The organism is Rhizobium sp. Leaf341, assembly GCF_001424325.1.
Lineage (GTDB): Bacteria > Pseudomonadota > Alphaproteobacteria > Rhizobiales > Rhizobiaceae > Ferranicluibacter.
The window spans coordinates 240322-297436 of record NZ_LMPE01000015.1 but is presented as its reverse complement, the minus strand read 5'-3'; the positions used below and the strand labels follow the sequence as shown (position 1 = coordinate 297436).

Below are 57115 nucleotides of genomic sequence, written 5' to 3'. Positions count from 1 at the left end.
CCATTGCCCGGGGCGCAAAGGTGCTCGGCATTCTCAAGGGATGCGGCGAGAAGGCCGACCTGTTCCACCGCACCCGGTCCTCGCCGGACGGCGGGCCGGCGATCGCCTCGATTCGTGCGGCCCTGGCCGATGCCGGCATCGCGGAAAGCGACATCGGCTACGTGAACGCGCACGGCACCTCGACGCCCGAAAACGACAAGATGGAATACGGGGCGATGTCGGCCGTCTTCGGCGAAGGCCTCGCCCGCATACCGGTGTCCTCGAACAAGTCGATGATCGGCCACACGCTGACGGCGGCGGGCGCCGTCGAGGCCGTGTTCTCGCTGCAGACCATCCTCACCGGCACGCTGCCGCCGACGATCAACTATCAGAACCCGGATCCGGCCATCGCCCTCGACGTGGTGCCCAACGTCAAGCGCGATGCGCAGGTGACGGCGGTGCTGTCGAATTCGTTCGGCTTCGGCGGGCAGAACGCCAGCCTGGTCATGACGGCCGAACCTGCCTGAGACAACACCGCCTTGACGACCCCGCGGACGTGACGCGGACCAAAGTCGCGGAACGATAAGGAAAAGACCATGCGCGCGCTGCAACTGATCGACGACCGGAAGCTCGAAGTCACCGACCTGCCGGAGCCGGACGCACCGGGCCCCGGCGAGGTGACGCTGCGCGTCAAGGCCGTGGCGCTCAATCATATCGACGTCTGGGGCTGGCGCGGCATGGCCTTTGCCAAGCGCAAGATGCCGCTGGTCATCGGGGCGGAGGCTGCGGGCGTCGTGGAAACGATCGGGCCGGGCGTGGCGAATGTTCTGCCGGGGCAGCTCGTGTCGATCTACGGTGCGCGGACCTGCGGCCTTTGCCGGCCCTGCCGCGAGGGACGCGACAATCTCTGCGAACATGTCAGCGGTGTCCACGGCTTCCATCTCGACGGGTTCGCGCAGGAGAAGGTCAACCTGCCCGCGCGGCTCCTCGTGCCGGCGCCGCCCGGCGTCGATGCGGTCGCCGCCGCGCTTGCGCCGGTCACCTTCGGCACGGTCGAACATATGCTGTTCGACAATGCCAAGCTTGAACCGGGCGAAACGATCCTTATTCATGCCGGCGGTTCCGGCATCGGCTCGGCGGCGATCCAGCTTGCCAAGAAGATCGGCTGCACCGTGATCACCACGGTCGGATCTGACGACAAGATCGAGAAGGCGAAGGCGCTGGGCGCCGATCACGTCATCAACTACCGCACGGACCGGTTCGAGGGCGTCGTGCGCAAGCTGACCAAGAAGAAGGGTGTCGACGTCGTGTTCGAACATGTCGGCAAGGACACCTGGGCCGGCTCGATGCTCTGCATGAAGCGGGGCGGGCGGCTTGTCACCTGCGGCTCGACCTCGGGCGTGTCGACCGACATGAACCTAATGATGTTGTTCCAGCAGCAGCTGCGGCTCATCGGCTCGTTTGGCTGCCGGATGGAGAACATGGCCGACGCCATGCAGAAGATGGCCCGCGGTCTCGTGCATCCCGTCATCGATACCGAGGTGACCTTCGAAAACATCGATCGTGCCTTGGAACGCATGGAAGGCCGGCAGGTGTTCGGCAAGATCGTCCTGCGGCTGGATTGATCGCGTGCGCAGCCTGATCACGCGGCTCGTGCTCTTCGCCCGGCACGCCAAGGACTGGACCGTCGCGCAACTCGCCTTTCTGCCGCTGATGCTCCTGAAGCTGCTGCCGCCGGATACGGCGCTGAACTTCATGGAGCGTGTATCGCAGTTCGCCGGACCGCGTTTCATGCGCGGCCGGCATCTGCTGACGCTGGCCAATCTGCGCGCGGCCTATCCGGAAAAGAGCGAGAGCGAGATCGCAGCGATAGCGCTCGAGAGCTGGGGGTCGATCGGCCGGCTTGCCGCCGAGTACGTCTTCCTTGACCGGTTGTTCGACTATGATCCGACGCGCGGCACACCCGGCCGCGTCGAGGTGGTCGGCGCACCGATCTTTCTCGACCTGCGCGACAATCCGCGTCCCTTCATCGTGTTTACCGCCCATAGCGGCAGCTTCGAGATGCTGCCCGTCGCAGGCTCGGCGTTCGGCCTCGATGTCACCGTGCTCTTCCGTCCGCCGAACAACGCGACCATGGCGAAGAAGGTCTTCGACTTCCGGGCAAAGCGCATGGGAACGCTGGTGCCGTCGCATGCGGGATCGTCGTTCACCCTGGCGCGCAAGCTGGACGAGGGGCGCGGGATCGGGGTGCTGGTCGACCAGAAGTTTCGCAAGGGGCTGGAAACGACCTTTTTCGGACAGCCGGTAAAGACCAATCCGCTCGTGGCAAAGCTCGTGCGGCAATTCGGCTGCGAGGTCTATCCTGCGCGGTGCGTCCGTCTCCCCGGCAATCGCTTCCGGCTGGAAATCGAGCCGGCCGTGACCATTCCGCGCAAGGACGGCGGCAGCGTCGATGTCGAGGCCACGGCGCAGCTCCTCAACGACACGGTCGAGCGCTGGGTGCGGGAGTATCCCGGCCAGTGGCTCTGGTATCACGATCGCTGGCACGTGAAGCGCCGAGTCGCGCGCGAAACGAACACGAAAATGTAGCTCTGCGAGCGTTCTCCCTTTTTCTCTCGTCCGGCGTGTGCAAAGCCGACGTGAATGATGCCGCATCCCTAAAAAAGGCATATCAAATTCATGATATCGTCAACTATCCGTTGAACGGTGATGCGACGCGTGTAAAATCCTACTTGGTTGTTCGAGCCGTTGATGAGGCATGCTGCGTCACGCCGCGATGGAGGGTTTCTCCATGTCGTGGGCGAGCTTGAATAGGGAGATGATGCGTGAAGACGCTGATCGATTTGTTCTGGATGAAATACGCCAAGCTCTACGAGGCGGTCGATCAGGGAAAAGCATCGCTGATCGACGCGCTCGACAGCGAAATCAAGCCGTTGTTACAGGCCATCGAAAACAAGCAGGCCCAGACTGCCGAGGAGGCGCGGCTTCAGTTCGATTTCCTGCTCGAGCTTCTGCGGCAGGAGGCGGATGACCGCGCCCATGTGATCCGGCACAGCAATACGCTGTCGCGGCTGGCCGAGCGCTATTTCGTCGAGGTGGAGACCGGAAAGTTCCAGATCCGCGATCCCGGCATCTACCTGACCTATGATGCGCCGACGCCCGACGAGGCGGAGGAGGGGCAGTTGAACGAAGCTGTCCTTGACAGCCTGCCCGACCATGTCTGCGTCATCACGACGGACTTCCGCTATTCCTACACCAATGCCCGCCACGCGCGGGCGGTCGACGGAAAGGTCCTCTCGCTCGTCGGCCGGCCCGTGGTCGAGCACTCCGGCGTGCCCTTCTTCGAAAAGAGCCTGAAACCCCGTCTCGAGCGATGCTTCCGCGGGGAGATCGTCGATACGACCTATGCCCGGGAAGTCGACGGACGAACGATCGTGATCCGTTCCCGCATGACGCCGTGCCGCTCTGCAACCGGCGAGATCATCGGGGCCATCATCGTCTATCAGGAACTGGCCAACCGCCGCCGCACCATCGCGGCCTGAAATACAGGTCCGCGCCTCCGTCCGTCCGGTCCGGCACATGGACTTCCCTTGCCTGGGGTTTTGGCCCTTAGGTTTTAGGCTTCCGGCTCTCAGGCTTCCGGCGGCATCGCCTCGAGGATGCTTTTCAACTGCATCAGGTCCTTGCGAACCCAGTCCGCATCGCGCCGAAAGCTCTCCTCGTCCGCACCCGGCTGCTGCAGCACGGTGAACACGACAACAGCCCCGTTATCGCCGTTCGGCGTCACGCGAAAGGCGTTGTACGTGGTCTCTCCCGTCTCCAGAATCACGGTGTGATCGAGGACGCCAAGACTGTTCTCAGGGGTGAAGACGATCCTCGCGATACCGAGAGGGCCGGTCGCGATCCAATGATCTCCTGCCGGCACGAGCCCGCTCGCCAGTCCCGAAGCCCAGAGCGGCATGGTCTCCGGCCGGCTGGCAAAGGCATAGACGGCGGCCGCGTCACGTTCGATGGTCACGTCCACGATGCGCACGTTCCGGATCATGTCCAGGCTCCCTCAAGGCCGTGACGTTAGGGCCCGGCGTCGGACGGGAAATGTAGCTCGGGACTTCAACAATGTCTTGTGGTTCCCTCTTCCAGGTGCCAAAACTTTCAGCGCCTACCCCTTGGGCAAACGGCTGCAACGGTCGGCATTGCGGGTACGGCACATGGATGGAACGCTTGCCGCATATCGGCATCCCCGCGTTCCAGGATCTAACGGAGGTACACACGTGGCACAGGCGGAAATCGGCCTTATCGGGCTCGGCGTCATGGGGTCCAACCTCGCGCTCAACATTGCCGAAAAGGGCAACACGATTGCGGTGTTCAACCGCACGGTGGAGCGCACGAGAGAATTTTACGAAGAGGCCGGCGATCTCAAGGATCGGATCATCCCCTGCGAAACGATCGAGGACTTCGTTGCGGCGATCAAGCCGCCGCGGCCGATCATCATCATGATCAAGGCCGGCGATGCGGTCGATCAGCAGATGGAAATCCTGAAGCCCCATCTCCAAGCCCACGACATCATGATCGATGCCGGAAACGCCAATTTCCGCGACACGATGCGCCGTTTCGACACGCTGAAGGACAGCGGCCTGACCTTCATCGGCATGGGTGTCTCCGGTGGCGAGGAAGGTGCCCGGCACGGGCCGTCGATCATGGTCGGCGGTCTCGAGGAAAGCTGGACGCGCGTCGAGAAGGTTCTGACCTCGATTGCCGCCCGCTACGAAGGCGACCCCTGCGTTGCCTGGCTCGGCGAGAACGGTGCGGGACATTTCGTCAAGACGATCCACAACGGCATCGAATATGCCGATATGCAGATGATCGCCGAGATCTACGGCATTCTGCGCGACGGCCTGAAGATGAGCGCCGCCGAGATTGCCGAGGTCTTTGCGACCTGGAACAAGGGCCGCCTCAACTCTTTCCTGATCGAGATTTCCGAAATCGTTCTGCGTGCCGGCGACCAGCTCGGCTCTGGTCCGCTCGTCGATGTCATTCTCGACAAGGCCGGCCAAAAGGGCACTGGCAAGTGGTCGGTGATCGAGGCGCAGAACATGGGCGTGCCGGCCACCGGCATCGAAGCGGCGGTCGCGGCCCGCAGCCTCTCGTCGATGAAGAGCGAACGCGAGGCTGCCGAGAAGATCCTCGGGCTGCCGGACGTGCCGCCCCTGTCGATTGCCGACAAGGCGGCCTTCCTCGGCGATCTCGAAAACGCGCTGCTGGCCGCCAAGATCGGTGCCTATGCGCAGGGCTTCGCCGTCATGGCGGCGGCATCCCGCGAGTTCGGCTGGAACCTGCCGATGCCGACCATCGCCCGGATCTGGCGTGCCGGCTGCATTATCCGCTCGCAGTTCCTGGACGAGATCACCAAGGCCTTCACGGAATCGCCGGACGCCGCCAACCTCATCGTGACCCCGGCCTTCGCGGCGATGGTCAAGGAAACCGACGGCCCGCTGCGTCGCGTGGTTTCGACCGCGGTGCTGGGCGGACTTCCGGTCCCGGCTCTCGCCTCGGCGCTCGGCTATTTCGACAGCTATCGTCGCGCCCGCGGGACGGCGAACATGATCCAGGCCCAGCGCGACTACTTCGGCGCGCATGGCTATGATCGCACCGACGGCAAGGACTCGCATCACGGCCCCTGGGGCAGCGGTCTCGTCGCCGAGCGCTCCTGAACCGCCGATCCGACGGCACGAAACCGGAAAGGGCCGCGCGGCATCGTCGCGCGGCCCTTTCCGTTAGGGTCTTTCCAACTAGCATCTCGCCAATTCCGAGCGCGCGCGGAGCACCGTCAGCGCGACGGAGCGCCGCCCGCGGTCAGACGTCCTGACGGTCGAGGCCGCTCACGCTCTGGAGCGTCTCCGGCGGCTGTCCTGCAATGCGCGCAAGCACGGCCTTGGCGAGTTCGTGTCCGGCATGGCGGATGTCTTCCTTCATCGTGATGACCTCCGGGCGCAGCCAGCCGAGAAAATCGCTCGGCACTTTCGAAACGACATCGAGATCCTGGCCGATCGTGCGGCCGGTCGCCTCGATCGCCGCGATCAGGGCGATCGTCCCGGCGCCGCTGCCCGACACGATGCCATCCGGCACCGCGCCGCTGTGCAGCAGAGTCTCGAAGGCGGTGCGGATATCGATCAGCGAGTGGTCGATATCGACGGCGTCGAAGGGGATGGTCTCGACCCCGAAGTCGCGAACCGCGCGATCGAAGCCGTGTCGCATATGGCGGTGGAAGGTGAGGTGCGGCGGCGGCTGCAACAGCGTCAGCCGACGGCGACCGCGCTCCACCAGGGTTCGCACCGCGGCGTAGGCAAAACCCTCATTGTCATAGTCGTGATACGGGTGCGCGAGCCCCATTTCGGTGCGGCCATGGGTCACGAAGGGAAAATTGCGCTCCAGCATCAAGGCGACGCGCGGATCCTTCGGCTCGGTGCGGGAGATGATGACACCGTCGGCGGCGCCAGTGTCGAGCACGTAGCGGACCGGGGCGAGGGCGTCCCGCGAGGGGCTGTAGGGCGTAACGACGAGATGGTAGGGCGTTGCCGCTAGCACTTCGGAAATGCCGACGACGATCGGGCTGGTGAGACCCATGATCTCCTCCTCCAGCGAGAGCACCAGGCTGATGACGTTGGTCTTGCCGGTCCGCAGCCTGACACCGGCGCGGTTCGGCTGGTAACCGACCTGCCGTGCCACGAGGCGTACGCGTGCCTTCGTTTCCGCACCGATGTCCGGTGCATCCTTGAGCGCGCGCGACACGGTCGTGATTCCCAGTCCGGTCATGAAGGCGATCGTCTTCAGGGTCGGGCGAATGTTCGCGGCGAGGCTCGGTTCGGCGTTCAGGCTTGCGGCCGGGGCGGCCGCCACCGGCGCTCCCGGGATCGGGCTGCCGGTTCTCTTCGTCTCGTCCATGTTCGCCTGCCCTTCCGCTCCGGTCATCCGACCGGCGATCCTAACCATTTTGCTACGGCTTGACCAATTCTACTCCCACTCTGCCTACACCAAAAAACTGCAACGATACAGTTGACCAGATCGTGTTTTGCAGTCTCTGGCGTCTGGTTGCAATCGACGCACGAAGGATGGCCGCAGTGGAACAATTTGCTGCATCGCAAAGCGGCAAATTGGTGCGTTTTTACGCAGATTTCCCGTTGATGATTTGAAATCAGAGGTTTGGAGCTAATCCTTTGTTATCTTGCACTGCACTTTCCGTCGTACGACGCCACCCTGGGTGCACAAAAAATTCATCTAAAGGTAGAAATTTCGTCATCACGAAAAATTTGCGTTCTGCTATGTTGCGCCCATTCCAGACATCCGCTAGGTTTTTACGGCAACGTTACAGTGAGGGAGGAGACTCATGATGACACGGTTTCGCGCAGCAATTCTGGCTGCCAGTGTAGTTCTGCCGCTCGGTGCGGCTCACGCCACGGATCTGGAAGTGACGCATTGGTGGACGTCGGGCGGGGAGGCTGCGGCGGTCGCGGAGCTGGCCAAGGCTTTCGATGCCACGGGCAACAAATGGGTGGACGGCGCGATCGCCGGTTCCGGCGGTACGGCACGTCCGATCATGATCAGCCGCATCACCGGTGGCGACCCGATGGGGGCGACGCAGTTCAACCATGGCCGCCAGGCCGAGGAACTCGTGCAGGCCGGCCTGATGCGCGACCTGACGGACGTTGCGACGGCCGAGAAGTGGAAGGACGTCATCCGTCCGTCGAGCCTGCTCGATGCCTGCACGATCGACGGCAAGATCTACTGCGCCCCGGTCAACATTCACTCCTGGCAGTGGCTGTGGCTGTCCAACGCGGCGTTCAAGACAGCCGGTGTCGACGTTCCGAAAAACTGGGACGAATTCGTGGCGGCCGGTCCGGCGCTCGAAAAGGCCGGGATCATTCCGCTCGCGCTCGGCGGTCAGGCCTGGCAGTCCGCCGGCCTGTTCGACGTTCTTCTTCTCTCCCTCGGCGGCAAGGATTTCTACCTCAAGGCCTATGGCGACAAGGACGAGGCGGCCCTGACCGGTCCCGACATGGCGAAGATCTTCAAGGCGGCCGACGATGCGCGGCGCATGGCCAAGGGGTCGAACGTTCAGGACTGGAACCAGGCGACCAATCTGGTCATCACCGGCAAGGCCGGCGGGCAGATCATGGGTGACTGGGCGCAGGGCGAATTCCAGATCGCCAACCAGAAGGCCGGAACCGACTATTCGTGCCTTCCGGGCCTCGGGGTCAATGCCATGATCTCGACCGGCGGTGACGCCTTCTACTTCCCGCTGCTCAAGGATGAGGCCAAGACCGAGGCGCAGAGCGTGCTCGCCAAGACCATCCTCGACCCGGCGACACAGGTCGCGTTCAACCTGAAGAAGGGGTCGCTGCCCGTTCGCGGCGACGTCGACATGTCGGCCACCAACGACTGCATGAAGAAGGGCATCGACATCCTTGCCAAGGGCAGTGTGGTGAAGAGCGCCGACGAGCTTCTTTCGGCGGACATCCAGAAGCAGAAGGAGGACCTGTTCTCCGAGTTCTTCTCTAGCACGACGATGACGCCCGAGGACGCCCAGAAGCGTCTCGCCGGCATCATCGCCTCCGCCGAATAAGGGGCTCTTTACGGACGGGGCAGTCGACGGGGTGTGCCTGCTGCCGCCCCGGCTCGCTCTCCGCTGCTCTCTCAGGAAAGCGGCGGGGGCGATGCGGCTCTGATCCTACGGCGACCGCCTGTCGCCGTTCACGCCTGGCATCACCGCCCGGGCCTCGATGAGGCCCGGGACCGCCACGCCCTTGCTTCACGTTAGCCGCGCTCTCCTGTCGGGAAGAGCCACGAGGAGGCGCCTGCCGATGACGGTTCCAGCGACGACACTTGCGAAACCGGTCCGGAGATCCACCCGGCCAAACCAGTATTTCCGCAACATGAGCGCCAAGATCGCGTCGATCCCGATGATCCTGACCGCGGTCGTGATCTTTCTTGGCGGCACGCTGTGGACGGTGCTCTATTCCTTCACGAATTCCCGGCTGCTGCCGCGCATGAGCTTCGTCGGCTTCGACCAGTACGAGCGCCTGTGGGCTGCACCGCGCTGGGGGGTCTCGATCGTCAACCTCGGGATCTACGGCATCTTCTCGCTGATCTTCAGCCTGCTCATCGGCTTTCTCCTGGCCGCGCTGATGGACCAGAAGATCCGGTTCGAGAACACGTTTCGCACGATCTTTCTCTACCCCTTCGCGCTGTCCTTCATCGTGACCGGGCTCGTCTGGCAGTGGATCCTCAATCCGGAGTTCGGCATCCAGTCGGTCATCCGCTCGCTCGGCTGGACGTCCTTCCGGTTCGACCCGCTCTACAATCCCGACCTCGTGATGTACGGCATCCTGATCGCGGCACTCTGGCAGGGAACGGGCCTCGTCATGTGCCTGATGCTCGCCGGCCTGCGCGGCATCGACGGGGAAATCTGGAAGGCCTCGCGGATCGACGGCATTCCGGCCTGGAAGACCTATCTTTTCATCGTCATCCCGATGATGCGCCCGGTCTTTATCACGACCCTCGTCATCATCGCCTCGGGCATCGTCAAGGTCTACGACCTTGTGGTGGCGCAGACGAGCGGCGGCCCCGGCATCGCGTCGGAGGTCCCGGCCAAATATGTCTACGACTACATGTTCCAGGCTCAGAACCTCGGACAGGGCTTTGCAGCCTCCACGATGATGCTGGTCACCGTCGCAATCATCATCATTCCCTGGGCCTATCTCGAATTCGGAGGACGCAAGCGTGGCTGATATCGCCTCCCTCAACACCACGGCCGTCGCGATCGACGCCTCCCGGCGGCAGCTCGCCTCCGGCCCGCGCGGCAAGCGCCCGGCACGCGCCTTTTCCGGCACCAACATCATGGTCTACGGCACGTTGCTGGTCTTTGCCTGCTACTACCTCCTGCCGCTCTACGTGATGGTCGTGACCTCGCTCAAGGGCATGCCGGAAATCCGGCTCGGCAACATCTTCTCGCCGCCGGTCGAGATCACCTTCGAGCCCTGGGTCAAGGCCTGGTCCAGCGCCTGCACGGGGTTGAACTGCGACGGCCTGTCGCGCGGCTTCTGGAATTCGGTGCGCATCACCGTGCCGTCGACCATCGCCTCGATCGCGCTTGCCTCGATCAACGGCTATGCGCTCGCCAACTGGCGCTTCAAGGGGTCGGAGGTGTTCTTCATCATCCTGATCATCGGGGCCTTCATTCCCTATCAGGTCATGATCTATCCGCTCGTCATCATCCTGCGCGAAATGGGCATCTACGGCACGCTGAGCGGTCTCATCATCGTCCATTCGATCTTCGGCATGCCGATCCTGACGCTGCTCTTCCGCAACTATTTCGTCTCGCTGCCGGAGGAGCTGTTCAAGGCGGCCCGCATCGACGGGGCCGGGTTCTGGATGATCTATTTCCGGATCATGCTGCCGATGTCGCTGCCGATCTTCGTCGTCGCGATGATCCTGCAGATCACCGGCATCTGGAACGACTTCCTGTTCGGCGTGGTCTTCACGCGCCCCGAATACTATCCCATCACCGTCCAGCTCAACAACATCGTCAACTCGGTGCAGGGCGTGAAGGAATACAATGTCAACATGGCCGCCACGCTGCTGACCGGCGCGGTGCCGCTCATCGTCTACTTCATCTCCGGGCGTCTCTTCGTGCGCGGCATCGCCGCCGGCGCCGTGAAAGGCTGATCCTCATGACGTCAAGCGTTTCCATCCAGGATCTGTCGCTGAGCTTCGGCGCAGTCACCGTTCTCGAAAACCTCAATCTCGATATCCGCGACGGCGAGTTCCTGGTCCTGCTCGGCTCGTCCGGCTGCGGAAAGTCGACCCTGCTCAACTGCATTGCAGGTCTGCTCGAAATTTCGGACGGGCAGATCTTCATCAAGGGCAAGAACGTCACCTGGGAAGAGCCCAAGGATCGCGGCATCGGCATGGTGTTCCAGTCCTATGCGCTCTACCCGCAGATGAGCGTCGAGAAGAACCTGTCCTTCGGCCTGAAGGTCGCCAAGATGCCGCAGCCGGAAATCGACAAGCGCGTGGCCCGTGCTGCCGAGATCCTGCAGATCCAGCCGCTCCTGAAGCGCAAGCCGGCGGAGCTTTCCGGTGGGCAGCGCCAGCGCGTGGCGATCGGCCGGGCGCTGGTGCGCGATGTCGACGTGTTCCTGTTCGACGAACCGCTGTCGAACCTCGACGCCAAGCTGAGATCCGAGCTGCGCGTCGAAATCAAGCGGCTGCACCAGTCGCTGAAGAACACCATGATCTACGTGACGCACGACCAGATCGAGGCGCTGACGCTCGCCGACCGGATCGCGGTCATGAAAAGCGGCGTCATCCAGCAGCTCGCCGATCCCATGACCATCTACAATGCGCCGGAAAACCTCTTCGTCGCCGGTTTCATCGGGTCCCCGTCGATGAACTTCTTCCGCGGCACGGTGGAAGAGAAGGGCGGTCGCAAGGTCGTCAGCGTCTCCGGCGTGGACTTCGCCATCGACGCCTATCCGGCCCGCAGCCCGATCCGCCCCGGCACCGCGGTCGTCCTCGGCATCCGCCCGGAACACGTGACGGTGGACGAGGTGCCGGCCGGCGGGGACGCACATTCCGCGATCGTCGATATCGAGGAGCCGATGGGAGCGGACAATCTTCTCTGGCTCAAGCTTGCAGGCCAGACGATGTCGGTGCGGATCGCCGGTGCGCGACGATATGCCCCGGGATCGCAGGTCCGCCTCGGCATCGACATGGGCATGGCCTCGATCTTCGACGCCGGCACCGAGCAGAGACTGTAGGTGCCTTCGGCCGGGGTCGCCCCTCACATGAGCCCTTTTCCCGCCCGCGGGGAGAGGGGACGGGGCCCTCGACAGCGCCGGGTCCCGTCTCGCCGCAAACGGAGAGACGATGCCGGCGGGCGGATGCGGGGTTCTCTCGCGCGCCGAGACCCGCGACACATACAAGGGCCGGCGACGGCTGAAAAAAGGCAGACGGCATGACGGACACGACCCTTTCCACCCTCGACCTCTCCGGTATCTGGAGCCTTTCCAGCCTCGACGCGCAACACACCCTCGCCATGCCGGTTCCCGGCGACGTGCACAGCGCGCTGCTTTCCGCGGGCGTCATCCCCGATCCCTATGTCGGGCGCAACGAGGCCGACGTGCAGTGGGTGGCGACGCAGGACTGGGTGCTGGAGCGGACCTTCGATCTCGGCGACCTCGGGGCGACCGATCGCTGGTATCTCGATCTCGCCGGGCTCGACACCGTGGTCGATGTCATGCTCAACGATGTCCGCGTGCTCGAGGCCGACAACAGTTTCCGCCGGTATCGCCCGGATGTCACGGATGTCCTTGTTTCCGGCACGAACCGGTTGACGCTCGTCATCCGGTCGTCGGTGCGCGAGAGTGCCGAGCGGCAGGCGCGCCAGCCCTTCTACATTCCCTATTCCACTGCCAACTCGCCCATTCCGAACGGCAGCATGCTGCGCAAGGTGCAGTGCCATTTCGGCTGGGACTGGAACATTGCCATCGCCCCCCTCGGCGTCTACGAGCCGCCGCTGCTGAAGCGGCTGGTCGAGGCGCGGGTCGAACATGTGACGACCCGCCAGGATTGGCACGACGACGGCTCGGTCGAGCTCGTCGTTACCGCCGGGCTCTTTGCCGCCAGTGCCGGGCATGCCTCCGTCACCTTCACGCTCAACGGCACCGAGCAGACGCGCGATATCGAACTTTCCAGGGGCATGACCACGGTCGAACACATCTTTCCCGTGGCACGCCCGAACCTCTGGTGGCCGGCCGGCAGCGGCGAGCAGGCGCTGTCCGCGCTTGCCGTGTCCGTCGGCGGCGACCGCGTCCGGAAGACCATCGGCTTTCGCAGGATCGAGCTTCTGACGGATGCGGACGAGGCGGGCAGCCGCTTCGCGTTCCGGGTCAACGGCGTCGAGATCTTCTGCCGGGGCGCGAACTGGATCCCGGCGGACGCACTCTTCTCGCGGGTCACGCAGGCCGGTGTCGAAGACCTGCTGCAGTCGGCCGTCGATGCGCATATGAACATGATCCGCGTCTGGGGCGGCGGATTCTACGAGCCCGACTGGTTCTACGACCTTTGCGACCGGCTTGGCCTCATGGTCTGGCAGGACTTCATGTTCGCGTGCAACCTCTACCCCTCGACGCCGGATTTTCTCGAGAACGTCGCAGCCGAGGTCGCGGACCAGGTGCACCGGCTGGCGTCGCATCCCTCGATCGCGCTGTGGTGCGGGGACAACGAGCTTGTCGGCGCGCTCACCTGGTTCGAGGAAAGCCGAAAGGATCGTGATCGCTATCTCGTCTCCTACGATCGCCTGAACCGGACCATCGAGACCACGATGAAGAAGGCCGCGCCGGACCTGATCTGGTGGCCGTCGAGCCCCGCCGTCGGTCCGTTGAACTTTGGCGATGCCTGGCATGCCGATGGCGCCGGCGACATGCACTACTGGTCCGTCTGGCACGAGAACAAGTCTTTCGACAATTACCGGACGGTGCGCCCGCGCTTCTGCTCGGAGTTCGGATTCCAGTCCTATACGTCCCTGCCGGTCATCCACCAGTTCGCCGCGCCTGGAGATCTCAACATCGCCTCGCCGGTGATGGAGAGCCATCAGAAAAATGCAGGCGGCAACGAGCGGATCGCCGGCACGATGTTCCGGTATTTCCGCTTTCCCAAGGATTTCGCGAGCTTCGTCTATCTCAGCCAGATCCAGCAGGGCCTCGCCATCAAGACGGCGGTGGAGTTCTGGCGCTCGCTAAAGCCTCATTGCATGGGTACGCTCTACTGGCAGCTCAACGACACCTGGCCGGTCGCTTCATGGTCGAGCCTCGACTATGGCGGCAGCTGGAAGGCCATGCACTACATGGTGCGCCGTTTCTTCCAGCCGGTCGCGGTGGCGGCCATCCCGTCGGAGGATGGCACGTCCCTGGCCCTGTCGATGGTCAACGACACCCGCGCGCCGGTCAACATCGAGGTGCAGACCTTCCTCGTCACGCCGGCCGGCGAGCGTCGGCCCCTGATGGCGGCGAGCGGCACGTGCCCGGCCGACCGGGCGACGACGCTCGTCACGATTCCCGCCAGCGATGTGCCCGAGGGGATGCTGCTCTTCTGGACCTTCGAGGCTTCCGATGGATCGCAAGGGGAGGGCCATTACGTACCGGGCACCTACAAGGCGCTTGATCTCCAACCGTCGGGCCTCGCCATCGCCACGTCCGCCGCCGGAGAGGCCGCCGGTGCGGTCGATCTCACCGTTTCCGCGACCGGGCTCGCCCTCCATGTGATGATCGAGGCCAATGTCGCCGGCCGCTTCAGCGACAATGCGTTCGATCTGACGGCAGGAACGCGCCGCACGGTCCGCTTCACGCCATCGACGCCGGGCGAGGGCCCGACGCCGGTCTTCACCGCCTACGACCTGCAATCCTCGGCCGGTTGACGCGCGCCAAGGCGCCGAGATCGACCCGCATTCCCGAAAAGGACAGTCCCATGAGACCGCTCAGCTTCCAGCTCTACACCGCCCGAAATTTCCCGCCGCTGTCGGATGCCCTGCATCTGGTCGCCAAGGCCGGCTACCAGGAGGTCGAAGGCTATGGTGCGCTTTATGGCGATCATGACGACAGTGCCGTGAAGGCGCTGAAGGCCGATCTCGACCGCAACGGCCTGACGATGCCGACCGGCCATTTCAGCCTCGACATGCTGGAGACCAAGCCCGATCGCGCCATCGAGGTGGCGAAGATGCTCGGCATCAAGACGATCTACTGCCCCTATGTCCTGCCTGAGAACCGGCCGACGGACGCTGCGGGCTGGACCGCGTTCGGCGCCCGACTGCAGAAGGCCGGGGAGAAGATCAAGGCAGCCGGCCTCGGCTTTGGCTGGCACAATCATGATTTCGAGTTCAAGGCTTTGCCGGACGGCGCCGTGCCGATGGACCTCATCTTTGAAGGCGGTCCGGATCTCGAATGGGAAGCGGATATCGCCTGGGTGATCCGTGGTGGCGCCGACCCCTTCGCCTGGATCGACCGGTATGCGGACCGGATCACCGCCGTCCACGTCAAGGACATCGCCGCAGCCGGCGAAAACGCGAACGAGGACGGCTGGGCGGATGTGGGCCATGGCACTGTCGACTGGAAGGGTCTCTTTGCCCGTCTCGCCGCCACGCCCGCAAAGACCTACATCGTCGAGCACGACAATCCGAGCGATCTCGCCCGCCTTGCCGAACGCTCCATCGCCACCATCAAGACCTTCTGACAGCACGACCTTTTCAAGGGAACATACGTCATGACACAGGATCTCGGCGTCGGCATCATCGGATGCGGCAATATTTCCACCACCTATTTCCGGCTTGCGCCGCTCTTCAAGGGCATCGAAATCCGCGCCTGCGCGGACATCAATCCGGCGGCCGCCGAGACGCGTGCCGCCGAATACGGTGTGAAGGCGCAGTCGATCGACGCGCTGCTCGCCAATCCGGAGATCGACATCGTCGTCAACCTGACGATCCCGGACGCACACTTCCCGGTCTCCCGGCAGATCCTCGAGGCGGGCAAGCACGTCTATTCCGAAAAGCCGCTCGTGCTGACGCTGGCGCAAGGCGAGGAATTGCGGGCGCTGGCCGCGGAAAAGGGTCTCACTGTCTGCTGCGCGCCCGACACGTTCCTCGGCGGGGCGCATCAGCTGGCGCGGGCGCAGGTCGACAGCGGCCGGATCGGGCGCGTCACGTCCGGCACCTGCCACGTCATGAGCCCCGGCATGGAGATGTGGCACCCCAATCCGGACTTCTTCTTCCTGCCGGGCGCCGGGCCGGTGCTCGACCTCGGGCCCTATTACGTCGCCAACCTGATCAACCTCATCGGTCCGGTGAAGCGCGTCGCCGCGCTGGCGTCCAAGGCCGCCAAGACCCGCACCATCTCCAGCGAGCCGCGCAAGGGGCAGGTCATCCCGGTGAAGACGCCGACCAACATCCACGCGCTTCTCGAGTTTGCGAGCGGCGCGACGGTGACGCTGACGGCGAGCTGGGATGTCTGGTCGCACCGGCACGGCAATATGGAGCTCTACGGAACCGAAGGCTCGCTCTACGTGCCCGATCCCAATTTCTTCGGCGGCAAGGTCGAGGTGAGCGGCAAGGGCAAGGAGATCTCGCCGGTCGATCGTTGGGACCATCCGTTCTCGGTGGAAAACCAGGAGCATCCCCAGGGGCCGATCGCCAATTACCGCACCGCGGGCCTCGCCGACATGGCGCAGGCGATCACCGAGGGGCGCGACCCGCGCTGCTCGCTGGAGCGCACGCTGCACGGCGTCGACGTCATGGTCTCGATCCTGAAATCGGGCGACGAGGGCCGGTTCGTGGATCTGACCACCACCTGCACCCAGCCGGCCCCGCTTGGCATCGAGGCGGCACGGGCGCTGCTGCGCTGATCTGCGGGCAGGTTCTGCGGGAAAGCCCGGAAACCGGTTTCGGTCTCCGGGCTTCTGCGTTACATGCAGGGACCGCTTTCGACGAACCGGAGCGGCCGCGCCGGCACGGCTTCCGGCGCTGATGACAATGAGGGAACCCCGGGGCGCCGCCGCCCTTTTGGCGCGTGCCGCCTGTCCGGAGGATCCCATGGAGGAACGACAATGACCTGGCACCCCGCCGACACCCGTTACGACACGATGATCTACAACCGCTGTGGTCGCTCCGGCCTCAAGCTTCCGGCCATCTCCTTCGGCCTGTGGCACACGTTCGGTGAAACCACGCCGCATGCGCTGAAGCGCGAAATGTGCCAGACGGCCTTCGATCTCGGCATCACCCATTTCGATCTCGCCAACAATTACGGTCCGCCCTACGGTGCGGCCGAAACGGCCTTCGGCGCCATCTTCGCCCAGGATTTCAAGCCCTATCGCGACGAGATGATCATCTCGTCCAAGGCCGGCTACGACATGTGGCCGGGCCCGTACGGCGAGTGGGGCAGCCGGAAATATCTGATCGCATCCTGCGACCAGAGCCTGAAGCGCATGGGTCTCGACTATGTCGACATCTTCTATTCCCACCGTTTCGACCCGGATACGCCGCTCGAGGAAACCTGCGGCGCGCTCGACCACATCGTCCGCTCGGGCCGTGCGCTCTATATCGGCATTTCCTCCTACAACTCGCAGCGGACGCGCGAAGCGGCCGCGATCCTCAAGGATCTCGGCACGCCGCTCCTGATCCACCAGCCGAGCTATTCCATGATCAACCGCTGGGTCGAGGATGACGGTCTGCTGGAGACGGTGGACGATCTCGGGGTCGGAACGATCGTGTTCTCGCCGCTTGCGCAGGGCATGCTGACGACGAAGTATCTGAACGGCATTCCGGACGACAGCCGCGCGGCGCTGAACCATTATCTGAACCAGCGCCTGATTCGCCCCGAGGTCATCGACAACGTCCGCAAGCTCAACGAGATTGCTGCCCGCCGCGGCCAGACGCTGGCGCAGATGGCGATCGCCTGGGTGCTGCGCGGCGGTCGGGTCACCTCGGCCCTGATCGGTGCCAGCAAGACGGCGCAGATCGTGGATTGCGTCAAGGCGATCGACAACCTCACCTTCACGACCGAGGAGCTCGCCGAGATCGACACCTATGCCCGCGAGGCCGACATCAACCTCTGGGCGAAGTCGGCCGAACTGGCCTGACACGCGTCTCCGACAGGCCGGCAACCCGCCGGCCTGTCGGGTCAAAACGCGGCGGCAAACACTTTCGGACGCAGGATTTCCAGCGTCCCGCGGGACTGCGGACGGAAAGGGAATTCCGGCGCGGTGTCGAATTCCACATGCTGGCCATCCGCCGTCACGGCGAGGATGCGCTTGGAGTCCGGGCGGTCGATGACGCGCAGGAGAACGGCCGGAATGCCCGCGCCGTCCTCGCGCCAGATGACGTCGGCCGGGCGGAAGAACAGCTCGGCTGCGCCGTCGGGCACGCCCGTCGCGTCGAACAGGACCTCGTTGACGCTGGCACGGCCCGCCGTCACGGTGGCCTTCAAGCGGTTGGCGTCGCCGAGGAAATTCATCACGAACGCATTTTCCGGTGCGCGGCACACCTCTTCCGGGGTGCCCGTCTGCACGATCCGGCCCTTGTCGAGGATGACGACGCGGTCGGCGAGATCGAGCGCCTCGGCCTGATCGTGGGTGACGAACAGCGTGGTGATGCCGAGTTCCTCGTGGATCTTGCGCAGCCAGCGGCGCAGGTCGCGCCGCACATTGGCATCCAGTGCGCCAAAGGGCTCGTCGAGCAGCAGCACCTTCGGATCCACGGCAAGCGCCCGTGCCAGCGCCACGCGCTGGCGCTGGCCGCCGGAGATCTGTGCGGGAAAACGGTCCTTCAGCCCGTCGAGCTGGACGAGACGCAGGAGGTCGGCCACACGGTCGGCGATCTCGGCCGCGGAGCGGCGGGTCTTGGAGACCTTCATGCCGAAGGCGATGTTCTCGCCGATCGTCATGTGCGGAAACAAGGCGTAATGCTGGAACACGAAGCCCACGCCGCGGTGGCGGACCTCGATGTCGGTCGCGTTCTCCTCGCCGAAGAAGATCGCGCCTTCATCCGGATATTCGAGGCCGGCGACCATGCGCAGAATCGTCGTCTTGCCCGAGCCCGAAGGGCCAAGCAGGGCAACCAGCTCACCGCTTCCGATGTCCAGCGAGACGCCGTGGACGGCGCGGAAGGTATCGAAGGTCTTGACGATCTTGTCGAGGCGGATCTTCACGGCGCTGATATCCCGGCTTTCGATGTTTCAGGGGCGGATCCCGCAAGGCTCGGCCCGGCCAGCGCCGGACGCCGGACGCGGCCGGCGCCGCGGCGCTCCAGCGCGACCTTGGCGATCAGCGTGACGATGGCGAGGCTGGCAAGGATCGAGGCGGCGGCAAAGGCGCCCACCGCGTTGTAGTCGTGGTAGAGCAGCTCGATGTGCAGCGGCAGCGTGTTGGTCTGGCCGCGGATATTGCCCGAGACGACCGACACGGCGCCGAACTCTCCCATGACGCGTGCGTTGCAGAGGATGATGCCGTAGAGCAGCGCCCATTTGATGTTGGGCAGCGTCACCGAGAAGAAGGTGCGCCAGCCACTGGCCCCGAGCGAGGTCGCAGCCTCCTCGAGATCGCGACCCTGGGCCTGCATCAGCGGGATGAGTTCGCGGGCGACGAAGGGCGCGGTGACGAAGAGGCTGGCGAGCACGATGCCCGGCAGCGCGAACAGGATCTTCATGTCGACCGATTGCAGCGCCGCGCCGAACAGGCCCTGAAGGCCGTAGACGAAGAGATAGGCGACGCCGGCGACGATGGGTGACACCGAGAAGGGGATCTCGATGACCACGAGCAAGAGGCGGCGTCCGGGGAAATCGAATTTCGTGATGGCCCAGGCTGCGGCGACGCCGAAGACCGTGTTGACGGGAACAGCGATCAGCGCGGTCAGCGCCGTCATCCAGATGGCATGCGCGGTGTCGCGGTCGGCGATCGATTTTGCGAAGAAGGCCGCCCCCTTGGAGAAGGCCTGGACGCCGATGATGGCGAGCGGCGCGACGATGACGAAGAGGACCAGCACGAGCACGATCGCGATCAGGCTGTTGCGGAAGATCGGCGTCTCGCCGATGCGCGCCGGGCGGCGGTGACCCGGTTTCGACCCGGGGGTAGCTTTCGTCATTGTCCGGCCGTCTGTCATGGTCAGCCCTTCACCGTGTAGCGCAGGGCGCGGGTCTGCAGGATGTTGGTGACGGCGAGCATGAGGAAGGCCGCGAGCAGCATGATGGAGGCGATGGCGGCGGAGGCGGGGTAGTCGTATTCCTCAAGCCGTATGAAGGCGAGGAGGGCGGTGATCTCCGTCTCGTAGGGCTGGTTGCCGGCGATGAAGATGATGGCACCGAACTCCCCGAGGCTGCGTGCGAAGGAGAGCGACAGGCCGGCCAGGATGGCGGGAAGCAGCTGCGGCAGCAGCACGCGCCGGAAGATCTCGCCGTCGCTCGCGCCGAGCGTCTGGGCGGCCTCCTCCAGCGCGCCGTCGAGTTCTTCGAGGACGGGCTGCACGGTGCGCACGATGAAGGGCAGGCTGGTGAAAGCCATGGCGATGATGATGCCGAGCGGGGTATAGGCAACCTTGATGCCGAGGGCCGACAGCGCACCGCCGAACCATCCGTTGCTGGCAAACAGGGTGGTCAGCGCGATGCCCGCCACGGCCGTCGGCAGCGCGAAGGGCAGGTCGACCAGCGCATCGACGAGCCGGCGGCCGGGGAAGCGGTAGCGCACGATGACCCAGGCGAGCGCCATTCCGAAGACGAGGTTGAACGCGGTCGCGGCGGCCGCGCAGAGCAGCGTCACGCGGTAGCTCGCCACGGCACGATCCGAGGATACGATCGTCCAGTAGTCGGCGGGGCCGAGGCTCGCCGCCTTGAAGATCAGCGCGCCGAGCGGCAGCACCACGATCACGGCGACGTAGACCAGCGTGATGCCGAGGCTGAGCGGCAGGCCGGGAAGAATGCGCCGTGCCAAGGTCGGTCCTCTTTCTCTAGGTCGCGCGGGCTTTCGAGGTCCCGCGGGCTTTCAGGTCGCGCGGGCGGCGAAGGCCGGTCTGCGGTCTTTCACGGAGCGCCGTCGGATTCGACGCCGATGGTGGCGAACGGCGCTGCAAACGATGGAAGCCGCGGCAGACATCTCGTCCCGCCGCGGCTTTCGTTTTTCACAGATCGTGCCTGCGATCAACGGCTTCCGTAAAGTTTGTCCAGATGGCCGCCTTCGGCGAACTCGTCCTTCTTGACCTTCTCCCAGCCGCCGAACACGTCCTCGACCTTGAGGAGGCGGATGTCGGGAAACTGGTCCTTGAAGGTTGCGGCGACGGTCGGATCATTCACCCGGTTGCCGTTTTCGGCAAGGATGGTCTGGCCCTCCGGCGTGTAGAGGAAGTCGAGATAGGATTTCGCCAGGTCCCGCGTGCCGTGCTTGTCCACGACCTTGTCGACCACGGCGACCGGGAATTCCGCGAGCAGGCTGACGGAGGGCACGACGATGTCGAACTTGTCCTCGCCGAATTCCTTTGCGATGCCCTTGGTCTCCGCTTCGAAGGTGATGAGGACGTCGCCGGTCTCCCGCTCGACGAAGGTCGTGGTGGCTGCGCGCCCGCCGGTGTCGAAGACGGGAACGTTGTCGAACAGCTTGGCGATGAAGGCATCGACCTTGGCCGGATCGTTCTTGAAGGTCTCCTTGGCGAAGGCGAGCGCTGCGAGATAGGTGTAGCGCGCATTGCCGGAGGTCTTCGGATTGGGGAACACGACCTTCACGTCGTCGCGGACGAGGTCGCTCCAGTCCTTGATGCCCTTGGGATTGCCTTCCCGCACGAGGAAGGCCGGGAAGGAGTAGTAGGGCGAGGCATTGTTCGGAAAGTCGCTCTTCCAGTCGTCGGTGACGAAGCCGCCCTTCACCAGAGCATCGACGTCGATCACCTGGTTGAACGTCACGACGTCGGCCTCCAGGCCCTCGAGGATGGCGCGCGCCTGCTTGGACGATCCGCCGTGCGACTGGTCGACCGTCACATCTGGATGGTGTGCGACGAAGGCCTCGTTGACCTTTTCGAACAGCTCGCGCGAGATATCGTAGGACGCGTTCAGCAGCTTGTCGTCGGCATGGGCGGAAGCGGTCAGTGCGGCGAGGGCGACACCGATCAGGAGGAATCGTTTCATTCAGGTCTCCGACAGGTTGATGGGTCGATCATAAGGGGGCGGAGCGCCATGACCCAGGTCAGGGATCACCGGTCGCCCGCCCCCTTGAGAATATTATTGCCGGGAAGGGGCCCCGGACGGAAAAGCTGTCGGCTCGGCGGCATTCCTCCTTTTGCTGCGAAAGTCGAAGATCTCCGCTTCGCCCCCTGCTGGACACGGCAGCCACGGCGTGTAATCTCCCTTCGGACAAGCGGTTTCCGTCAGGCAAACCGCTTCTTGGATCAGGTGCTTCACAGGGCGCCCGCAGGGAGGACAGCCGGCATTCTACCGGCTGACTGCGACAGGAGGAGAGACAGGACATGGATCGTCGTTCATTTATTCGTCGCGCAGGGATCGGTGGCGCCGGGGCAGCCGCTGCAACCGTGCTGTCGGCGCCGGCCATCGCGCAGACCATGCCCAAGGTCTCCTGGCGGCTGACGTCGTCCTTTCCGAAATCGCTCGACACGATCTATGGCGGCGCCGAGGTGATCTCGAAATATGTGTCCGACGCGACGGACGGCAACTTCAAGATCCAGGTCTTTGCCGCGGGCGAAATCGTGCCGGGCCTGCAGGCCGCCGATGCCGCATCCTCCGGCACGGTCGAGGCCTGCCACACTGTTTCCTACTACTACTGGGGCAAGGATCCGGTCTGGGCGCTGGGCGCGGCCGTTCCCTTCGCGCTCAATGCCCGTGGACACAATGCCTGGCAGTATCACGGCGGCGGCATCGACATGTTCAACGAGTTCCTGGCGCCGCAGGGTCTGGTCGCCTATCCCGGCGGCAATACCGGTGTGCAGATGGGCGGCTGGTTCCGCAAGGAAATCAAGACGGTGGCCGACCTTCAGGGCCTGAAGATGCGTGTCGGCGGCTTTGCCGGCAAGGTCATGCAGACGCTCGGCGTCGTGCCGCAGCAGATCGCCGGCGGCGATATCTATCCCTCGCTCGAAAAGGGCACGATCGACGCAGCCGAATGGGTCGGTCCCTATGACGACGAGAAGCTCGGCTTCTACAAGGTCGCGCCCTACTACTACTATCCCGGCTGGTGGGAAGGCGGCCCGACCGTCCACGCCATGTTCAACAAGACGGCCTTCGACGGCCTGCCCAAGGCCTACCAGTCGCTGCTGCGCACGGCCTGCCAGGCGGCGGACGCCAACATGCTGCAGAAGTACGACTACCTGAACCCGGCCGCGATCAAGCGGCTTGTCGCCTCCGGCGCCAAACTCAGCCCGTTCAGCGCGGAGATCCTGTCCGCCTGCTTCGACGCCTCTAACAAGGTCTATGCCGACATGGAGGCGACGAACCCGACGTTCAAGAAGATCTGGGGATCGATCAAGGCCTTCCGGTCGGAGTTCTATCTCAATGCGCAGATCGCGGAATACAACTACGACACGTTCATGATGATCCAGCAGCGCAACGGCAAGCTCTGATCCCATCCACCCTGTCGACGACCGCCGCCGGAGCCCGATGTCAGACACGGGCTCCGGCGGTTTTCGTTTGATGGTACCGCTGTGAAAACGGCCGGGGATGACCCGGCCGTCTCTTCGTCATGGTGATGCGGCCGCCGCTACTTAAAGGAGGGCGGTGCGCTCAGATCGTTCATGGGCGGCGGAGCGCTGGAGGGATCTGTGGGTTTCGCGCCGTCGAGCGGGTTGCCGGCGGGCAGCTGCAGGCCGCCGGGGAGGCTCAGGCCGCCGCCGGTATTGCCGAAGCCGGGAACCTCGATCTTGATCGTGTTCGGATCCACAACCGCGCCATTGCCCTTGTAGTGCATGACCATCTGCGGAAACATGATCGTCAGGGCGACCATCAGGATCTGAATGAAGACGAAGGGGACGGCCCCCCAATAGATCTGTCCGGTCGTCACCGGCGGGGTCAGCTTGCCGGTGATCCGGTCGAGATAGGGGATCTTCGGCGCGACCGAGCGCAGGTAGAACAGCGCAAAGCCGAAGGGCGGATGCATGAAGCTCGTCTGCATGTTGATGCCGAGCAGCACCCCGAACCAGATCAGGTCGATGCCGAGCTTGTCGGCGGCCGGGGCCAAGAGCGGCACGATGATGAAGGCCAGCTCGAAGAAATCGAGGAAGAAGGCGAGGAAGAAGACGAGCGCGTTGACCGCGATCAGGAAGCCGGTCTCGCCGCCCGGCATGGCGGTCAGGAGATGTTCGACCCAGATGTGGCCGTTGACGCCGTAGAAGGTGAGCGAGAAGACGCGGGCGCCGATGAGGATGAAGAGCACGAAGGCCGAGAGCCGGGTCGTGGCGGTCAGGGCCGAGCGGATGACCTCCATCGACAGGCGGCCCTTGGCGCCGGCCATGATGAGCGCGCCGACGGCGCCCATGGCCCCGCCTTCGGTCGGTGTGGCGATGCCGAGGAAGATGGTGCCGAGGACCAGGAAGATCAGCGCCAGCGGCGGGATGAGGACGATGATGACCTGCTGGGCAAGGCGCGACATCATGTTGAGCCCGGTCGCGCGGTCGATGATGGCGACGACGTAGATGAAGGCCACGCCGCAGGTTCCGCCGAGGATGTCGGCATCCGGCCCGTAGGTCGGCGAGAGCATGACATGCGCGGCATAGGCGAAGGCGAAGGCCACGACGAGCGCGACGATGAGCGAGGTGACGCCGGAGCCGAGTGTGCGGGCTTCGAGCGGCAGCGCCGGCATGGCGTCGCGCTTCAGGAACGACACCAGCAGGATATAGCCCATGTAGAGCCCGGTGAGGACGAGGCCCGGAATGAGGGCCCCGGCATACATGTCGCCGACGGAGCGGCCGAGCTGGTCGGCAAGGACGATGAGGACCAGCGAGGGCGGGATGATCTGCGCGAGCGTTCCAGACGCGGCGATGACGCCCGAGGCGACCCGGCGATCGTACCCGTAGCGCAGCATGATCGGCAGCGAGATCAGGCCCATGGCGATGACGGAGGCCGCGACGACGCCGGTGGTGGCGGCCAGGAGCGCGCCGACGAAGATGACGGCATAGGCAAGCCCGCCGCGCACCGGGCCGAACAGCTGGCCGATCGTGTCGAGCAGGTCCTCGGCCATGCCGGACTTCTCGAGCACGATGCCCATGAAGGTGAAGAAGGGAATGGCGAGCAGCGTGTCGTTCGACATCACCCCCCAGAACCGATCCGGCAGCGCGTTGAGCAGCGGCCAGGAGAGGTTGATGCTGTCAGAGAAGGGCGCGAGCTCGACGCCGATGACGAAGAACAGGAGGCCGTTCGCAGCCAGCGAGAAGGCAACGGGATAACCGATCAGCATGAAGATGATCAGCGACAGGAACATGATGGGGGCGAGGTTCTCGGCAATGAACTCGATCACGGGCGGACCTCCTGATCGGTGTTCGGCACGGCAGTTTCCAGCGGTGCATGCGTCGGCACGTAGGGCGCGGGATCGTCGATGACGCCGCGCATGATGGCGATCTTCTTGATGATTTCGGAGACGCCCTGGAAGGCGAGCAGGACGAAGCCCGCGAGCAGGATGGCCTTGGCTGGCCAGAGGATGAGACCGCCGGCGCTCGAGGAGACCTCGCCGGAGGTGTAGCTCATCCGGACATAGGGCACGAGATAGACGATCATTACGAGGACGAAGGGCATGAGGAACAGGAGGTGGCCGAGCAAGTCGATCCAGTGCTGCACCCGGCGGGAGAAATTGCCGTAGACGACGTCGATGCGGATGTGCTCGTTCTGTTTCAGCGTGTAGGCGGCGGCCAGCATGAAGGCGGCGCCGAACAGGTACCACTGCGCCTCGAGCCAGGCATTGGACGACATGTTGAAGGTCTTGCGGATCACCGCGTTGCCGGCGCTGACGAGCACGGCGACGAGAATGAGCCAGGTCACGGACTTGCCGATGAACTCCGTTGTCGCGTCTATCAGGCGGCTGAGGCCCAGCAGTGATCTCATGTCGAACTCCCCCTCCGGCCGCGCTCCCCAGCGGCTCTCCATGTCGCCACAGTGCCGATTTCGGCCGTGCTTTCAAGCGCCATGGACGGTTTTGCGCACCGTTTGGGCCTGCGCGGCGCGGCGATGCGACCAAAGTCGAAGACCCGCCCGGGCGCGTGCAGAGCGGCATCTCCGGCGCGACGGATGGCGCCTGCGCCCGCGCCGAATTGCCGCGGAAGATCATGATCGTCTTATAATGTTCTGATATGGTTACAGAAATGTAATGCGCATCTTCATTTGCCGTTCATCATCCCGACCCTAGTTTCCGGCTGTCTCGCAACACAAGGACACGCAGTCATGAAACGTTTCATCATCGCTCTTCTCGCCACATCCTTCCTCGCCGCGCCGGGCGCCTTCGCTGCGCCGCAGGACCGGCATGACGGCGCCCGGGGGCGGACGGTCGAACGGCACACGACCACGACGATCAAGAAGACCGTCGTGCGCAAGACCCGCTGGGCCCGCGGACATCGCCTGTCGCCGGCCGAGCGCCGCCGGACCGCCGAGATCCGCGACTATCGCCGCTACCGCCTGAGCGCACCGCCGCGCGGCCAGCGCTGGGTCAAGGTCGACAATGATTTCCTGCTGATCAGCGTCGCCACGGGCGTCATCGTCGGCCTTTCCTCCGCCCGCTGACATGCGTTTCGCTGCGGCCCCCGAACAGGGGGCCGCAGCCTGTTTCTCCGCGGTATCACGCCGCGTGCGTGCGCCCGTCAGCCCTGCTGCGACAGGCAGCTTGCCAGCGACTGGGCGATGCCGTTCATCAGCTGGAAATAGAGATCGGGGCCCGCGGTCAGTGTGCCGGCTTCCGGGTCCAGCGTTCCGGATTTGGCGTTGGTGCCTTCCAGCACGACATTGACGAGCTTCGGCTCGAACTGCGGCTCGGCAAAGACGCAGGTGGCGCCGAGCGTTTCGATCTTGGCGTGGATTTCCTTCAGGCGCTGGGCCCCGGGCGCCGTTTCCGGGCTGACCGTGATCGAGCCGGCGATGGCGACGCCGTAGCGCTTTTCGAAATACTGATAGGCATCGTGGAAGACGACGAAGGGGCGATCCTTGACCGGGGCCACCGTCGCGGCGATCGCACGATCCAGCGCGTCGATACGCGCGTCGAGTGTCGCGCGGTTGGCGCGGTAGGCCGCGGCATGGTCGGGATCGGTCTTCGACAGAACCGTCTCGATCTCGGCGGCCATCGCCTTGGCATTGCGCGGGTCGAGCCAGGAATGCATGTCGAACTCGCCATCGTCATGGGCATGGGCATCAGCATCCGTCGCTGCGTGGCCACCGGCAGCCTCGGCCGGCGCGGCTTCGGCCTCGTCGCCATCGTCGTCCGCCTCGAACGGGCCGCCTTCACGCTGCGGCAGCTTTTCGACGCCCGGCGCGTCTTCCAGCGCCACGATGGTTGCCTTCGATCCCAGCGTTTCCAGAGGTTTCGTCAGGAAATGCTCCATGCCTTCGCCCATCCAGAAGACGATCTTCGCGTTCTGGAGCGCGGCGGCATTGGAGGGCTTCATGTTGTAGGTATGGGGGGAGGCGGCGCCTTCCACGATCAGCGCGGGTTCGCCGACACCCTGCATGATGGCGGCGACGAGCGAGTGGATCGGCTTGATCGACACCACGACGTCGGGTGTCTGTGCATGGGCCGTCCCGGCCGCCAGAAAGGCGGTGGCGGCGAGGATCAGCGAGGCGCGAGGGGACATGGGAGGCTCCTGTAGGGTTCTGCCGGGCCGACGACCGGAAAAGGCTATGCCGGCATTGCATTCTCAATGTAATGTTATTACATCAATTGCGTTATGCTATAACGTGTGGCATAGCCGCTGGCAACAGGGTTCTCCGGGAAATTTCCGATGTCCGAAATCGACGCTCCACTGCAGACCGCCCCTTTGCCGGGCCCGGTGGCCCCACGCGCAACGCCTGCGCGCTCGCCTGGTGCCGCGCTGGTGACGCTGCGGGAGGTCGGCATCCGCCGCAGCGGGCGCTGGCTGGTGCGGGGCGTCGATTTTTCCGTGTCGCGCGGCGAGATCGTCACCCTGATCGGCCCGAACGGCTCGGGCAAATCCACCACCGCCAAGACGGCGATCGGCGTGCTGAAGCCGGATGAGGGCCGTGTCGAGAAGGCGGGCGGCCTCAAGGTCGGCTACGTCCCGCAGAAACTTGCGATCGACTGGACGCTGCCGCTGACCGTTGAGCGTCTGATGACGCTGACGGGGCCGCTGAAAAGCGCCGAGATCGCAGAGGCCCTCTCGTCCACCGGCATCCTGCATTTGGCGCGGGCGGAGGTGCAGCATCTCTCCGGCGGCGAATTCCAGCGGGCGCTGCTCGCGCGGGCGATCGCGCGTCGCCCGGATCTCCTGGTGCTGGACGAACCGGTCCAGGGCGTCGACTTTTCCGGCGAGATCGCGCTCTACGGCCTGATCAAGACGATTCGCGACAGAACCGGCTGCGGCATCCTGCTGATCTCGCACGACCTGCACGTCGTCATGGCGGAGACGGATACGGTGATCTGCCTCAACGGCCATGTCTGCTGCCGCGGCACGCCGCAGGCGGTGAGCCAGAGCCCCGAATATCAGCGCCTCTTCGGCGTGAAGGCCGCGCAGACGCTGGCCGTCTACAATCACGATCATGACCACACCCATCTTCCCGACGGTCGCGTCCTGCATGCGGACGGAAGCCTGACGGACCATTGCCACCCGGAGGACGGCCACCATGCGGGCGACCACCCCCCGGGGGGCCACCCCCCGGGAAGCGACCGGGCACAGGATACGGCCGCCGCGGCCCACGTGCATGACGAAAACTGCGGATGCGGCCACAGCCAGGTCCGCCTGAAGCGACTCGAACCGGGGAAGCGCGACCGTGCTTGACGATTTCTTCATTCGCGCCCTCATCGCCGGCGTCGGTCTTGCCATCACGGTCGGGCCGCTCGGCTGTTTCGTCGTCTGGCGGCGCATGGCCTATTTCGGGGACACCATGGCGCATTCCGCGCTGCTCGGCGTGGCCCTGTCGCTGCTGCTCGACCTCAACCTCATGGTCAGCGTGTTCCTCGTGGCGGCGATGGTGTCGCTGCTCCTGCTCGCGCTGCAGAAGCGCGGCGGGCTGTCGACCGATGCCCTGCTCGGCATTCTCTCGCATTCCTCGCTGTCGATCGGTCTCGTCATCGTCGCCTTCATGACCTGGGTGCGGATTGATCTCGTCGGCTTCCTGTTCGGGGACATCCTCGCCGTGTCCGAGGCGGATATCGACCTCGTCTGGGGCGGCGGCATTCTCGTGCTGATGGCGCTGGTCATGCTCTGGCGGCCGCTGCTCGCCTCGACCGTCAATCCGGAGATCGCCGAGGCCGAGGGGCTCAATCCCGAGCGCTCGCGTCTGTTCTTCATGCTCCTGATGGCGCTGGTCATCGCGATCGCCATGAAGATCGTCGGCATCCTGCTCATCACCTCGCTGCTCATTATTCCCGCCGCCACGGCGCGCCGCTTTGCGGCCTCGCCCGAGATCATGGCCGTGTTCGCCTCGCTGATCGGCGCGGTGTCGGTCGTCGGCGGGCTGTTCGGCTCGCTGCATTTCGACACGCCGTCCGGCCCGTCGATCGTGGTCGCGGCCCTCGTCATCTTCGTCCTCAGCCTGCTGCCGATCGGCAAGCGCGGCCGGGAGGGCACGCCCTTTTCACCGCCGGGAGGACATCACTGATGGAGCCACGCAAGCTGACGCGCAACCAGGCGCTCGTGCTGGAGACGCTGACCCACGCCGAAGCGCCGCTCAGCGCCTATACGATTCTCGACAAGCTGCGCGACCACGGGTTCCGGGCCCCGCTCCAGGTCTACCGGGCCCTGGAGAAGCTGACGGAATTCGGCATCGTGCATCGGCTGGAGAGCCTCAACGCCTTCGTCGCCTGCACCCACCCGCACGATCACGGGCCGGAGAAGGGCGTGATCGCCTTTGCGATCTGCGAGGATTGCGGGCAGGTGAGCGAGATCAGCGACCCGGAGATCGAGGACCGTCTGGCACATCTGGCGCTCAAGCGGCACTTTACCACGGAGAAGACGACGATCGAGATGCGCGGGCAGTGCGGCAACTGCACCGCGGCGTAACCTCGCCCGGCATGACCCGATCTGGCCTGATCTGGCCTGATCGACCTGACCTGGTCTGACCAGCGCTCAGGCCTCGTCGATGCGCGTCAGCGTCGCCGAAAAGGCTCTGGCGTTGCGCACATAGCTTTCGGCCGAGGCGCGCAGGCCGGCAATGGCCGCGTCGTCCAGCGTGCGCAGCACCCGCGCCGGAGCGCCGACGATCAGCGAATTGTCCGGGAAGACCTTGCCCTCGGTGACGAGCGCATTGGCCCCGACGAGGCAATTGCTGCCGATGACCGCGCCATTGAGGATGGTTGCGCCCATGCCGACCAGGCTGTTGTCGCCGATGGTGCAGCCATGGACGATGGCGCGATGGCCGATGGTGCAGCCTTCGCCGATGGTGACCGGGAAGCCGGCATCGACATGGACGACGGCGCCCTCCTGGATGTTGCTGCGCGCGCCGACCGTGATCGGTTCGTTGTCGCCCCGCAGCACGGCGCCGAACCAGATGCCGACATCCACGCCGAGCATGACATGTCCCACGACATGGGCGTCCGGCGCGATCCAGTAGCGATCGGGGTCCGGGCAGGTGGGGCGCAGGGTGCCGAGAGCGTAGAGAGGCATGGGGGCTCCAGGAGCAGGGGTAAGGGCGTGCGGGGTCGATGTCATGCTGCGTCGATGTCGTGCCGGGTGAGGGCGGGCGAAGCGGTGCTGCCGCGCGCCCGCCCATTCTGCATCAGACGACAGTGACGGTGAGATCGCCGATCCCGTCGATGCCGCAGGTGACGACATCGCCGCGCTCGACAGCGCCGACGCCGGCCGGCGTGCCGGTGAGGATGACGTCGCCGGCGGCCAGCTCGAACAGCTTGGAAAGCTCCGCGATGATCTCCGGGATCTTCCACGTCATCTGCGCGAGATCGCCATCCTGCCGGATGGCACCGTTGACGCTGAGGTGAATGCGGCCGCGGGCTGGATCCACGCCCTGTTCCGCCGGCACGAGCGGCGAGACCGGGCCGGAGTGCTCGAACGCCTTGGCGGCCGCCCATGGCTGGCCCTTGCTTTTGGCGTCCGCCTGCAGATCGCGGCGGGTGAAATCGATGCCGACCGCATAGCCCCAGACGCAGTCCATTGCGGCGGCCGGATCGATATCCGTGCCGCCGGACTTCAGCGCCACGACCAGCTCGACCTCGTGATGCACGTCGTTCGAGCGTGCGGGATAGGGAAAGCCCGCCGCCGGGAGACGAAGGTTTTCCGGATTTTTCTGGAAGAAGAAGGGCGGCTCGCGCGTGGGGTCATGCCCCATCTCGATCGCGTGGAGGGCATAGTTGCGGCCGACGCAATAGACGCGACGAACGGGGAAACCGGCCTCGCTTCCCGAAACGGGCAGGATGACGGGCGGGGCGGCGGTGATGACGGTGTTCATGGCATTCCGGATGCTGGTGACGACAGCGAGAGGATAGCACCGGGGAACAGGCGCGGGGAAGACGACGGACCCATTTTGCCGCCGGGGACATTTGCCGCTGCCATCCGTCTGCCGCCACGATCCGTTTGCAGGGAAGGCCATCCTGCGGGGACAACATGTTGCCCGGCGAAGGCTGGTGTCGGGAGAGGATGGTGTCGGCGCGTGTTCCCGACGGGCGGACGACGCTCGGGACCGCGGGCCGCCGGACGCTCGGTACCCGGTCTCGACCCTCGCGGCTCGGGACGGTGCGGATGGCCAAGCCGCGCGGAACCTACAGGACGTGCCGGATGTCTATGCCGACAGCGGCCTCAGCGGCAGGCATAGGCCTGGAGCTGGGCGCGGGTGATGAAAGGGCCGCCGCTGCGGGTCTTGCGGTCCGGATCGGTGTATTCGAGGCTCGGCACATCCGGGAGGGCCAGGGCCTGGCGCACCGTCATGATGCCGACATCGCGCCGATCGGCGCCACGCTTTACGCTCACTTCTACGATGCGGTACAGATTTTCCTCGACCATGTCTCTCTCCCTTGCCTCTTTCGTGCAATGCGTGTTCGTGCGGCCTGTCATCCCGTGGGTCGTCAAGTAGGTCGTTCTGCGCGACGGCCGTTGTTCACGCGCCGATTCCGCGCGACTCAGGCATTTCGGTCTGCGAAGCAGGTTTTTATGAGGCACCTCACCATGAGCTTGCCAGAAAGTCCGTGCTACAACCAGCGAAAAATGCGGGACGCAGAAAATAAGGCAGGCTTGTAAAGAAATTTTCGACCCGTTTTACTGCACTGCAAAAACATAATGCCAAAATGTGACGTATTTTCTGGCGCTGCGGAACAAATTTCCTTCTGGTTATCTTTCTTCCCTGTCTCTCACCTACCCGGAGCAGGAAGATGTCCGATATCAAGACAGGATTTACCGGCGAACTCGAAGACAAGACCACGATGAAGGCGCAGGTCAAGCGCGCGACTTCTGCCGTGCAACGCGAAGCCGGGGCCGTGGCGGCGACGGCGCAGGACCACCGGGCGGCGACCGGCACCGCGCTGCTGCTGGTTGGCGCGGTCGCGTTTCTGGCCGGCTACGTTCTGGGCGCCGGAGACCAGAGAGACAGCTGGCACGACCGCTCCTGGTTCTGACGCGGGTTCGGTTTTAATACAGCCTGAAAATCTCTCTACCCATCTTGTTTTTGCTGCAATGCAGCATTATATTGATGGTTACCGAAGCGCTCCTCCTCCTCCCAGGTGCTTCGGTCGATCCGGGTCATCTCCTCCCGACCCAGGATCCTTTCAGAAAGCCTGCCGCACCTCCTCCCGCGGCAGGCTTTTTTGATGCGCCTTGCCGCCGCCGATGCGATCCCGTCCGGCGCGCCTTTTCGGAAGGCCGGGCCTTGGCGAGGATCGGCTGGGGGTTTATGACGACGCCCACAACCCGTGCCCGGACGGACCGGCATGCTGGGAATGAGCGGAGGCAGGCAGGCATCCCCGACAGGCCGCGCCGCGCCGGTTTTTAGCCCGCGAGCCTTCGCCGGCCGATTCCTCTTGAGCGACGAGACGACAGGATGACGGACATCGCAGACACCCACTTCAAGACCCACACTGGCACGCGTCCCTACACCCGCCCTGTCTTCGCCGTGGCCCCCATGATCGACTGGACGGATCGGCATTATCGGTATCTTGCGCGGCAGCTTTCGGCGCATGCGCTGCTGTATACCGAGATGATCGTCGCCGATGCGGTTCTGCGGGGGGATCGGGCGCGGTTGCTGGCCTGTCCGGTGGCCGATACGCCCGTGGCGCTGCAGCTGGGCGGCAATGATCCGGACAAGCTGGCGCAGGCGGCGCGGATCGGGGCGGATTTCGGCTATTGCGAGATCAACATGAATGTCGGCTGTCCCTCCGACCGCGTGCAGTCCGGCACGTTCGGGGCCTGCCTGATGCGGGAGCCCGCGGTGGTGGCCGACTGTGTGGCGGCGATGAAGGCGCAGGTCGCGCTGCCGGTGACGGTGAAATGCCGGATCGGCGTCGACGACCAGGAGCCGGAGATCGCGCTGCGCGCGCTCTTGGAGCAGGTGCGGGCAGCCGGCGTGGACGGCGTGTGGGTGCATGCGCGCAAGGCCTGGCTGCAGGGTCTCTCGCCGAAAGAAAACCGCGAGATCCCGCCGCTCGACTACGGGCTGGTGCACCGGATCAAGGCGGAGAACCCCGATCTCTTCATCGGCCTCAATGGCGGACTGCACACGCTGGGCGATGCCCTGCGGCAGCTTCATCCGGTCGATACGCCCCATCTTCTCGCCGCTCCTCTGCCTGCCGCTCCTCTTCCTGCCGCCCCTCTGCCTGCCGACGTGTCCCGGCCGCTCGACGGCGTGATGCTCGGCCGGGCCGCCTATCATGATAGCGCGCTGCTGACCTGCGTGGACGGCGCCTTTCCGCATCCCTTGACCGGCGCGGCGCCGATCGCCGTCGATCCGGCGGACATCACCGAGGCGGGGCACCGCATGTCGCAGGACCTCTGGTGCGGCGTGCGCGATGCGATGATGGCCTATGCCGCCGGACATATCGCCGCCGGCGGGCGGCTCGTGCATGTGACGCGGCACATGGTCGGCCTGTTCCAGGGATGGCCGGGCGCGCGGCGGTTCCGGCAGATCCTGTCGTCGGATGCGACGCGGGCCGGGGCGGGGCCAGAGGTGATCCTTGCCGCCTTTGCCGCCGTGCTCGACGGGGCGGGAGCCCGCGCGGACGCCGGGGCGGGCGACGCTGCCGCGTGATCGCGCCGGTTCGAACGGGTCCGGTCTTGTCTTGCGGCATGTCGTTTCCCGAAAACCGCTGCACGTTTTCAGGCGACCTGCATGAGGATGTCTTGAAAGGCGCCGGGCGACATCCGGGGTTTCGCCGGTCTCTGCGGCGGGAGGGGCCAGTCTGGCGCCGGTCCTGCAGGCGGGGAGGCGGCCGGGGCGGCTTTTTTCGGCGTTCGTTGCAAGGGCCGGCGCTCTGGCGGACGATGAGAGCCACCAACAGAAACGGCGCCGCAAGGGCGCCGTTTCCGGAATGTCGTCAGCGGCAGATCAGGCAGCGCTGATGTTGACGGCCTTCGGGCCCTTGCCCATGCGATCCGGCTCGGTGTCGAAGGTGACCTGCTGGCCGTCCTTCAGGGTCTGCAGGCCGGCAGCCTGAAGAGCGGAGATGTGGACGAAAACGTCCTTCGCGCCGCCTTCCGGCGTGATGAAACCAAAACCCTTGTCCTGGTTGAAGAATTTTACGGTGCCTTTGGTGGCCATGGGGATGTCCTCTGGTCTTCCCTTGTTGTGGTAACCGCACCCCCGGTGCCGGGGAGGCGGGCGGTCGTGCGTGCCGGAACAGGGCACGCGGTCTGGATGTCACGTACGGGAGCAAAGAACGTCTACGCCCATGGGAGCCGCAAGGCCGTGGCCGGCCATCCGCCCCATGCTGCCGTTCGGCTGTGTCCACAGCAGATACCCCACCGGAACGCCGCCGAGCGGCACAACCACATCAGTCCAGTCTCCGGGATGAACAGCCCGAACGGTATATTTCTGCCAGCAAATACGCGCCTTGGCAAGCGGGTCTCCGCTGGGATCCGCGGGGACCGAACGGAGAAAAAGGCCGGGCCTCCACATTTTCGTCGGATGCGTGACCGAGTGTCCCGAAGCGGTGCACCGCGGCGCATGCGTGCGGGCTGCGGGTTTGCATGTGTGCAAGGGCGTCTCGTGCGCGCCAAGGGTTGATGCCGGAGGCCGGGGCGGGTACTGCAAGGGTGCCGACATCGACCGGCTGACACGAAGCAGCCGAGACCGGAACGACCGGCGGCAAGGCCGGCTGCGGCGAAAGGAACGGGGGCAAGGTGATCGATCCCTATGCGATGCTGGGCGTGGAGCGCGACGCCGACGAGGCCGCGATCAAGGCCGCCTATCGCCAGGTGGCCAAGACGGCGCATCCCGACCAGGGCGGCGACGGCGCGGTCTTCGGCCAGCTGCAGGCCGCCTACGACCTGTTGCGCGACCCGGTGCGGCGAAAGATCTTCGACAATACCGGCTATGATCCGCAGCTCGCCGACCCGCGCGACCTCAAGGGCCTGCTGGTGATCGAGACGCTGGTCAACGAGGTGATCCTCGACGAGCGCGAACCCGGCAGCTTCGACCCGGTGGCCGCCATGCGCCGCCGGCTGTCCGACGACATCGTGAAAAGCCGGTTCCATATTCTCGAGCTCGAACGCCACCGCACCCGTGTCCGCCAGCACATGGACCGCCTCGGCCGCCGCCCGGACGCCGATGTGCTCGGCTCCATGCTGCGCGCGCGCTCCCAATCCATCGCCGATGCGATCAAGACCGCCGAAGGCCAGATCGAGGTGATCGAGCAGGCCTATCTGATGCTGGAAGGCTATCGCTACGAGCTGGAATCGCTGCGCGGCGAGGAACGCGACGAAGCGGCGGAATAGTGAGGGGTGAGCTGCGATCACGCTGTCGCAAAGCGTCATCAGCAAGCCGACCGAGGGGCCATTTGCCTTCCCACTACCGACTGCCTAACCCCTCCTCACTCCTCACTCCTCACTCCTCACTCCTCACTCCTCACTCCTTACTCCTCACCACTCACGGCTCACCACTCACCATATCTCTTCTCCAAAAATCCTGGAATTCCGCTTTGAGCGGGTGGCCGCGGGGGAGGCAGGATCGGGCGACGGCGAGGGCGGCGCGGATGTCGGTGTCCATCGGATCGCTGCCGAGGAGACGGCCCATCTCCTTCAGCGCGCCCGGCGCCAGAAGGGCTTCGACCTCAACCGACAAGGCGAGAATCACGAGAAAGCCCTCAACGAGATCGCGCGGCATGCCGGCGAGGCAGCGGGGCAGGACCATCTCGGCCTGATGGACGCCGCGGGCCGGATCGTGCGGCGTCGCGCCGGGAAGGCTGCAGCACCGGTGCCGGCGGCAGCGGGCGCGGTCGCAGAGCAGGGCCTGGGTGAACAGCATGTCGGCGGTCGCGCAAACGCGGCTGCGCGGCTCGAACGGGCGGGATGGCGCGGGACGCGCGGGGACAGGAGGTGCAGAGGCGGGCGGCGCGGGAGGCCCGGTCTCGTCGCTGCCGGGGGTGTTATGGCGTCCGGTGTCGCAGCGTCCGGTGTCGAGGGTGCCCGTTTCATGGCCGGCGGTCTCACCGCCGGCGCGGCTGGAGCCGAGATCGGCGGGGTCCCGTCCGGTGATATCCGGTGCGGCGGGACCAGGCTCCGCGTCACTGCGGCCAGCGGGATGGGGCCCGGCAGGCTTGGAGTCGTCACGTTTTGAGGCGGCTGGCTTTGCGTCGGCAAGGTCGGGCACCTCCTCCGGGTTTCCCGCGTAGCAGGCAAAGGGCCAGCTGACGTCGAGGGACATCCCGTTTGTCGGCGCGTGATCGGCATACGGCGTGGCGGCGGGGTTGGCCGGCATGTCGTGAGGCGCGGAAGGCGGGGAAAATGGCCGGGCGTTTCGCCGGGCGGTTCGCCGGGCTGCGGGCCGTCGGGGGCGTCGGGACATGCGGTCTCCTTCACGCAGGCGGTTCGGCCTCGCGGTATGGCGCATCGATCGTGTTCGGCCCTTGAGGGCCGAGGTTCGGACGGGGCGCTGGAAGCTGCCGCGTTGACATGAATGTAGAATGACACCTTCCGGCGCCCCGTTCGGCGGTTTCTGCCCGCACGTGCCTCTCTGCCGTCGTCCCGGCGCGCCCCGAAGGCGCGTGAAACGACGCTCCGTGCCGCAAAGGCAAACCCGAACCGTTCTGGTGCATCGCTTGCGCGGTGCACCGGCGCCTCGGGGGGAGGTCGTGATGCGAACCGTGATGCGGGGGGCGCACGTCGTTCCACCCGCCCCACAGCCGGCTCCGCCTCGCCGGCACGCCTGCCGGTGTATCCGAGAGCGGAACGCGGCCAGTATGCGGGGCGCTCATGCCGGCGGGGAAAGCGGCGTGCCAAAAAATGTGCGGCTGCGCGCGGCGAACGCGGGGCCGCCGGGGATCGACAGGCGAGGGTAAGGCCCGCCCGGATCGGCAAAGCGGCAGGCGCTAACCGGCCTGCCGCTTTGTTTTCAAAGAGGTTTCAGTGTCGTAGGGCGGGCCGAAACCTCAGCTGTAGCCACCCTTGGCGCGCTGCTCCGCAGCCTCGCGCTGGGCGCGGTCGAGATCGTCTTCGCCTTTGGTGTTCCCCGTCAGCGAAATCTCCGGTTTGCCGCCGGGATTTGCCGGGCGGCTCCCGGACGGTCCCGCGCCGGTGGCGTCCCCGCCCTCGATCTTGGCATGCGGGATCTGGGCGCTGTCGAAATAGGTGCGGAACGAGGAGATCCGGCCGTCTGCCTCCTCCAGCACGCTGACGCCGCCATAATCGAAGGTCTCGCCGGACATCGTGCCGCGGCTGCGCCATTCGAGAAAGGCAACGCCGTCCGTCTCGGTCACGGCGCGGAATTCCGACGAAATCTCGTCGAAGGCATCGCGGTAATGCGACCAGAACGTCTTCGCCGCATCCGGCCCGCCATCATCATAGGACACCAGGGGATTGGACACGCTGGCATCATCGGCAAACAGTTTTGCAATGGTCTCGACATCCCGATCGGATTCGAGGCGATGAAGGGCGGAGATGAAGGTGTCTGCAAGGGCTGTCATGGGGCGCTCCTGAGGTTTGGGCTCAGAAGTGAACTGGATGGTGGGTGGGTTGTTCCGGGATGTTTTAAACTCCATTTGCGAGATTTTTTCTCTCAAACACTTCATTGCTTAAGCGACTGTGATATGGGTGCTAAAAAGAGGGCTTACAAATGTTACTGAGATTTGCAGTTTCTAACTTCCTGAGTTTCAAGGACAGAACTGAGCTATCTATGGTAGCGTCGGCGGACGATAGACATGCAACTCACGTGATGGAAACGGAAGGGCGGAGACCATTACGAGTTCTTCGGGGTGCTGCTGTTTATGGAGCTAACGGCCATGGAAAGACTAATCTGGTTCACGCTGTTAAGTTTGCTAAAGAACTAGTGGTGCAGGGTAACGCGGACGGGCGCATTAAGACCCGTCCTTACAAAACATCATCTGCAAAGCAGCGCGTTCCGAGTGAGTTTATATTTAACTATCGTCACGAAGGTACTGATTACGAGTATGGATTTCGTGTACTTCCGAGCCATGTAACTGAAGAATGGTTGTTTTCATCGCCTCGCGGGCGCGAAGTGAAGTTGTTTGAGCGTATTACGAAAAAGCTGAGGAATGGAGAGTTTGAAACCGCGATTGATCTTGGGCCTTCTTTAAAAAAGCGCTCGCGAAGTGATAGAGCGACAGGTGAGGATTTCCTCCAGTTCGTAGCAATTGGTATGGCACCAAGTCAGCTCTTCTTGACTGAGACGGTGCAGCGAAACGTTAAGTCTTTGCGAAAGCCCTTCGAATGGTTTCATTCATGTCTCCAAGTAATAACCGCCGACTCGGACTACGCTCATCTCAATGTCAGAGCTCATCAGGATGCTGAATTCGTCACCAAACTATCTGACAAGATCCGACAGGCAGGTATTGGGATTGATCGAATAGAGACAGAAACTCGAAAGTTTGATGTAACGGATTTCAGTGAAATGCCTGCGGATGCTCTAGAGATGATTAAAGAGCAGACAGATGAGGGGCACATCGTAGAGGTGGCTGGTCCTGATGCGATCCGTCGGTTACTGACTAAAGGTGAGGATGGAGAGCTGGAGGTCGTCGACCTCGTTGTAAAGTATACACGTTCGAACGGTGATGTTCTCTCGTTCAACCAGTCGGAGGAATCAGCCGGAACTCGTCGGCTAATAAATCTACTGCCTATGCTAATTGAGCTATCCAATGTTGAAAAAACGTACATTATTGATGAGTTGGACCGGAAATTGCATCCGATTCTTTCATTCAACCTCATTCGTTCTTTTTTCGAAAATTCACTGTCCGGTCAGTTAATATTCACAACCCATAATACACACCTTCTTGATCTGGATTTGTTCCGAAGAGACGAGATTTGGTTCATCGAGAAGGACAGTAATGGTGTTTCCAGCGCGTATGCTTTGTCGGATATGAGGATCAGGCCGGATGTCGAAATTCGAAAGGGCTATTTGAATGGTCGGTTTGGTGCCATTCCGTTTGTCGGTGACATCTTCGGTTTAGGGTGGATTGAAAGTACTGCTCAGTGATTACTTCGAGAAAAAAGCGCCCGTTAGATCGATCATCAGCGACGTTGCGGGACGCGACGTTGATTGTGGTAGCTTCTGAAGGAAGCATAACAGAGAAGGTCTATTTCGATCACTTTGGGGATACGCGCGTTCAAGTAAAGACCTTGCCATCCTTCGGAGGACGCAGCTCACCGGAGCATGTCCTTTCGAACTTGAAAAAGTTCTCCAGCGAATATGATCTAGGTGAAGGTGATGAACTTTGGTTGGTAATAGATGTCGACAGATGGACGCTTGCAAGTCTTAGGACGGTATGTGCAGCATGCGTACAAGACAAAATTAATATTGCTGTCAGCAATCCATGTTTTGAATTGTGGCTTTGCCTGCATCTTGAGGGTGAGTTACCAGACTTCAAAGATACCGAGCAACTGACGCGCCTACTCCGCGCTGAGCTCGGGAGTTTTAACAAAAACAAGTATGATGCAGAAAAACTGGTTAGAAACGTAAGAACGGCTATCAAACGTGCCAAATCACTGGATAGAAAACAGGCCGCGCGCTGGCCAGACAGACCCGGGAGCCACGTCTATAAGCTGGTGACATCAATCGTTAAAAAGTATCGATAACTCTTCTGAGCTTACTCCATTCACCGCCCCGGCCGCCCCGTCTTCCCCTTCGTCCGGCCCTTCTGCCGCTTTACATCCCCGGCATCCTCATAGCTGCCGACGCCCGCTTTTGCGCGCACCAGCGGGCGCGGGTCGTCGGTGGCGCGTTCCGGCTGGCCTTCGGTCAGCGGTGAGAAGCGTTTCGTGGCCTTGGCCGCGTCGGGCTTGACCGGGAGGGGGCCGTTGACCGGTTTTTCGGTCCGGCCGACGGTCATTTCGTCGAGGTCGTTGCGGCGGAAGAGCGGGCGTTCGGTGTCGGTGCCGGGGCCCATGTCGTCGAGGCTGTTCTGGCGGAAGAGGGAGGGTGCGGGTTGAGGTTGCCCCTCATCCGCCCTGCGGGCACCTTCTCCCCGCGCGCGGGGAGAAGGACCGGCGAGCGTGGCGCCTTCTGCGTCCTCGTCGGCGGTCGTCTCTGCATTTCGCGCGGCTTTCGATTTGCCCGTGGCGATCTCCTGGCTTTTCGCGGCGTCCCGGGCCTTGGCGGCCTTCTGGTCGGCCTTGCTGACGAAGCCTTCCTGAGATTTGGCCTCCTGCCGCGCCATCGGGTCGTCCATGGTGGCGAGTTCGGTGGCCTTGAGGCGCTTGATCTCGTCGCGCAGGCGAGCAGCGGTCTCGAAGTCGAGATCGGTCGCGGCGTTGCGCATCTGCTTTTCCAGCGCTTCGAGATGGGCGGCGAGGTTGTTGCCGACCATATGGCCGCCGGAGGCGAAGCCCTTGCCTGTGGCGCCGCCGATGTCGGCGCGGACATGGTCGCGCTCGTAGACACTGTCGAGAATGTCGGAGATCTTGGCCTTGACCGATTCCGGGGTGATGCCGTGGGCCTCGTTGTAGGCCATCTGCTTTTCGCGGCGGCGGGCGGTCTCGTCCATGGCGCGTTGCATCGAGCCGGTGACCTTGTCGGCGTAGAGCACGACCTTGCCGTCGACATTTCGCGCCGCGCGGCCGATGGTCTGCACCAGCGAGGTTTCCGAGCGCAGGAAGCCTTCCTTGTCGGCATCGAGGATGGCGACGAAGCCGCATTCGGGAATGTCGAGGCCTTCGCGCAAGAGGTTGATGCCGACGAGCACGTCGAAGGCGCCGAGACGGAGATCGCGGATGATCTCGATGCGCTCCAGCGTGTCGATGTCGGAATGCATGTAGCGGACGCGGATGTTCTGCTCGTGCAGATATTCGGTCAGGTCTTCCGCCATGCGCTTGGTCAGCACGGTGCAGAGCGTGCGATAGCCCTTGGCGGCGGTCTCGCGAATCTCGCCCAGCACGTCGTCCACCTGGCTTTTTGCCGGGCGCACCTCCACCGGCGGGTCGATCAGGCCGGTGGGGCGGATGACCTGCTCGGCAAAGACGCCGCCGGACTGGTCCATCTCCCAGGCGCCGGGCGTCGCCGACACAGCGATGGTGTTGGGGCGCATGGCGTCCCATTCCTCGAAGCGCAGCGGCCGGTTGTCCATGCAGGAGGGCAGGCGGAAGCCGTATTCGGCCAGCGTCGCCTTTCGCCGGAAGTCGCCCCGGTACATGCCGCCGATCTGGCTGACGGAGACGTGGCTCTCGTCGATGAACAGCAGGGCATTGTCGGGAATGTATTCGAACAGGGTCGGCGGCGGCTCGCCGGGGCGGCGGCCGGTCAGGTAGCGGGAATAGTTCTCGATGCCGGCGCAGGAGCCGGTGGCCTCCAGCATCTCGATGTCGTAGCGGGTGCGCTGTTCCAGCCGCTGGGCTTCCAGGAGGCGTCCGGCCTTCTCAAGCTCGGCGAGGCGCAGCTTCAGCTCCTCCTTGATCGACTTGATGGCGGCGTTCAGCGTCGGGCGCGGCGTCACATAGTGGCTGTTGGCGTAGATCTTGACCGATCGCAGGTCGCCGGTCTTGGTGCCGGTCAGGGGATCGAATTCGGTGATCGCGTCGATCTCGTCGCCGAACATGGAGATGCGCCAGGCGGCATCCTCCAGGTGGGCGGGGAAGAGCTCGATCGTGTCGCCGCGCACCCGGAAACTGCCGCGCTGGAAATCCATGTCGCGGCGCTTGTACTGCTGGGCGACGAGGTCGGCCAGCAGCTGGCGCTGGTCGAGGCGGTCGCCGACCGACATCTGGAACGCCATGGCCGTGTAGGTTTCCACCGAGCCGATACCGTAGATGCAGGAGACCGAGGCGACGATGATGACGTCGTCACGCTCCAGCAGAGAGCGCGTGGCGGAGTGGCGCATGCGGTCGATCTGTTCGTTGATCGAGCTCTCCTTCTCGATGAACGTATCCGAGCGCGGCACATAGGCTTCCGGCTGGTAATAGTCGTAGTAGGAGACGAAATACTCCACCGCATTGTTGGGGAAGAAGTTCTTGAACTCGGAATAGAGCTGCGCCGCCAGCGTCTTGTTGGGCGCGAGAATGACGGCGGGGCGCTGGGTGGCCTCGATCACCTTGGCCATGGTGAAGGTCTTGCCCGAGCCGGTGACGCCGAGCAGGACCTGGCTGCGCTCGCCGCTGTTGAGGCCTTCCACGAGATCCTTGATGGCCGTCGGCTGGTCGCCGGCCGGCTGGTACTCGCTGACCATCTCGATATGGATGCCGCCTTCGGACTTGGTCGGGCGGGCGGGACGGTGCGGCGTCCACATCTTGCCGTCCTTGAACAGCGGGTTGCCGCTTTCGATCAGCTGCGCCAGCGCATCCACGGTGGCGGTGACCGCGCCGGGCGCGAGCGTGGCGGATTCTTCCAGCGAGATATCCATGCCGGACACGGCGGGCAGGCCGGCCGCGGCGCGCGATTTCGGATCGCTGGCGCCGCCCATGGAGGTGCCGCGCGCGGATCTCGATGCCTTGGGGGAGAGGGCGGGCTCGACGGGTTTCGCCTTCGCCTTCGCGGCGGCGATCTCCACCTGCTTGCGGTGCTTGCCGGCCTTCGACGCGACATCGCGGCGCGTCTCGTGGGAGGACGCCTCGGCCTCCGCCTCGAGCTGCCGGACCCAGTCTGACACGGAACCGCCCAGGGGGCCGCCCAGGGAGCCGGACAGCCCGCCGGACAGCGGCGCGCCGTCGAACGGCGCCTGGGGCGCCTCCTCGAATCCGGTGGGTTCACGGGAGGACGCTGCGGTTTTCTTCGGAGATCTGGCCATGCCGGAAATATGGAGAGAGTCTGGCGGAAAGAAAAGGGGAGAAGAACGCATCGTGTACGGATCGCTCCCGCCGCGACCCGGCAACGTCCCGGGCGAAACCGTCTATTTGAGAGGATGCTAATATATTGGAAAGAAATGTATGGGCACTGTTGCGGGGTTGGCAACGCCAACGAAACAGGGGCGCAACAAGAGCGCAACAGGGGGCATGTCATGAAACAGTATAAAATCTCCGTGCGATTGTACGGACTGGTGGGAATGGCGCTGATCGTCATGGCGGGGGCCATGACCTATTCGCTGTTCCAGTCGCATGCGCGGCTGGTCGACGAGCGCAAGGCGCTGCTGGCCGCGGTGGACGAAAGCGCGCTCGGCATCTTCAGCCATTATCATACGCTGGAGCAGGCGGGCACGCTGACGAAGGCGGCCGCGCAGGCCGCGGCGCTCGATGCGGTCCGCGCCATGCGGTTCCAGGGCAGCGGCTATCTCGTCGTCAGCGACATGACGAGCCGCATGATCATGCATCCGATCAAGCCCGAACTGGACGGCAAGGACCAGAGCGGCCTCAAGGACGCAAACGGCGTCGCCATCCTGCAGCTGTTCGCCGACCAGGTGAAGGCGCAGGGGCAGGGCTTCGTGGCCTATTCCTGGCCGAAGCCGGGCAGCACCGTGCCCTTGCGGAAATTCACCCACACCGCCGGCTTTGCACCCTGGGGCTGGGTCGTCAGCACCGGCAGCTACGAGGACGATCTCAACACGCTGTTCTGGCGGGGCCTCATCGCGCTTTCCGTCATCACCGGCGTTGCCGGTCTTGTCATTCTCGGCGTGGCCTTTGCCGTCGTGCGCAGCGTCGTCCGGCCGATCGACCGGCTGAAGGGGGCGATGACGGCAATCGCCCGGGAAGACGTGTCGTCGCCCGTGCCGGAGGCGGATCGCGGCGACGAGATCGGGCAGATGGCGGGCGCGCTCACCGTGCTGCGCGACAGCGTGGTCGACCGGATCGCGCTGCGGGAGCGCGTGGCGATCCGGCAGAGCGAAATCGACAGCGAGCGGCGAACGAACGAGATCCGCGCCGCCCGCCAGGCCCACGAGCAGGCGGAGGCGATCGGCATCGTCGGCGAGGCGCTCGAAGCGCTGGCGGGGGGTGACCTGACCGTGACGATCGGCGCGATCGCGCCGGACTATGCCAAGCTGCGCGACGACTTCAACCTGTCCATCGCGGCGCTGTCCGACGCGATCCGGTCGATCGCCCGCTCCACCGACGTCGTCCACGGCAGCGCCGGCGACATTTCCGCGGCCTCGAGCAACCTGTCGCGGCGCACGGAGCAGCAGGCGGCGGCGCTGGAGGAAACGGCGGCGGCGCTCGACCAGATCACCGCCACGGTGCGCCAGGCGTCCGAGCGGGCCGGCGAGGCGCGAACCATGGTGGCTGAAACCAAGTCCAGCGCGGAGCGATCGGGCGGGATCGTGCGCAGCGCGATCGCGGCCATGAGCCGGATCGAGAGCTCCTCGGCGCGCATCGGCCAGATCATCGGCGTGATCGACGAGATCGCGTTCCAGACCAACCTGCTGGCGCTGAATGCCGGCGTCGAGGCGGCGCGGGCCGGCGAGGCGGGACGTGGCTTTGCGGTCGTGGCGCAGGAGGTGCGCGAGCTCGCCCAGCGCTCGGCCCAGGCGGCCAAGGAGATCAAGGACCTGATCCGCACCTCGACCAGCGAGGTGGAAACCGGCGTCACGCTGGTCCGCTCGACGGGCGACGCGCTGATGGAGATCGAAACGCTCGTCAACGGCGTCAACGACCATGTCGTCTCGATCGCCACCTCCGCCCGCGAACAGGCCACCGGCCTGCAGGAGGTCAACGTCGCCGTCAACAGCATGGACCAGATGACGCAGCAGAACGCGGCCATGGTCGAGGAGACCACGGCCTCGAGCCAGACGCTGGCGCAGGAAAGCCGCACGCTGAAGGACCTGCTGCAGACCTTCCACCTCAGCGGCGGAAGCGCCGGCGGCGAGGGGCAGGCGCGGCGGGCGGCCTGAGCCGCTCGACCCGGCGACCCGAGAGACCCGCCGGCAGGAGCCCGGCCTTTGAGGGGCGCTGCGCCAGGCAGCGCCCTTTACTTATGCCTGCGGACCGTTCGTGCATGTCGCCGACAAGTGAGCCGCGGTTTCGGGAAACGACACGCATCACAACAAGACCTTAAAGCACGCTGCGTCGATTCTTTCTCCCGCAACGCGCTTTGGGTGCGGGCGCGGGGCGGGTGTGCCGGGCGCTATCGATCGGCGGGCGCGAGGCCGGGGCCGCGATGACGACACGGTGGAAGGCCGGTTGCGGGTGGCGGAATGGCCCTGCTATGACGGGGGAACGCGGGGCGGACGCGGGCAAGACACGACAGGACCTCGAAAGGACACTCCATGCGCAAGCGCGCCATCATCATCGTCGACCTGCAGAACGACTATCGCACGGACGGCCGGTTTCCGCTTTCCGGCATCGACGCCGCCGTCGCAAAGGCGGCCCGTGTGGTCGAGGCCGCGCGCCGCGCCGGCGACCTGGTCGTCCATGTCCGCCACGAAAGCCCGGCCGACGGTCCGTTCTTCGCCGTCGGCACGCAAGGGGCGGAGATCATGGCCGCGATGGCGCCGCAGGCGGGCGAGGCGATCGTGACCAAGCGCTTCCCCAACGCGTTCCGGGAGACCCCGCTCGCCGGGATGCTCGCATCCGCCGGGGTGGACGACGTCACCGTGATCGGCGCCATGAGCCATATGTGCATCGATGCGACCGCCCGGGCGGCCGCCGATCTCGGCTTGCGGACGACCATCGTGGAGGATGCCTGCGCCACGCGCGATCTGGCGTTCAAGGGCGAGACCGTGCCCGCCGGCACGGTGCATGCGGCCTTCATGTCGGCGCTGGCCTTTGCCTATGGCGAGGTCGTCTCGACCGAGGACTATCTCGCGCGATAACGGGCGTCTGGCCGGGAGGGCGCCGTTCAGCGCTCGCCCGGAACCGGCGTCGGGTGGCCGTCGGCATCGAGGGCGACCATGACGAAGATGGCGTCGGTCACCTTTTCCATGCGGTCGGAAAGGTAGCGCTGCGCCCAGGCCTCGACCTTCAGCGTGATGGACGTGCGGCCGACGGCGGCGATGTCGGTGTAGATGCACAGGGTGTCGCCGATCTTGACCGGCAAAGCGAAGGCCATCTCGCGCACGGCGGCGGTGACGACCCGGCCGCGGGCGCGCTCGGCGGCGCGGATGCCGCAGGACAGGTCCATCTGGGCCATGACCCAGCCGCCGAAGATATCCCCGGCGGCATTGGCATCGGCCGGCATGGCAAGGGTTCGCAAGGTCAGTTCACCGCTGGGCGTCGTCATGGCCTTCTCCGGCTGTTGCAGCGCCGCCGGGAGCGCCGGTGGCAAGCCCCGTGCTATCGCGGTTGTGCGCGTTCGTCATCCCCCCACAGGCTGGAAAGGTGCAAAGCCGCCACTGGTCGCCGTCGACCTGTCGACGCGCCGTCGGCGGTTTGCCTGTCTGCGTGGTTTGCCTGTCTGCGTGAGGCGACGCTTCCTCAAGCGCGTTGCGTAAAAATGGAGTCACGCAACGCGCTTAAGGTCTTGTTGTGATGGATGTCGTTTCCTGAAACCGCTGCGCACTTTCGCGCGACATGCATTAATCTTGGGGTTGAACGGCAGGTTTTTCTTAAACCTTTGACGGCACGGTCCAGCCCATGTTCGTGCGCGTTCGGCGTCGATCCCCAGTCCTGCCAGAGCGATGATCCGGCCGGCGACCGCCCTGTCGGGCGGCGTCGTCGCGCGTCCCGTGCTCTGCATCCTTGAAGGAGCGCCGCATGCGTCCACTTTCCCTGTCCGTCGTTCAGCGCAATGTCGCGATCACGCTCACCCTCGTCTGTCTCGGTCTCGCCACGCTGGTCGCGGCCATGCATGTGCGGCTGAGCGCCCATGTGATGGCCAATGCGGATGTGGATGCGCGCGACGCGAGCCGCGCCATGGCCGTGCTCTATGCCGTGACGGCGCCGGGGATCCGCATGACCCTCAAGGACGGCCAGCTGGCGGACATCCGGGCGGAGGCCATGCCCGCGATCGCCGATCATGATCTCGTGGACCGCACGGCCGAGACGATCGGCGGCGTCGCCACGATCTTTGCCAAGCAGGGTGCCGACTACGTCCGGATCTCCACCAATGTGAAGACGGAGACGGGCGCGCGCGCCGTGGGCACCAAGCTCGCACCCGCGCATCCGGCGCAGGCGGCCCTGGCGCGCAACCAGGCCTATTTCGGCCAGGCCGTGCTGTTCGGGCGGGATTACATGACCGGCTACGTGCCGGTGACCTCGGCTGCGGGCGCCGTCGTCGGGGTGATCTTCATCGGCATCCCGATGGAGGTCTATTTCGCCAAGATCCACGAACTGCTGATGCTGTCGCTGGCGACGGGTGCCGGCGTGCTGGTGCTGATGGGCATCGTGGCGACGCTCGCGATCCGCCGGACCATGCGCCCGATGTCGATCCTGACCGGGTCCGTGGCGGCGATTTCCAGGGGCGATCTCGACGCCCATGTGCCCTATGCCGCGCGCCGGGACGAATTCGGCGCGATCGCCCGGGCGCTCGCCGTGTTTCGCGACACCGCGCTGTCGCGTCGCCAGATGGAAGCGGACAACGCGGCCGAGCGGGCGCTGACCGACGAGGAGCGTGCAACGCGCGATGCCGAGCGCCGGGCGACGGAGGCGGAGATCGAGCGGGCCGTGACCGCACTCGGCGCCGGGCTCGACCGGCTGGCGCGCGGCGACCTCACGCAGACCATCGACACCCCGTTCACCGGCCGGCTGGAGACGCTGCGGCAGGACTTCAACGGCTCGATCGCCCGGCTCGACGAGACGCTGGGCGGGATCCGCCAGAGCGTGATCGCGATCCAGGACAATGGCGGCCGGTTGCACGGCTCGGCCGACGATCTCTCCCGCCGCACCGAGGCGCAGGCCGCCTCGCTGGAGCAGACGGCCGCGGCGGTGGAGGAGATCACGGTAACCGTCAGGGCCTCTGCGGGGCGGGCGGCCGAGGCCAACGGCCTCGTGCGCGACACCAAGCAGAGCGCCGACGATCAGCACCATGTGGTGACGAGCGCGGTGGCGGCGATGGGCCGGATCGAGGCGGCGTCGCAGGAGATCGAGCAGATCATCTCCGTGATCGACGACATCGCCTTCCAGACCAACCTGCTCGCGCTCAATGCGGGCATCGAGGCGGCGCGGGCTGGCGATGCGGGCAAGGGCTTTGCCGTGGTGGCGCAGGAGGTGCGGGAACTGGCGCAGCGCTCGGCGGACGCCGCCCGCCAGATCAAGACGCTGATCGACACCTCGACCAAGGAGGTGGGCGCGGGCTCCCGCCTCGTGACGCAGGCCGGCGCGGTGCTCTCGGCCATCAGCGCCAAGATTTCCGTGATCAGCGACCATGTGGACATGATCGCCACCGCCAGCAGCGACCAGTCCTCGGCCCTCAGCGAGGTCAACACCTCCGTCAACCAGATGGACCAGATGACCCAGCAGAACGCCGCCATGGTGGCCGAGACCACCGCGGCGAGCGGCGCGCTGGCGACCGAGGCGGATGCCCTGATGGCGCTGGTGGAACAGTTCCGGCTGGGCACAGCCGGGATCGGCGGGCAGGGCCAAATGCAGGGCTTTGGGCAGGGGGACGGGCAGGGCTTTGGACACAGGCGTTCGCCGCGGACCGCTCGGGCTGCGTGACGCTTGTCCTGACGGGGGCGCGTGCTCTGGTCCTGCTCGGCGCGCAGTGACGCCATCGTGGACGCGCGGATCTGCGGGTCCGGGTTTCGCGCGATCGGCAGGGTGGTGCCGGTGACGCTGGCTTTCGCGAGAGCCCCTCATCTGCCTGCCGGCATCTTCTCCCCGCTCGCGGGGAGAAGGGACTCGTGGCGCGCGCGAGGTGCGGCGAGTGCTCGATCCGTCAGAGCACGCAGTGACGCCGTTGCGGACGCGCGGATCTGCGGGGCGGGGTTTCGCGCGATCGGCAGGGTGGTGCTGGCGACGCTGGCTTCCGCGAAAGCCCCTCATCTGCCTGCCGGCATCTTCTCCCCGCTTGCGGGGAGAAGGGACTCGTGGCGCGCCCGACGTGGGGCGAGTGCTCGATCCGTCAGAGCACGCAGTGACGCCGTTGCGGACGCGCGGATCTGCGGGGCGGGGTTTCGCGCGATCGGCAGGGTGATGCTGGTGGCGCTGGCTTTCGCGAAAGCCCCTCATCTGCCTGCCGGCATCTTCTCCCCGCTTGCGGGGAGAAGGGACTCGTGGCGCGCGAGGTGGGCGAGTGCTCGATCCGTTGCGGGTCGATCCGCTGCGGGTCTGGCGGTTCCGGGTCAGGTGGTTGCAGGTCAGGCGGTTGCGGGTTTCGGGTCGGCGGGGAGGCCCAGGCGGACGCGCTGGCCGCGGGCATAGCTGAGCGCCCAATCGTGCTGGACGAAGGACTGGTGGCGTTCGGTGCCGTTTTCGACGATGACGACGTTCCATTCGTCGCGATCGGCGACGACACGGACCGCCAAGGCGGCGGTTGCGTTGGATGCGGTGGTCTCTGCCTGACACTTCATGCGCGGCCCTCCTCCCGGCCTGTCGATGCCTGCCCCCTGGCCGGCCAGCTCCGAAACGATCCGGTTTCCGGGTCCGATCGCGCTTTTCAGGCGACATCCCGCAACTTCAAAACGTCTGGAAGCTCTCTCGCACCGTCGGTTCCAAGCCCCCTTGAACCGTCCGGTCATCCCATCGCGGGTGCCTGCACCCGCTTGCGGCTGCGTACACCCGCAGCGCCGGTGCCATTCTGCGCACCCGAGCCCGATGATAGCGATTTCCGGGCGCAGAGGCAACGGCGACGGCTGGTGCGAAACCGGACAGATGTAACCATTCATTTACCATGCTCGACTAAACTCGGGAGATGGGCACCCGCGTGCGCCGCATGCCCGCACATCGCCGAAGACGGCGTGCAGTCTCGACCGTGCGCAGACAGCCTCTCGTCGGGTCGACAGGCCCGGTAGCCCGAGGCTTTCGGGTTGAGCGAGGCTTTCCGGCTTCCGGGCGATCTGCGGCAACCGGTTCCGTTCGAAAAGGCGACATCCGCATGGCCCCTTCCTTCCCGTCTTCCCGCTCCGTCTTGCGTCGGTCGCTGCTGTCGGTCGGGCCGATGCTGGCGCTGACACTGACCATGGCGGCCTGTTCGACGGATGCCCTCGAGCCGTCCGAGCGCATGAGCGGCGTTCGGCCTGCGGCCCGGATGCAGCCGGACCGCGAGGCCCGGCCGGCGGGCTTGGCGCGTGACCCGGCGGCCGCATCCGCCTCGCCGATCCCGGCCGAAGGGATCGATATCGACGGCATGGTGACGGCCGGGAGTGGCGTTCCGTCTGGAGGGGGCCTTCCGTCTGGAGGGGGGCTTCCGTCAGGAGAAGGGCTTCCGGCCGGCGGCGTGGTCGGGCTTGCCGAGGAGCAGAGCCGCGACATCCATGCCGGGTCGTCCGGCTATCCCTATCAGACGGCGTCTGCCGGGCCGGTGCTGGTCGACGGCATCGGCACGAACAGCGTGCACGTCCTGTCCGTTCCGGCACGGGAAACGACGGCCGGTGCCGCATCGCCCGCGGCAGCCGAGGCGGATCCGGACCTGCCGCCGCTGACGCCCGAGCGGATGGCGATGGAGGAACGGCGCAAGGCCCAGTTCCTGGAGCAGGAACAGCGCACGATGCGGGAGCGGCGTGACAGGCGACGCGAGGAGCAGGTGGCGTTTCTGCCGCGGGGCGGCCATCCGGTCGGTGGGATGTCCGAGCCGGATGTGGGCGAGCGGATGCCCGGGCCCGATGTCGGCGGGCGGATGCCCGGGCCTGAAGTCGGCGGGCGGATTCCCGGGCCGGATGTCGGCGGGCGGATGCCCGCGTCGGAGGTCGCCTGCCGCCAGCGGCTGACGAAGCTCGGCGTGACCTTTGCCGACGTGCCGCGGATCTCCAACGGTCCCTCCTGCGGCATCGACCACCCGATCCAGCTTTCCGGCCTGTCCGGCGGCATCGCGGTCAAGCCGGCGGTGAAGCTGAACTGCGAGGTGACCGAGGCGTTCGCCCTCTGGGTCAAGAACGAGCTCGCGCCCTCGGCGCGCTATCGCTATCTCAGCGGCATCGGCACCATCAAGCCGCTCGGCGGCTATTCCTGCCGGACGATGAACTCACGCCGCGGCGCCGCCATGTCGGAACACGCGCATGGCAATGCGATCGACGTCGGCAAGTTCGTGCTGAAGAACGGCAAGGCGATCGACGTGCGCAAGCCCGGCTTCTTCGCCTTCCGCGAAAAGGGCCTGCTGAAGGCGGTGCGGCAGGACAGCTGCAAATACTTCAACACGGTGCTCGGGCCGGGCAGCGATCCGTTCCACAAGGACCATTTCCACTTCGATCTGCGGGAGCGGAAATCGGGCTACCGGCACTGCGACTGAAGCGCGGTGCGTGAAAAAGGGTTCACGCAAAGTGCTTCAAGGTCTTGTTTGGATGCCTGTCGTTTCCGGAAATCGCTGCACAGTTTCGGGCGACATGCCTGCGGCCGGAGAGGCGCGCACCCTTGTGCGGCAGCGGACAGCGGGACGCGCAAAAAGAAGGCCGGTCGCCCGTCTTGCGTCGGGCGCCGGCCTTGAAAGAACCGGCGGAGGGGACTGCCAGCCGATCGGTGCAAATCACGACGGCGGGCGGTGCGGCCGCGCCTGTTGTGCCCGGTGAGCATGCGTGATTCCGGCGAAGGATTGATGACAGTCGGCCGACGATGACGGTAGCCTCGTCGGAGGTCGGCCCCGGCAGCGGGAGGCGGCCGGCGGGACGCTGCACGCGCGCGCGGCGCGGCGTACATGCGAAGGTCGGGTGACTTTCGGCCGGGGGATGCCATATAAGGCATCCCGTCCCCCTCATTCCGGATGATCCCATGGCGCCCATCGTCACCGTTTCCAACCTCGTCAAGACCTATGGGTCGGGGTTCCAGGCGCTGAAAGGCGTCAGCCTCGAGATCGAGGAAGGCGAAATCCTGGCGCTGCTCGGACCGAACGGCGCCGGCAAGACGACGCTGATCTCCATCATCTGCGGCATCGTCAATCCGAGCTCCGGCACCGTGCACGTCAACGGGCACGACGTCGTCAAGGATTTTCGCGAAACGCGCTCGATCATCGGACTGGTGCCGCAGGAGCTGACCACCGACCAGTTCGAGACGGTGTGGAACACGGTGTCGTTCTCGCGCGGGCTGCACGGCAAGAAGGCCAATCCGGCGCATATCGAGAAGGTGCTGCGCGACCTGTCGCTGTGGGACAAGAAGGACAACATGCTGCGCGAGCTTTCCGGTGGCATGAAGCGGCGCGTGCTGATCGCCAAGGCGCTCTCGCACGAGCCGCGCATCCTGTTTCTCGACGAACCCACCGCCGGGGTGGATGTGAATCTTCGCAAGGACATGTGGAAGGTCGTTCAGACATTGCGCGAGGGCGGCGTGACGATCATCCTGACCACGCACTACATCGAGGAGGCCGAGGAGATCGCCGACCGGGTGGGCGTGATCAACGGCGGCGAGATCCTCCTGATCGAGGAGAAGAGCGCGCTGATGAAGACGCTCGGCCGCAAGCAGCTGCGCATCGAGCTGTCCGAGCCGATCCTTGACGCGGGGCTTCCGCGGGGGCTCGAGCCCTACGGACTGGTGCTGGAGGACGCAGGCGCGCGGCTGGTCTACGACTACGACGCGGCGAGCGGACGCACGGGCATCACGACGCTTCTGGCGGCCGTTGCCGAAGCGGGCTTGCGGATCAAGGACATCTCGACGCGGCAGAGCACGCTCGAGGACATCTTCGTGGAACTGGTGGAGAAGCGGGCATGAGGTTCGGCGCGGGCATGAATTTCCAGGCGGTCAAGGCGATCTACCTGTTCGAAATGGCGCGCACGCGGCGCACGCTGCTGCAGAGCGTGGTGTCGCCCGTCATTTCCACCTCTCTCTATTTCATCGTCTTCGGCGCGGCGGTGGGCTCGCGCATCCAGGAGATCGAAGGTGTGTCCTACGGGGCGTTCATCACGCCCGGGCTGATCATGCTGACGCTGCTGACGCAGTGCATCGGCAACGGCTCCTTCGGCATCTACTTTCCGAAATTTACCGGCACGATCTACGAGATCCTGTCCTCGCCGATCTCGATGGCCGAAATCGTGCTCGGCTATGTCGGGGCGGCCGCGACCAAGGGCATGATGATCGGGCTGATCATCCTCGCCACGGCCTCGCTCTTCGTCGACCTCCACATTGCGCACCCCTTCGTGATGCTGGTGTTCTTCGTGCTGACGGCGGTGACCTTTTCGCTGTTCGGCTTCCTTATCGGCATCTGGGCGAAGGATTTCGAGCAGCTCAATCTCATCCCCATGCTGGTCATCCCGCCGCTCGTCTTTCTCGGGGGAAGTTTTTACTCCGTGTCGATGCTGCCGCCTTTCTGGCAGGCCGTCAGCCATGCCAACCCGGTGCTCTACCTCATCTCCGGATTCCGCTGGTCCTTCTTCGAGATCTCCGAGGTCAACCCGGTCGTCAGCTTTGTCATCATCCTTGCGTTCCTGGGCGTGCTGATGGGACTGCTGGTGTGGATTTTCCGCACGGGCTATCGGCTGCGGAACTGAACCGGCGGTGTGGCCAGGGGCGTGAAGGGCAACAGACGCGGCGCTCTACGGAGAGCGCGGACTAGTCCCGCAACCGCAGCTCGTCGGTCTTCATCTGCATCATGTCGAGGGTCGAGAGGAAGCTCATGCCGAGCAGGCTCTGGTCGAGCTTGCCGTCTTCGGCAACCGTGGCGCGGACGTCGGTGCGGACGATGGGGCCGATGGCGACTTCGGCCAGCGTGACCGGGGCGCCGCGGGCTTCGCCGTTGGCGGTCATCAGGCGCTGGGTGAAGGCGAGGCTGTCGGGGTCGAGACCGAGGCTCTTCGCGTCGGCATAGGACAGGGCGACGGTGCTCGCCCCGGTGTCGACCAGCATCTGGACGCTCGCGCCGTTGATGGCGACGTTCGCCTCGAAATGGCCGTTCATCACCTTATGCAGCACCACTTCCTGATAGCCTTCATTGTCGGTGAAGACGGCGGCGCGGCCGGGCATCAGGCCGCCGGACAGGCGCGCCCAGTAGGCTTCGAGCTCGCCGCGATAGAGATAGGCCGTGACGACGGCGAGGAAGATCAGCACCCACAGCGCGAACTGCCGCACGCTTTCGCTGAGGTTGCGGCTGCGCCAGACGCCGGCGGCGAAGACCGTGAGCAGGGCCGTCATGCCGACCAGGCTCGCAAAGCTGTCATTGTCGAGGCCGAGCGTGCGGCCGCTGCCCTGGTTGACAAGCAGAAGGACGAGCCCGAGGCCGAGAATGCCGAGCGCGACGGTCAGCCTGTTCATCGTTTGGCGCGCTCCCGCGGCATGCGGTCGCGGCGGGGGCCGCGTGCGTCCGGGCGGTGTGCGGCGCCGAGCGCGCCGATGCGGATGTGCAGGCCGCTCATGATGTGCCGGCGCTCGCGGTCGCTGTAGAGCGTCCAAGACGCGATCTCGTCGCCGGTCCGCCCGCACCCGCGACAGAAGCCGGTGGCGATATCGATGGAGCAGACGGAAGTGCAGGGTGATTCCATGGAAAGTCCGAGCGGGGAATGGTCTGTGACTATCGACGTCTCACGCAAAGAGCGCAAGAGCGACGAAGAGGGCTGTTTCCGCCAGCTGTTGTGTGGCTCCGATTGTGTCGCCCGTATGGCCCGACAGGCTCCGCCGGACATATCTTGTCCAGAGCGGAACGGTGGCGGCGACGCTCGCAAAGGCGAGGAGCGCGGCGGTGAGGGGAACGCCGGCCAAGAGGAGGCCGATGGCCGAGAGCACGACGCCGGAGGCGAGCGCCATCGTGACGGCGGAAGGCAACGGTTGTCCGGCCTCGGCGGCGACGCCGGTCTCGCGCGCCGGCGGCAGCAGCGACCAGTGCCAGACCATGCCCGCCCGGCTGAGCGCGGCCACGGCAAGGAGGGCGAGCGCGCACCCGGCGGTCGACAGGCTATCGGCCAGATCGGCGATGGCGACCGCCCGCAGCGCCAACGTGAGGACGAGCGCGATGACGCCGTAGGTGCCGACGCGGCTGTCCTTCATGATCTCGAGCGCATGGCCGCGGTTGCGACCGCCGCCGAGCCCGTCCGCCGCATCCGCCAGCCCATCCTCGTGCAGCGCGCCGGTGACGAGCGCCTGCACGCCGAGAGCCAGCAGGGCGCCGAGCAGCGGATCGGCATCGAGCGCCAGCGCAAGGGCAAAGACAAGACCCGCGGGAACGGCAATGACGAGGCCGGCCACGGGGAAGGCGCGGACCGTGCGGCCCATGCGTCCGTCGTCGCCGTCGAAGAAGCGCGCGGGCACGCTCAGCCGGCTGAGAAAGGCGAGGGCGCGCATCGTGTCGGTGAGAAAGGTGCTTGCTGGGTTCGTCACGCGGGCGGTCTCCTCTGTCGGGGTTGCGGGTCGCAGCGTCTGGTTCCGCGTCTGTTTCGCAGTTTCCGCTCCTATCGGTCCCGGCAAGCCGCCGGGTCGGGCGTGCGGTGGCCGGAAACCGTCCCGTGATCCGCCGCCACGGGCGTCCCGGCGGGCATCTCGGGCTGCGCGGAACGGCGTCTCTCTGCTGCATGATTTATCCTTAAATCGATTCCGATTTGCAAAGCGATGCAGTAAGAGGGCGCGAGACGAGATGCCGCGTCGCTGCCTGCCCGCCGATCAAAGCCGGGCGGCATCGGCGCGGGACGGGCCGGAGATCCGGCCAGAGGCGCGGCTGCCCGGCAGCCCGAAAACCGGCCGATACGGAGGCCGGAGAAAAGGATGAGCCAGATGAGTGCCAGCGGTCTTCCGTTCGATGATTTTCGCACGCTCCTGCGGCAGCTGCCGGGCCCCGATTCGGGCGCTCTTGCGGCGGCGCGCGCCCGCGACGCGCAACTGACCAAGCCGGCCGGCGCGCTGGGACGGCTGGAGGAGATCGCCTTCTGGCTGGCGGCGTGGCAGGGGCGGGCACCCGCCGTGACGCGGCCGCTGGTTGCGATCTTCGCCGGCAATCACGGCGTGGCCGCGCAGGGCATCACCCCCTATCCGCCCTCGGTGACGGCGCAGATGGTGGAGAACTTCGCGGCCGGCGGCGCCGCCATCAACCAGATCTGCGTGACCCACGATCTCGGGCTGAAAGTGTTCGACCTCGCGCTCGACTATCCCACCGCCGACATCACCCAGGACGCGGCGCTGACGGAGCGCGACTGCGCCGCCACCATGGCCTTCGGCATGGAAGCGGTGGCCGGCGGCACGGATCTGCTCTGCATCGGCGAGATGGGAATCGGCAACACGACGATCGCCGCGGCCATCAATCTCGCGCTCTACGGCGGCACGGCGCGCGATTGGGTCGGCCCGGGCACGGGCTCGCATGGCGATCTGCTCGAGCGCAAGATCGCCGCCGTGGAAGCCGCCGTCACCCTCCATGGCGATCATCTCTCCGATCCGCTGGAGGTGCTGCGGCGGCTCGGCGGACGCGAAGTGGCGGCCATGGCCGGCGCGATCCTCGCCGCCCGCATGCAGAAGATCCCCGTGATCCTCGACGGCTATGTCGCGACCGCGGCCGGCGCCATTCTCAAGGCCGCCAATCCCGCAGCCCTCGATCATTGCCTGATCGGCCACGTCTCGGCCGAACCCGGCCACATGGCGGCGATCGAAGAGCTGGGCAAGACCCCGCTGCTGGCGCTCGGCATGCGGCTCGGCGAAGGCACGGGCGCGGCCCTCGCCGCCGGCATCGTCAAGGCCGCCGCGGCCTGCCATTCCGGCATGGCGACGTTCGAGCAGGCGGGCGTGAGCGGCCGGACGGAGTAAGGCGCGGTTTGATGCCGATGGTTCTGGTTGGGGTTGCCCCTCACCCTAACCCTCTCCCCGCCTGCGGGGCGAGGGGACGTGGCCTGCGGAGCGGGTCTATACGTGGCTGGGACGGTGCCTCAGGTCCCTTCGCCCCGCCAGCGGGGAGAAGGTGCCGGCAGGCGGATGAGGGGCGGATCCGGTGCGGGCGTGAGCGGG

51 protein-coding genes (1 of these 51 cut by a window edge) are annotated in these 57115 nt (G+C 65.3%); 30 read left to right on the top strand and 21 right to left on the bottom strand.

Annotated elements, in window-relative coordinates; genetic code table 11:
* The 4 genes from ASG03_RS16225 to ASG03_RS16210 form a co-directional block, all read left to right on the top strand.
* On the top strand, positions 1-506 hold the 3' end of the coding sequence (locus tag ASG03_RS16225) for a beta-ketoacyl-ACP synthase (RefSeq protein WP_062473928.1). It extends 778 nt beyond the left edge of the window; 506 of the gene's 1284 nt are visible here — the last part of the coding sequence; its start codon lies beyond the left edge, outside the window; the stop codon is at positions 504-506.
* 69 nt (positions 507-575) lie between these two features.
* Positions 576-1604, top strand: a complete 1029-nt coding sequence (locus ASG03_RS16220) for a zinc-binding dehydrogenase (protein ID WP_062694529.1) — start codon at positions 576-578, stop codon at positions 1602-1604.
* A 4-nt stretch (positions 1605-1608) separates the two neighbouring features.
* The gene (locus ASG03_RS16215; protein ID WP_062694527.1) at positions 1609-2568 is read left to right on the top strand and encodes a lipid A biosynthesis lauroyl acyltransferase; all 960 of its coding nucleotides are present in this window, start codon (positions 1609-1611) and stop codon (positions 2566-2568) included.
* A gap of 236 nt (positions 2569-2804) precedes the next feature.
* Positions 2805-3521 carry a PAS domain-containing protein gene (locus ASG03_RS16210; RefSeq protein WP_156379741.1) on the top strand — a complete coding sequence of 239 codons (717 nt, stop codon included), beginning with the start codon at positions 2805-2807 and terminating at the stop codon, positions 3519-3521.
* Positions 3522-3610: 89 nt separating this feature from the next.
* Here ASG03_RS16210 and ASG03_RS16205 read toward each other — a convergent pair whose 3' ends face one another.
* Positions 3611-4024 (bottom strand): hypothetical protein, encoded by a 414-nt coding sequence (locus ASG03_RS16205; RefSeq protein WP_062473922.1) that lies wholly within the window; start codon positions 4022-4024, stop codon positions 3611-3613.
* Positions 4025-4250: 226 nt separating this feature from the next.
* On the opposite strand from ASG03_RS16205, the gene gndA reads away from it, so the two are divergent.
* On the top strand, positions 4251-5690 hold the full coding sequence (gene gndA / locus ASG03_RS16200; protein WP_062694525.1) for an NADP-dependent phosphogluconate dehydrogenase: 1440 nt from the start codon (positions 4251-4253) through the stop codon (positions 5688-5690).
* A 142-nt stretch (positions 5691-5832) separates the two neighbouring features.
* Here gndA and ASG03_RS16195 read toward each other — a convergent pair whose 3' ends face one another.
* Positions 5833-6948 (bottom strand): LacI family transcriptional regulator, encoded by a 1116-nt coding sequence (locus ASG03_RS16195; RefSeq protein ID WP_244475289.1) that lies wholly within the window; start codon positions 6946-6948, stop codon positions 5833-5835.
* A gap of 415 nt (positions 6949-7363) precedes the next feature.
* On the opposite strand from ASG03_RS16195, the gene ASG03_RS16190 reads away from it, so the two are divergent.
* The 8 genes from ASG03_RS16190 to mgrA all read left to right on the top strand — a co-directional run bounded on the left by ASG03_RS16190 (position 7364) and on the right by mgrA (position 17661).
* Positions 7364-8599 (top strand): ABC transporter substrate-binding protein, encoded by a 1236-nt coding sequence (locus ASG03_RS16190; RefSeq protein ID WP_062694523.1) that lies wholly within the window; start codon positions 7364-7366, stop codon positions 8597-8599.
* Positions 8600-8837: 238 nt separating this feature from the next.
* Complete coding sequence (locus tag ASG03_RS16185) at positions 8838-9764, top strand: carbohydrate ABC transporter permease (protein ID WP_062473916.1); 927 nt, start codon at positions 8838-8840, stop codon at positions 9762-9764.
* Positions 9757-10701: a carbohydrate ABC transporter permease gene (locus ASG03_RS16180; RefSeq protein ID WP_062473914.1), complete on the top strand. Its 945-nt coding sequence runs from the start codon at positions 9757-9759 to the stop codon at positions 10699-10701. Before ASG03_RS16185 ends, ASG03_RS16180 begins: the two co-directional genes overlap by 8 nt.
* A gap of 5 nt (positions 10702-10706) precedes the next feature.
* Positions 10707-11795, top strand: coding sequence for an ABC transporter ATP-binding protein (locus tag ASG03_RS16175; RefSeq protein ID WP_062694521.1), 1089 nt, complete (start codon positions 10707-10709; stop codon positions 11793-11795).
* Between the two features lie 197 nt (positions 11796-11992).
* Complete coding sequence (locus ASG03_RS16170) at positions 11993-14452, top strand: glycoside hydrolase family 2 protein (RefSeq protein ID WP_062694519.1); 2460 nt, start codon at positions 11993-11995, stop codon at positions 14450-14452.
* 50 nt (positions 14453-14502) lie between these two features.
* A complete protein-coding gene (locus ASG03_RS16165; RefSeq protein WP_062694516.1) occupies positions 14503-15264 on the top strand; it encodes a sugar phosphate isomerase/epimerase family protein in 762 nt (253 codons plus the stop codon).
* A gap of 30 nt (positions 15265-15294) precedes the next feature.
* Positions 15295-16428, top strand: coding sequence for a Gfo/Idh/MocA family protein (locus ASG03_RS16160; protein WP_062473906.1), 1134 nt, complete (start codon positions 15295-15297; stop codon positions 16426-16428).
* A gap of 201 nt (positions 16429-16629) precedes the next feature.
* Entirely contained in the window at positions 16630-17661 is a 1032-nt protein-coding gene (gene mgrA / locus ASG03_RS16155) for an L-glyceraldehyde 3-phosphate reductase (protein ID WP_062694514.1), read from the top strand.
* Between the two features lie 41 nt (positions 17662-17702).
* On the opposite strand, the gene ASG03_RS16150 is transcribed toward mgrA, so the two are convergent.
* The 4 genes from ASG03_RS16150 to ASG03_RS16135 all read right to left on the bottom strand — a co-directional run bounded on the left by ASG03_RS16150 (position 17703) and on the right by ASG03_RS16135 (position 21686).
* Positions 17703-18728, bottom strand: a complete 1026-nt coding sequence (locus tag ASG03_RS16150) for a sulfate/molybdate ABC transporter ATP-binding protein (protein WP_062473902.1) — start codon at positions 18726-18728, stop codon at positions 17703-17705.
* The gene (cysW, locus tag ASG03_RS16145) at positions 18725-19660 is read right to left on the bottom strand and encodes a sulfate ABC transporter permease subunit CysW (protein ID WP_062695244.1); all 936 of its coding nucleotides are present in this window, start codon (positions 19658-19660) and stop codon (positions 18725-18727) included. Before cysW ends, ASG03_RS16150 begins: the two co-directional genes overlap by 4 nt.
* A gap of 20 nt (positions 19661-19680) precedes the next feature.
* Entirely contained in the window at positions 19681-20502 is an 822-nt protein-coding gene (gene cysT, locus ASG03_RS16140) for a sulfate ABC transporter permease subunit CysT (RefSeq protein ID WP_062694512.1), read from the bottom strand.
* A 206-nt stretch (positions 20503-20708) separates the two neighbouring features.
* The gene (locus ASG03_RS16135) at positions 20709-21686 is read right to left on the bottom strand and encodes a sulfate ABC transporter substrate-binding protein (RefSeq protein ID WP_062473898.1); all 978 of its coding nucleotides are present in this window, start codon (positions 21684-21686) and stop codon (positions 20709-20711) included.
* A gap of 338 nt (positions 21687-22024) precedes the next feature.
* Here ASG03_RS16135 and ASG03_RS16130 point away from each other — a divergent pair, with 338 nt between their 5' ends.
* Positions 22025-23131 (top strand): TRAP transporter substrate-binding protein, encoded by a 1107-nt coding sequence (locus ASG03_RS16130; protein ID WP_062694510.1) that lies wholly within the window; start codon positions 22025-22027, stop codon positions 23129-23131.
* Between the two features lie 137 nt (positions 23132-23268).
* On the opposite strand, the gene ASG03_RS16125 is transcribed toward ASG03_RS16130, so the two are convergent.
* Positions 23269-25020, bottom strand: a complete 1752-nt coding sequence (locus ASG03_RS16125; RefSeq protein WP_062694508.1) for a TRAP transporter large permease — start codon at positions 25018-25020, stop codon at positions 23269-23271.
* A complete protein-coding gene (locus ASG03_RS16120) occupies positions 25017-25601 on the bottom strand; it encodes a TRAP transporter small permease subunit (protein ID WP_062474564.1) in 585 nt (194 codons plus the stop codon). The genes ASG03_RS16125 and ASG03_RS16120 overlap by 4 nt, the downstream gene beginning before the upstream one ends.
* Before the next feature lie 336 nt (positions 25602-25937).
* Between ASG03_RS16120 and ASG03_RS16115 the strand changes: the two genes are divergently transcribed.
* Complete coding sequence (locus ASG03_RS16115; RefSeq protein WP_062694506.1) at positions 25938-26273, top strand: RcnB family protein; 336 nt, start codon at positions 25938-25940, stop codon at positions 26271-26273.
* Positions 26274-26350: 77 nt separating this feature from the next.
* Here ASG03_RS16115 and ASG03_RS16110 read toward each other — a convergent pair whose 3' ends face one another.
* Positions 26351-27334 (bottom strand): zinc ABC transporter substrate-binding protein, encoded by a 984-nt coding sequence (locus ASG03_RS16110; RefSeq protein WP_062694504.1) that lies wholly within the window; start codon positions 27332-27334, stop codon positions 26351-26353.
* A 147-nt stretch (positions 27335-27481) separates the two neighbouring features.
* Here ASG03_RS16110 and ASG03_RS16105 point away from each other — a divergent pair, with 147 nt between their 5' ends.
* From ASG03_RS16105 to ASG03_RS16095, 3 genes are read left to right on the top strand one after another with little or no spacing between them, the layout of a single operon-like run.
* A complete protein-coding gene (locus ASG03_RS16105; RefSeq protein WP_082475809.1) occupies positions 27482-28495 on the top strand; it encodes an ATP-binding cassette domain-containing protein in 1014 nt (337 codons plus the stop codon).
* Positions 28488-29318, top strand: coding sequence for an iron chelate uptake ABC transporter family permease subunit (locus ASG03_RS16100; protein ID WP_062694502.1), 831 nt, complete (start codon positions 28488-28490; stop codon positions 29316-29318). Before ASG03_RS16105 ends, ASG03_RS16100 begins: the two co-directional genes overlap by 8 nt.
* On the top strand, positions 29318-29719 hold the full coding sequence (locus ASG03_RS16095) for a Fur family transcriptional regulator (protein ID WP_062694500.1): 402 nt from the start codon (positions 29318-29320) through the stop codon (positions 29717-29719). Before ASG03_RS16100 ends, ASG03_RS16095 begins: the two co-directional genes overlap by 1 nt.
* Positions 29720-29785: 66 nt before the next feature.
* Here the strand turns inward: ASG03_RS16095 and ASG03_RS16090 are convergent, their stop codons facing one another.
* From ASG03_RS16090 to ASG03_RS16080, 3 genes are all read right to left on the bottom strand, one after another.
* On the bottom strand, positions 29786-30322 hold the full coding sequence (locus tag ASG03_RS16090) for a gamma carbonic anhydrase family protein (RefSeq protein ID WP_062694498.1): 537 nt from the start codon (positions 30320-30322) through the stop codon (positions 29786-29788).
* A 112-nt stretch (positions 30323-30434) separates the two neighbouring features.
* On the bottom strand, positions 30435-31121 hold the full coding sequence (locus ASG03_RS16085) for a fumarylacetoacetate hydrolase family protein (protein ID WP_062694496.1): 687 nt from the start codon (positions 31119-31121) through the stop codon (positions 30435-30437).
* A gap of 347 nt (positions 31122-31468) precedes the next feature.
* Positions 31469-31672 carry a hypothetical protein gene (locus ASG03_RS16080; protein WP_062473881.1) on the bottom strand — a complete coding sequence of 68 codons (204 nt, stop codon included), beginning with the start codon at positions 31670-31672 and terminating at the stop codon, positions 31469-31471.
* A gap of 365 nt (positions 31673-32037) precedes the next feature.
* On the opposite strand from ASG03_RS16080, the gene ASG03_RS16075 reads away from it, so the two are divergent.
* Both ASG03_RS16075 and dusA read left to right on the top strand, forming a co-directional pair.
* Positions 32038-32280 (top strand): hypothetical protein, encoded by a 243-nt coding sequence (locus tag ASG03_RS16075; RefSeq protein WP_062473879.1) that lies wholly within the window; start codon positions 32038-32040, stop codon positions 32278-32280.
* A gap of 422 nt (positions 32281-32702) precedes the next feature.
* A complete protein-coding gene (dusA, locus tag ASG03_RS16070) occupies positions 32703-33905 on the top strand; it encodes a tRNA dihydrouridine(20/20a) synthase DusA (protein WP_062694494.1) in 1203 nt (400 codons plus the stop codon).
* A 297-nt stretch (positions 33906-34202) separates the two neighbouring features.
* Here the strand turns inward: dusA and ASG03_RS16065 are convergent, their stop codons facing one another.
* Entirely contained in the window at positions 34203-34415 is a 213-nt protein-coding gene (locus ASG03_RS16065) for a cold-shock protein (RefSeq protein WP_062473876.1), read from the bottom strand.
* Positions 34416-35014: 599 nt separating this feature from the next.
* On the opposite strand from ASG03_RS16065, the gene ASG03_RS16060 reads away from it, so the two are divergent.
* Positions 35015-35590 (top strand): J domain-containing protein, encoded by a 576-nt coding sequence (locus ASG03_RS16060; protein WP_156381875.1) that lies wholly within the window; start codon positions 35015-35017, stop codon positions 35588-35590.
* A gap of 151 nt (positions 35591-35741) precedes the next feature.
* On the opposite strand, the gene ASG03_RS16055 is transcribed toward ASG03_RS16060, so the two are convergent.
* Both ASG03_RS16055 and ASG03_RS21175 read right to left on the bottom strand, forming a co-directional pair.
* Positions 35742-36518 (bottom strand): hypothetical protein, encoded by a 777-nt coding sequence (locus ASG03_RS16055; protein ID WP_062694490.1) that lies wholly within the window; start codon positions 36516-36518, stop codon positions 35742-35744.
* Positions 36519-37242: 724 nt separating this feature from the next.
* Complete coding sequence (locus ASG03_RS21175) at positions 37243-37776, bottom strand: nuclear transport factor 2 family protein (RefSeq protein ID WP_082475808.1); 534 nt, start codon at positions 37774-37776, stop codon at positions 37243-37245.
* Between the two features lie 248 nt (positions 37777-38024).
* Between ASG03_RS21175 and ASG03_RS16045 the strand changes: the two genes are divergently transcribed.
* Entirely contained in the window at positions 38025-39302 is a 1278-nt protein-coding gene (locus ASG03_RS16045) for an AAA family ATPase (protein ID WP_244475316.1), read from the top strand.
* Positions 39303-39367: 65 nt separating this feature from the next.
* Positions 39368-39901 (top strand): RloB family protein, encoded by a 534-nt coding sequence (locus ASG03_RS21170; protein WP_244475315.1) that lies wholly within the window; start codon positions 39368-39370, stop codon positions 39899-39901.
* 20 nt (positions 39902-39921) lie between these two features.
* On the opposite strand, the gene uvrB is transcribed toward ASG03_RS21170, so the two are convergent.
* Positions 39922-43041, bottom strand: coding sequence for an excinuclease ABC subunit UvrB (gene uvrB, locus ASG03_RS16040; RefSeq protein WP_062694486.1), 3120 nt, complete (start codon positions 43039-43041; stop codon positions 39922-39924).
* Positions 43042-43251: 210 nt separating this feature from the next.
* Here uvrB and ASG03_RS16035 point away from each other — a divergent pair, with 210 nt between their 5' ends.
* Positions 43252-45072 carry a methyl-accepting chemotaxis protein gene (locus ASG03_RS16035; protein WP_062694484.1) on the top strand — a complete coding sequence of 607 codons (1821 nt, stop codon included), beginning with the start codon at positions 43252-43254 and terminating at the stop codon, positions 45070-45072.
* A gap of 375 nt (positions 45073-45447) precedes the next feature.
* A complete protein-coding gene (locus ASG03_RS16030) occupies positions 45448-45993 on the top strand; it encodes a cysteine hydrolase family protein (RefSeq protein ID WP_062694482.1) in 546 nt (181 codons plus the stop codon).
* Between the two features lie 26 nt (positions 45994-46019).
* Here the strand turns inward: ASG03_RS16030 and ASG03_RS16025 are convergent, their stop codons facing one another.
* Positions 46020-46400 (bottom strand): acyl-CoA thioesterase, encoded by a 381-nt coding sequence (locus ASG03_RS16025; RefSeq protein ID WP_062473862.1) that lies wholly within the window; start codon positions 46398-46400, stop codon positions 46020-46022.
* A 473-nt stretch (positions 46401-46873) separates the two neighbouring features.
* Between ASG03_RS16025 and ASG03_RS16020 the strand changes: the two genes are divergently transcribed.
* Positions 46874-48775 carry a methyl-accepting chemotaxis protein gene (locus ASG03_RS16020; protein WP_082475805.1) on the top strand — a complete coding sequence of 634 codons (1902 nt, stop codon included), beginning with the start codon at positions 46874-46876 and terminating at the stop codon, positions 48773-48775.
* Between the two features lie 641 nt (positions 48776-49416).
* Here ASG03_RS16020 and ASG03_RS16015 read toward each other — a convergent pair.
* Positions 49417-49629, bottom strand: coding sequence for a hypothetical protein (locus ASG03_RS16015; RefSeq protein ID WP_062694480.1), 213 nt, complete (start codon positions 49627-49629; stop codon positions 49417-49419).
* Between the two features lie 524 nt (positions 49630-50153).
* Here ASG03_RS16015 and ASG03_RS16010 point away from each other — a divergent pair.
* The 3 genes from ASG03_RS16010 to ASG03_RS16000 all read left to right on the top strand — a co-directional run bounded on the left by ASG03_RS16010 (position 50154) and on the right by ASG03_RS16000 (position 53688).
* Positions 50154-51503 (top strand): extensin-like domain-containing protein, encoded by a 1350-nt coding sequence (locus ASG03_RS16010; RefSeq protein ID WP_062694478.1) that lies wholly within the window; start codon positions 50154-50156, stop codon positions 51501-51503.
* A 476-nt stretch (positions 51504-51979) separates the two neighbouring features.
* Entirely contained in the window at positions 51980-52912 is a 933-nt protein-coding gene (locus ASG03_RS16005; RefSeq protein WP_062694476.1) for an ABC transporter ATP-binding protein, read from the top strand.
* Positions 52913-52926: 14 nt separating this feature from the next.
* The gene (locus ASG03_RS16000) at positions 52927-53688 is read left to right on the top strand and encodes an ABC transporter permease (protein ID WP_062474560.1); all 762 of its coding nucleotides are present in this window, start codon (positions 52927-52929) and stop codon (positions 53686-53688) included.
* Positions 53689-53749: 61 nt separating this feature from the next.
* Here ASG03_RS16000 and ASG03_RS15995 read toward each other — a convergent pair whose 3' ends face one another.
* Genes ASG03_RS15995 through ASG03_RS15985 form a run of 3 tightly spaced genes read right to left on the bottom strand, consistent with a single transcriptional unit; the run spans position 53750 to position 55471 of the window.
* Positions 53750-54448, bottom strand: coding sequence for a retropepsin-like aspartic protease family protein (locus ASG03_RS15995; RefSeq protein ID WP_062473854.1), 699 nt, complete (start codon positions 54446-54448; stop codon positions 53750-53752).
* On the bottom strand, positions 54445-54675 hold the full coding sequence (locus ASG03_RS15990; protein ID WP_062473852.1) for a DUF1289 domain-containing protein: 231 nt from the start codon (positions 54673-54675) through the stop codon (positions 54445-54447). The genes ASG03_RS15995 and ASG03_RS15990 overlap by 4 nt, the downstream gene beginning before the upstream one ends.
* A gap of 40 nt (positions 54676-54715) precedes the next feature.
* Positions 54716-55471, bottom strand: coding sequence for an adenosylcobinamide-GDP ribazoletransferase (locus ASG03_RS15985; protein WP_062695240.1), 756 nt, complete (start codon positions 55469-55471; stop codon positions 54716-54718).
* Between the two features lie 426 nt (positions 55472-55897).
* Between ASG03_RS15985 and cobT the strand changes: the two genes are divergently transcribed.
* Positions 55898-56917, top strand: a complete 1020-nt coding sequence (gene cobT, locus ASG03_RS15980; RefSeq protein ID WP_062695238.1) for a nicotinate-nucleotide--dimethylbenzimidazole phosphoribosyltransferase — start codon at positions 55898-55900, stop codon at positions 56915-56917.
* The last annotated feature ends 198 nt before the right edge of the window (positions 56918-57115 follow it).

Bases quoted from the DNA above. Each gene is read 5' to 3' on its own strand.
- ASG03_RS16220 (WP_062694529.1), top strand. From the start codon at position 576: ATGCGCGCGCTGCAACTGATCGACGACCGGAAGCTCGAAGTCACCGAC.
- ASG03_RS16205 (WP_062473922.1), bottom strand. From the start codon at position 4,024: ATGATCCGGAACGTGCGCATCGTGGACGTGACCATCGAACGTGACGCG.
- ASG03_RS16195 (WP_244475289.1), bottom strand. From the start codon at position 6,948: ATGACCGGAGCGGAAGGGCAGGCGAACATGGACGAGACGAAGAGAACC.
- ASG03_RS16190 (WP_062694523.1), top strand. From the start codon at position 7,364: ATGATGACACGGTTTCGCGCAGCAATTCTGGCTGCCAGTGTAGTTCTG.
- ASG03_RS16185 (WP_062473916.1), top strand. From the start codon at position 8,838: ATGACGGTTCCAGCGACGACACTTGCGAAACCGGTCCGGAGATCCACC.
- ASG03_RS16175 (WP_062694521.1), top strand. From the start codon at position 10,707: ATGACGTCAAGCGTTTCCATCCAGGATCTGTCGCTGAGCTTCGGCGCA.
- ASG03_RS16170 (WP_062694519.1), top strand. From the start codon at position 11,993: ATGACGGACACGACCCTTTCCACCCTCGACCTCTCCGGTATCTGGAGC.
- ASG03_RS16165 (WP_062694516.1), top strand. From the start codon at position 14,503: ATGAGACCGCTCAGCTTCCAGCTCTACACCGCCCGAAATTTCCCGCCG.
- ASG03_RS16160 (WP_062473906.1), top strand. From the start codon at position 15,295: ATGACACAGGATCTCGGCGTCGGCATCATCGGATGCGGCAATATTTCC.
- mgrA (WP_062694514.1), top strand. From the start codon at position 16,630: ATGACCTGGCACCCCGCCGACACCCGTTACGACACGATGATCTACAAC.
- cysW (WP_062695244.1), bottom strand. From the start codon at position 19,660: ATGACGAAAGCTACCCCCGGGTCGAAACCGGGTCACCGCCGCCCGGCG.
- ASG03_RS16135 (WP_062473898.1), bottom strand. From the start codon at position 21,686: ATGAAACGATTCCTCCTGATCGGTGTCGCCCTCGCCGCACTGACCGCT.
- ASG03_RS16130 (WP_062694510.1), top strand. From the start codon at position 22,025: ATGGATCGTCGTTCATTTATTCGTCGCGCAGGGATCGGTGGCGCCGGG.
- ASG03_RS16120 (WP_062474564.1), bottom strand. From the start codon at position 25,601: ATGAGATCACTGCTGGGCCTCAGCCGCCTGATAGACGCGACAACGGAG.
- ASG03_RS16115 (WP_062694506.1), top strand. From the start codon at position 25,938: ATGAAACGTTTCATCATCGCTCTTCTCGCCACATCCTTCCTCGCCGCG.
- ASG03_RS16110 (WP_062694504.1), bottom strand. From the start codon at position 27,334: ATGTCCCCTCGCGCCTCGCTGATCCTCGCCGCCACCGCCTTTCTGGCG.
- ASG03_RS16105 (WP_082475809.1), top strand. From the start codon at position 27,482: ATGTCCGAAATCGACGCTCCACTGCAGACCGCCCCTTTGCCGGGCCCG.
- ASG03_RS16095 (WP_062694500.1), top strand. From the start codon at position 29,318: ATGGAGCCACGCAAGCTGACGCGCAACCAGGCGCTCGTGCTGGAGACG.
- ASG03_RS16090 (WP_062694498.1), bottom strand. From the start codon at position 30,322: ATGCCTCTCTACGCTCTCGGCACCCTGCGCCCCACCTGCCCGGACCCC.
- ASG03_RS16085 (WP_062694496.1), bottom strand. From the start codon at position 31,121: ATGAACACCGTCATCACCGCCGCCCCGCCCGTCATCCTGCCCGTTTCG.
- ASG03_RS16080 (WP_062473881.1), bottom strand. From the start codon at position 31,672: ATGGTCGAGGAAAATCTGTACCGCATCGTAGAAGTGAGCGTAAAGCGT.
- ASG03_RS16075 (WP_062473879.1), top strand. From the start codon at position 32,038: ATGTCCGATATCAAGACAGGATTTACCGGCGAACTCGAAGACAAGACC.
- dusA (WP_062694494.1), top strand. From the start codon at position 32,703: ATGACGGACATCGCAGACACCCACTTCAAGACCCACACTGGCACGCGT.
- ASG03_RS16065 (WP_062473876.1), bottom strand. From the start codon at position 34,415: ATGGCCACCAAAGGCACCGTAAAATTCTTCAACCAGGACAAGGGTTTT.
- ASG03_RS16060 (WP_156381875.1), top strand. From the start codon at position 35,015: ATGCTGGGCGTGGAGCGCGACGCCGACGAGGCCGCGATCAAGGCCGCC.
- ASG03_RS16055 (WP_062694490.1), bottom strand. From the start codon at position 36,518: ATGTCCCTCGACGTCAGCTGGCCCTTTGCCTGCTACGCGGGAAACCCG.
- ASG03_RS21175 (WP_082475808.1), bottom strand. From the start codon at position 37,776: ATGACAGCCCTTGCAGACACCTTCATCTCCGCCCTTCATCGCCTCGAA.
- ASG03_RS16045 (WP_244475316.1), top strand. From the start codon at position 38,025: ATGGAAACGGAAGGGCGGAGACCATTACGAGTTCTTCGGGGTGCTGCT.
- uvrB (WP_062694486.1), bottom strand. From the start codon at position 43,041: ATGGCCAGATCTCCGAAGAAAACCGCAGCGTCCTCCCGTGAACCCACC.
- ASG03_RS16035 (WP_062694484.1), top strand. From the start codon at position 43,252: ATGAAACAGTATAAAATCTCCGTGCGATTGTACGGACTGGTGGGAATG.
- ASG03_RS16030 (WP_062694482.1), top strand. From the start codon at position 45,448: ATGCGCAAGCGCGCCATCATCATCGTCGACCTGCAGAACGACTATCGC.
- ASG03_RS16025 (WP_062473862.1), bottom strand. From the start codon at position 46,400: ATGACGACGCCCAGCGGTGAACTGACCTTGCGAACCCTTGCCATGCCG.
- ASG03_RS16020 (WP_082475805.1), top strand. From the start codon at position 46,874: ATGCGTCCACTTTCCCTGTCCGTCGTTCAGCGCAATGTCGCGATCACG.
- ASG03_RS16015 (WP_062694480.1), bottom strand. From the start codon at position 49,629: ATGAAGTGTCAGGCAGAGACCACCGCATCCAACGCAACCGCCGCCTTG.
- ASG03_RS16010 (WP_062694478.1), top strand. From the start codon at position 50,154: ATGGCCCCTTCCTTCCCGTCTTCCCGCTCCGTCTTGCGTCGGTCGCTG.
- ASG03_RS16005 (WP_062694476.1), top strand. From the start codon at position 51,980: ATGGCGCCCATCGTCACCGTTTCCAACCTCGTCAAGACCTATGGGTCG.
- ASG03_RS16000 (WP_062474560.1), top strand. From the start codon at position 52,927: ATGAATTTCCAGGCGGTCAAGGCGATCTACCTGTTCGAAATGGCGCGC.
- ASG03_RS15995 (WP_062473854.1), bottom strand. From the start codon at position 54,448: ATGAACAGGCTGACCGTCGCGCTCGGCATTCTCGGCCTCGGGCTCGTC.
- ASG03_RS15990 (WP_062473852.1), bottom strand. From the start codon at position 54,675: ATGGAATCACCCTGCACTTCCGTCTGCTCCATCGATATCGCCACCGGC.
- ASG03_RS15985 (WP_062695240.1), bottom strand. From the start codon at position 55,471: ATGCGCGCCCTCGCCTTTCTCAGCCGGCTGAGCGTGCCCGCGCGCTTC.
- cobT (WP_062695238.1), top strand. From the start codon at position 55,898: ATGAGTGCCAGCGGTCTTCCGTTCGATGATTTTCGCACGCTCCTGCGG.